53 protein-coding genes and 2 tRNA genes (1 of these 55 only partly in view) are annotated in these 56,382 nt (G+C 65.0%); 22 read left to right on the forward strand and 33 right to left on the reverse strand.

The annotated features are described in order from the left end of the window. The 3 genes from secG to B3446_RS12420 all read right to left on the reverse strand — a co-directional run. Window positions 1–469: preprotein translocase subunit SecG (secG, locus tag B3446_RS12410; protein ID WP_291381365.1), on the reverse strand; the 469-nt coding region annotated here is incomplete at its 3' end. Window positions 470–490: 21 nt separating this feature from the next. Continuing rightward, the gene (gene tpiA / locus B3446_RS12415) at window positions 491–1,237 is read right to left on the reverse strand and encodes a triose-phosphate isomerase (protein WP_056321524.1); all 747 of its coding nucleotides are present in this window, start codon (window positions 1,235–1,237) and stop codon (window positions 491–493) included. A gap of 160 nt (window positions 1,238–1,397) precedes the next feature. Further along, entirely contained in the window at window positions 1,398–2,375 is a 978-nt protein-coding gene (locus B3446_RS12420; protein ID WP_291381387.1) for an NAD(P)H-quinone oxidoreductase, read from the reverse strand. A 155-nt stretch (window positions 2,376–2,530) separates the two neighbouring features. Here B3446_RS12420 and B3446_RS12425 point away from each other — a divergent pair. After that, window positions 2,531–2,618 (forward strand) — tRNA-Ser (locus B3446_RS12425). A gap of 145 nt (window positions 2,619–2,763) precedes the next feature. Continuing rightward, window positions 2,764–3,201, forward strand: a complete 438-nt coding sequence (locus tag B3446_RS12430) for a universal stress protein (RefSeq protein ID WP_175123096.1) — start codon at window positions 2,764–2,766, stop codon at window positions 3,199–3,201. A 1-nt stretch (window position 3,202) separates the two neighbouring features. Here B3446_RS12430 and B3446_RS12435 read toward each other — a convergent pair whose 3' ends face one another. From B3446_RS12435 to B3446_RS12450, 4 genes are all read right to left on the reverse strand, one after another. After that, complete coding sequence (locus B3446_RS12435) at window positions 3,203–4,123, reverse strand: hydroxymethylglutaryl-CoA lyase (protein ID WP_279971917.1); 921 nt, start codon at window positions 4,121–4,123, stop codon at window positions 3,203–3,205. 15 nt (window positions 4,124–4,138) lie between these two features. Further along, window positions 4,139–5,098 (reverse strand): Bug family tripartite tricarboxylate transporter substrate binding protein, encoded by a 960-nt coding sequence (locus tag B3446_RS12440; RefSeq protein ID WP_191576882.1) that lies wholly within the window; start codon window positions 5,096–5,098, stop codon window positions 4,139–4,141. A gap of 75 nt (window positions 5,099–5,173) precedes the next feature. Next, on the reverse strand, window positions 5,174–6,382 hold the full coding sequence (locus tag B3446_RS12445; protein ID WP_291381391.1) for a CaiB/BaiF CoA transferase family protein: 1,209 nt from the start codon (window positions 6,380–6,382) through the stop codon (window positions 5,174–5,176). 169 nt (window positions 6,383–6,551) lie between these two features. After that, window positions 6,552–7,466: a LysR family transcriptional regulator gene (locus tag B3446_RS12450; protein ID WP_291381393.1), complete on the reverse strand. Its 915-nt coding sequence runs from the start codon at window positions 7,464–7,466 to the stop codon at window positions 6,552–6,554. A 746-nt stretch (window positions 7,467–8,212) separates the two neighbouring features. Here B3446_RS12450 and B3446_RS12455 point away from each other — a divergent pair. The 4 genes from B3446_RS12455 to B3446_RS12470 all read left to right on the forward strand — a co-directional run bounded on the left by B3446_RS12455 (window position 8,213) and on the right by B3446_RS12470 (window position 10,825). After that, window positions 8,213–8,971: a GAF domain-containing protein gene (locus tag B3446_RS12455; RefSeq protein ID WP_291381395.1), complete on the forward strand. Its 759-nt coding sequence runs from the start codon at window positions 8,213–8,215 to the stop codon at window positions 8,969–8,971. 1 nt (window position 8,972) lies between these two features. Beyond that, a complete protein-coding gene (locus tag B3446_RS12460) occupies window positions 8,973–9,179 on the forward strand; it encodes a sulfatase (RefSeq protein WP_286935996.1) in 207 nt (68 codons plus the stop codon). Window positions 9,180–9,358: 179 nt separating this feature from the next. Beyond that, complete coding sequence (locus tag B3446_RS12465) at window positions 9,359–10,024, forward strand: SOS response-associated peptidase (protein ID WP_291381399.1); 666 nt, start codon at window positions 9,359–9,361, stop codon at window positions 10,022–10,024. 258 nt (window positions 10,025–10,282) lie between these two features. Further along, a complete protein-coding gene (locus B3446_RS12470; RefSeq protein WP_239216225.1) occupies window positions 10,283–10,825 on the forward strand; it encodes a PIN domain-containing protein in 543 nt (180 codons plus the stop codon). Window positions 10,826–10,937: 112 nt separating this feature from the next. On the opposite strand, the gene B3446_RS12475 is transcribed toward B3446_RS12470, so the two are convergent. The 6 genes from B3446_RS12475 to rpsO form a co-directional block, all read right to left on the reverse strand. Continuing rightward, window positions 10,938–12,443, reverse strand: coding sequence for a tripartite tricarboxylate transporter permease (locus tag B3446_RS12475; RefSeq protein WP_291381401.1), 1,506 nt, complete (start codon window positions 12,441–12,443; stop codon window positions 10,938–10,940). A 10-nt stretch (window positions 12,444–12,453) separates the two neighbouring features. After that, window positions 12,454–12,876: a tripartite tricarboxylate transporter TctB family protein gene (locus B3446_RS12480; protein ID WP_175184167.1), complete on the reverse strand. Its 423-nt coding sequence runs from the start codon at window positions 12,874–12,876 to the stop codon at window positions 12,454–12,456. 552 nt (window positions 12,877–13,428) lie between these two features. After that, window positions 13,429–14,646 (reverse strand): threonine ammonia-lyase, encoded by a 1,218-nt coding sequence (locus B3446_RS12485; RefSeq protein ID WP_291381404.1) that lies wholly within the window; start codon window positions 14,644–14,646, stop codon window positions 13,429–13,431. A gap of 13 nt (window positions 14,647–14,659) precedes the next feature. Next, window positions 14,660–15,385 carry a hypothetical protein gene (locus B3446_RS12490; RefSeq protein ID WP_175123107.1) on the reverse strand — a complete coding sequence of 242 codons (726 nt, stop codon included), beginning with the start codon at window positions 15,383–15,385 and terminating at the stop codon, window positions 14,660–14,662. Window positions 15,386–15,584: 199 nt separating this feature from the next. After that, a complete protein-coding gene (gene pnp / locus B3446_RS12495; protein ID WP_291381407.1) occupies window positions 15,585–17,747 on the reverse strand; it encodes a polyribonucleotide nucleotidyltransferase in 2,163 nt (720 codons plus the stop codon). A 90-nt stretch (window positions 17,748–17,837) separates the two neighbouring features. Further along, a complete protein-coding gene (gene rpsO, locus B3446_RS12500; RefSeq protein WP_006223612.1) occupies window positions 17,838–18,107 on the reverse strand; it encodes a 30S ribosomal protein S15 in 270 nt (89 codons plus the stop codon). Window positions 18,108–18,421: 314 nt separating this feature from the next. On the opposite strand from rpsO, the gene B3446_RS12505 reads away from it, so the two are divergent. Next, window positions 18,422–18,940, forward strand: coding sequence for a hypothetical protein (locus B3446_RS12505; RefSeq protein ID WP_191577658.1), 519 nt, complete (start codon window positions 18,422–18,424; stop codon window positions 18,938–18,940). 65 nt (window positions 18,941–19,005) lie between these two features. Here B3446_RS12505 and pssA read toward each other — a convergent pair whose 3' ends face one another. From pssA to B3446_RS12525, 4 genes are all read right to left on the reverse strand, one after another. Then, window positions 19,006–19,779, reverse strand: a complete 774-nt coding sequence (gene pssA, locus B3446_RS12510) for a CDP-diacylglycerol--serine O-phosphatidyltransferase (protein WP_105237630.1) — start codon at window positions 19,777–19,779, stop codon at window positions 19,006–19,008. A 298-nt stretch (window positions 19,780–20,077) separates the two neighbouring features. Then, window positions 20,078–21,094, reverse strand: coding sequence for a ketol-acid reductoisomerase (gene ilvC, locus B3446_RS12515; RefSeq protein WP_056568560.1), 1,017 nt, complete (start codon window positions 21,092–21,094; stop codon window positions 20,078–20,080). A gap of 73 nt (window positions 21,095–21,167) precedes the next feature. Further along, a complete protein-coding gene (gene ilvN, locus B3446_RS12520) occupies window positions 21,168–21,659 on the reverse strand; it encodes an acetolactate synthase small subunit (RefSeq protein WP_006223608.1) in 492 nt (163 codons plus the stop codon). A 12-nt stretch (window positions 21,660–21,671) separates the two neighbouring features. Further along, entirely contained in the window at window positions 21,672–23,441 is a 1,770-nt protein-coding gene (locus B3446_RS12525; protein ID WP_255357206.1) for an acetolactate synthase 3 catalytic subunit, read from the reverse strand. Between the two features lie 417 nt (window positions 23,442–23,858). Between B3446_RS12525 and B3446_RS12530 the strand changes: the two genes are divergently transcribed. After that, on the forward strand, window positions 23,859–26,084 hold the full coding sequence (locus B3446_RS12530; protein WP_291381429.1) for an FUSC family protein: 2,226 nt from the start codon (window positions 23,859–23,861) through the stop codon (window positions 26,082–26,084). Between the two features lie 83 nt (window positions 26,085–26,167). Here B3446_RS12530 and yaaA read toward each other — a convergent pair whose 3' ends face one another. From yaaA to B3446_RS12545, 3 genes are all read right to left on the reverse strand, one after another. Beyond that, window positions 26,168–26,941 (reverse strand): peroxide stress protein YaaA, encoded by a 774-nt coding sequence (gene yaaA / locus B3446_RS12535; RefSeq protein WP_191577660.1) that lies wholly within the window; start codon window positions 26,939–26,941, stop codon window positions 26,168–26,170. Window positions 26,942–26,956: 15 nt separating this feature from the next. After that, the gene (locus B3446_RS12540) at window positions 26,957–27,739 is read right to left on the reverse strand and encodes a 3-hydroxybutyrate dehydrogenase (RefSeq protein WP_291381431.1); all 783 of its coding nucleotides are present in this window, start codon (window positions 27,737–27,739) and stop codon (window positions 26,957–26,959) included. A 99-nt stretch (window positions 27,740–27,838) separates the two neighbouring features. Next, on the reverse strand, window positions 27,839–29,074 hold the full coding sequence (locus B3446_RS12545) for a cation:proton antiporter (protein WP_291381434.1): 1,236 nt from the start codon (window positions 29,072–29,074) through the stop codon (window positions 27,839–27,841). 223 nt (window positions 29,075–29,297) lie between these two features. Between B3446_RS12545 and B3446_RS12550 the strand changes: the two genes are divergently transcribed. Then, window positions 29,298–29,388: transfer RNA gene (locus B3446_RS12550), tRNA-Ser, on the forward strand. Window positions 29,389–29,478: 90 nt separating this feature from the next. On the opposite strand, the gene B3446_RS12555 is transcribed toward B3446_RS12550, so the two are convergent. The 4 genes from B3446_RS12555 to B3446_RS12570 all read right to left on the reverse strand — a co-directional run bounded on the left by B3446_RS12555 (window position 29,479) and on the right by B3446_RS12570 (window position 34,737). Next, complete coding sequence (locus B3446_RS12555) at window positions 29,479–31,104, reverse strand: methyl-accepting chemotaxis protein (RefSeq protein WP_414632409.1); 1,626 nt, start codon at window positions 31,102–31,104, stop codon at window positions 29,479–29,481. Window positions 31,105–31,467: 363 nt separating this feature from the next. After that, window positions 31,468–32,085, reverse strand: a complete 618-nt coding sequence (locus B3446_RS12560; protein ID WP_191577664.1) for a flavin reductase family protein — start codon at window positions 32,083–32,085, stop codon at window positions 31,468–31,470. A gap of 3 nt (window positions 32,086–32,088) precedes the next feature. Next, window positions 32,089–33,051: a carbon-nitrogen hydrolase family protein gene (locus B3446_RS12565; protein ID WP_291381439.1), complete on the reverse strand. Its 963-nt coding sequence runs from the start codon at window positions 33,049–33,051 to the stop codon at window positions 32,089–32,091. Between the two features lie 33 nt (window positions 33,052–33,084). After that, on the reverse strand, window positions 33,085–34,737 hold the full coding sequence (locus B3446_RS12570) for an MFS transporter (RefSeq protein ID WP_291381441.1): 1,653 nt from the start codon (window positions 34,735–34,737) through the stop codon (window positions 33,085–33,087). Between the two features lie 161 nt (window positions 34,738–34,898). Here B3446_RS12570 and B3446_RS12575 point away from each other — a divergent pair, with 161 nt between their 5' ends. After that, the gene (locus tag B3446_RS12575; RefSeq protein WP_291381443.1) at window positions 34,899–35,747 is read left to right on the forward strand and encodes an IclR family transcriptional regulator; all 849 of its coding nucleotides are present in this window, start codon (window positions 34,899–34,901) and stop codon (window positions 35,745–35,747) included. 3 nt (window positions 35,748–35,750) lie between these two features. Here the strand turns inward: B3446_RS12575 and B3446_RS12580 are convergent, their stop codons facing one another. Next, window positions 35,751–36,731 carry a Bug family tripartite tricarboxylate transporter substrate binding protein gene (locus tag B3446_RS12580; RefSeq protein ID WP_291381445.1) on the reverse strand — a complete coding sequence of 327 codons (981 nt, stop codon included), beginning with the start codon at window positions 36,729–36,731 and terminating at the stop codon, window positions 35,751–35,753. A 184-nt stretch (window positions 36,732–36,915) separates the two neighbouring features. Then, entirely contained in the window at window positions 36,916–38,043 is a 1,128-nt protein-coding gene (locus tag B3446_RS12585; RefSeq protein ID WP_105237620.1) for a mandelate racemase/muconate lactonizing enzyme family protein, read from the reverse strand. A 160-nt stretch (window positions 38,044–38,203) separates the two neighbouring features. Between B3446_RS12585 and B3446_RS12590 the strand changes: the two genes are divergently transcribed. Next, complete coding sequence (locus tag B3446_RS12590; RefSeq protein WP_191577668.1) at window positions 38,204–39,106, forward strand: LysR family transcriptional regulator; 903 nt, start codon at window positions 38,204–38,206, stop codon at window positions 39,104–39,106. Here B3446_RS12590 and B3446_RS12595 read toward each other — a convergent pair. Beyond that, window positions 39,103–40,293, reverse strand: a complete 1,191-nt coding sequence (locus B3446_RS12595; protein WP_291381448.1) for an amidohydrolase family protein — start codon at window positions 40,291–40,293, stop codon at window positions 39,103–39,105. The two genes, B3446_RS12590 and B3446_RS12595, sit on opposite strands and share 4 nt — an antisense overlap. Window position 40,294: 1 nt before the next feature. Next, complete coding sequence (locus tag B3446_RS12600; protein WP_056568607.1) at window positions 40,295–40,492, reverse strand: hypothetical protein; 198 nt, start codon at window positions 40,490–40,492, stop codon at window positions 40,295–40,297. A gap of 194 nt (window positions 40,493–40,686) precedes the next feature. Between B3446_RS12600 and B3446_RS12605 the strand changes: the two genes are divergently transcribed. Both B3446_RS12605 and B3446_RS12610 read left to right on the forward strand, forming a co-directional pair. After that, window positions 40,687–41,199 (forward strand): ASCH domain-containing protein, encoded by a 513-nt coding sequence (locus B3446_RS12605; protein WP_191577670.1) that lies wholly within the window; start codon window positions 40,687–40,689, stop codon window positions 41,197–41,199. A gap of 291 nt (window positions 41,200–41,490) precedes the next feature. After that, complete coding sequence (locus tag B3446_RS12610) at window positions 41,491–41,820, forward strand: virulence factor (protein WP_191577671.1); 330 nt, start codon at window positions 41,491–41,493, stop codon at window positions 41,818–41,820. Between the two features lie 233 nt (window positions 41,821–42,053). On the opposite strand, the gene B3446_RS12615 is transcribed toward B3446_RS12610, so the two are convergent. The 4 genes from B3446_RS12615 to B3446_RS12630 form a co-directional block, all read right to left on the reverse strand. Further along, entirely contained in the window at window positions 42,054–42,302 is a 249-nt protein-coding gene (locus B3446_RS12615; RefSeq protein WP_175123125.1) for a hypothetical protein, read from the reverse strand. A 233-nt stretch (window positions 42,303–42,535) separates the two neighbouring features. Continuing rightward, complete coding sequence (gene serS / locus B3446_RS12620) at window positions 42,536–43,882, reverse strand: serine--tRNA ligase (protein ID WP_291381453.1); 1,347 nt, start codon at window positions 43,880–43,882, stop codon at window positions 42,536–42,538. Between the two features lie 45 nt (window positions 43,883–43,927). Next, a complete protein-coding gene (locus tag B3446_RS12625) occupies window positions 43,928–45,268 on the reverse strand; it encodes a replication-associated recombination protein A (RefSeq protein ID WP_056568621.1) in 1,341 nt (446 codons plus the stop codon). A 107-nt stretch (window positions 45,269–45,375) separates the two neighbouring features. Next, window positions 45,376–46,167 carry a deaminated glutathione amidase gene (locus B3446_RS12630; protein ID WP_291381456.1) on the reverse strand — a complete coding sequence of 264 codons (792 nt, stop codon included), beginning with the start codon at window positions 46,165–46,167 and terminating at the stop codon, window positions 45,376–45,378. Between the two features lie 176 nt (window positions 46,168–46,343). Here B3446_RS12630 and B3446_RS12635 point away from each other — a divergent pair, with 176 nt between their 5' ends. The 9 genes from B3446_RS12635 (at window position 46,344) to B3446_RS12675 (ending at window position 56,062) form a co-directional block, all read left to right on the forward strand. Beyond that, the gene (locus tag B3446_RS12635; protein WP_291381458.1) at window positions 46,344–47,612 is read left to right on the forward strand and encodes an amino acid deaminase; all 1,269 of its coding nucleotides are present in this window, start codon (window positions 46,344–46,346) and stop codon (window positions 47,610–47,612) included. Between the two features lie 112 nt (window positions 47,613–47,724). Continuing rightward, on the forward strand, window positions 47,725–49,284 hold the full coding sequence (locus tag B3446_RS12640) for an ABC transporter substrate-binding protein (protein ID WP_291381460.1): 1,560 nt from the start codon (window positions 47,725–47,727) through the stop codon (window positions 49,282–49,284). 90 nt (window positions 49,285–49,374) lie between these two features. Beyond that, complete coding sequence (locus tag B3446_RS12645; protein WP_175184149.1) at window positions 49,375–50,316, forward strand: ABC transporter permease; 942 nt, start codon at window positions 49,375–49,377, stop codon at window positions 50,314–50,316. Window positions 50,317–50,325: 9 nt separating this feature from the next. After that, the gene (locus B3446_RS12650; protein ID WP_191577677.1) at window positions 50,326–51,195 is read left to right on the forward strand and encodes an ABC transporter permease; all 870 of its coding nucleotides are present in this window, start codon (window positions 50,326–50,328) and stop codon (window positions 51,193–51,195) included. A 2-nt stretch (window positions 51,196–51,197) separates the two neighbouring features. Further along, complete coding sequence (locus B3446_RS12655) at window positions 51,198–52,205, forward strand: ABC transporter ATP-binding protein (protein WP_291381463.1); 1,008 nt, start codon at window positions 51,198–51,200, stop codon at window positions 52,203–52,205. Continuing rightward, window positions 52,202–53,200, forward strand: coding sequence for an ABC transporter ATP-binding protein (locus B3446_RS12660; RefSeq protein ID WP_291381465.1), 999 nt, complete (start codon window positions 52,202–52,204; stop codon window positions 53,198–53,200). Before B3446_RS12655 ends, B3446_RS12660 begins: the two co-directional genes overlap by 4 nt. A 29-nt stretch (window positions 53,201–53,229) precedes the next feature. Further along, a complete protein-coding gene (locus tag B3446_RS12665; protein ID WP_175123132.1) occupies window positions 53,230–54,102 on the forward strand; it encodes a MurR/RpiR family transcriptional regulator in 873 nt (290 codons plus the stop codon). 13 nt (window positions 54,103–54,115) lie between these two features. After that, the gene (locus B3446_RS12670; RefSeq protein WP_291381467.1) at window positions 54,116–55,585 is read left to right on the forward strand and encodes an N-acyl-D-amino-acid deacylase family protein; all 1,470 of its coding nucleotides are present in this window, start codon (window positions 54,116–54,118) and stop codon (window positions 55,583–55,585) included. Between the two features lie 39 nt (window positions 55,586–55,624). Continuing rightward, the gene (locus B3446_RS12675; protein WP_175123134.1) at window positions 55,625–56,062 is read left to right on the forward strand and encodes a RidA family protein; all 438 of its coding nucleotides are present in this window, start codon (window positions 55,625–55,627) and stop codon (window positions 56,060–56,062) included. 141 nt (window positions 56,063–56,203) lie between these two features. Here the strand turns inward: B3446_RS12675 and lolA are convergent, their stop codons facing one another. Continuing rightward, a protein-coding gene (gene lolA / locus B3446_RS12680) for an outer membrane lipoprotein chaperone LolA (RefSeq protein ID WP_409558275.1) crosses the window boundary here: on the reverse strand, window positions 56,204–56,382 show its 3' portion. 448 nt of this gene lie beyond the right edge of the window; 179 of the gene's 627 nt are visible here — the last part of the coding sequence; its start codon lies beyond the right edge, outside the window; its stop codon occupies window positions 56,204–56,206.

The raw sequence follows: 56,382 nt of genomic DNA on the forward strand, positions 1-56,382 counted from the left end.
GGCCGGGCCCCCCCGCGGTTTTTCCCCCGGCGGGGGCGGCGGGGGCAGCGGGAGCCGCCGGCACGGAGGCGTCGGGCTGGGCGGGCGCCGGCGTGGCGGGCACGGACGATGCGCCCGGGACGGACGATGCGCCCGGCGTGGCCGGCACCGAGGAACCCGGCGCTTGCGGGACCGAACGGTCGGCCGGGAAGCTTTGCATCACGCCGGAATCCACAGCGGGGCCAGCGGTGCCCTTGTGGCTGAAGTAGGCCAGACCAGCGGTGGAGGCAAAGAACACGACCGCGGCCCACTTGGTGGCGCGCGACAGGAAGTTGGCCGCACCGGTGGCGCCGAACAGGCTGCCCGACGAGCCGCTACCGAAAGCGGAGCCCATGTCGGCGCCTTTGCCCTGCTGAAGCAGGACCAGGACGATGATAGCCAGCGCCGAGATCACTTGGACGGCCAGCAGAATTTTGAGCATCAGGGGCATTACAGACTCCGGAACGGAAACTTAGATGGCGGCAATTCGCAAAAACTCTTCCGCCACGAGCGACGCGCCGCCGACCAGGGCTCCGTCGATATCAGTCATGGCGAACAAACTGGAGGCGTTGGCGGCTTTGACGCTGCCGCCGTACAACACCTGGACCTGTGCCGCGCCGAGCGCGCGCAGGGCGGCGCGGATGGCGCCGTGGACTTCCTGGGCCTGCTCCGGCGAGGCCGTGCGGCCGGTGCCGATGGCCCAGACGGGTTCATAGGCGAGAACCATGCGGGAAACCGCATCGGCGCCCAACGCCAGCACAGGCTTGAGCTGCCGTTCGATCACGGCCAGCGTGTTGCCGGCTTCGCGGTCGGCCAGGGATTCCCCGACGCAGACCACGGGGGTCAGGCCGGCGGCCAGTGCGGCCTGGGCCTTGGCGGCCACGATCTCGTCGGTTTCGCCGTGCAGCACGCGGCGCTCGGAGTGGCCGGCAAGCGCCCAGCGGCAGCCGAATTCCTTCAGCATCGAACCGGAAACTTCACCCGTGTACGCGCCCTTGTCGTGCGCGCTGACATCTTGCGCGCCCCAGGACACGCTGCTGCCGGTCAGGGCCGAAGCAGCCTGCGCCAAGTAGGGAAACGGAACACAGATGCCGATTTCGCAGTGGCCCGCCGCATCCGCGGCACGAAGCTCGGTCAGCAACGCGGCGTTCTCGGCAAGGTTGCCGTGCATCTTCCAGTTGCCCAGCACGAGGCGGGCGCGGTTTTCGACTGAAGTCATGGCGAATTTGTCTGACGATTGGGAGTGAGGGGGTGAGCCTGCAGGTCCTGATACAGGGGCCTTGTGCAGCAACCGCCCACGGGCCTGCCTGGAAAAAATTCCAGGCGAAACCCGAGATTGTATCCTGTTGCGCGGCGATACGCCGAACGCCGCGCGTTTCTTACATGGTCAGGATGATTTTGCCGATGTTTTCCCCGCCTTCCATCATGGCGTGCGCCTTGGAAGCGTCAGCCAGCGGGAACGTGGCGTGGACGATGGGCTTGATGGCCCCTTTTTCCAGCAGTGGCCACGCCTGCTCGCGCAACGCGCGGGCGATGGCGCCCTTGAAGGCGACCGGACGGGGCCGCAGGGTGGAACCGGTGATGGTCAAGCGACGGCGCATGACCTGGGCGGTATCCACATTGGCGTGCGAGCCGCCCAGCTGCGCGATGATGACGATACGGCCATCATCGGCCAGGCACTGCATGTCGCGGGCAATGTAATCGCCGGCCACCATGTCCAGAATCACGTCGACGCCGCGTCCGCCAGTAGCGTCCAGCACTTCCTTCACGAAGTCCTGCGTCTTGTAGTTGATGCCCTTGTCGGCGCCCAGCGCCTCGACGGCACGGGCGCGATCGTCGCTACCGACCGTCGCGTAGACCTTGTGACCCATCGCACGGGCCAGCTGGATGGCCGTGGTGCCGATGCCGCTGGCGCCGCCATGGACCAGCAGCGCCTCGCCTTCGGACAGGCGGCCGCGGTCGAACACGTTGCTCCACACGGTGAAATAGGTTTCCGGCAGGCCGGCGGCCTCGATGTCGGACAGGCCTTTGGGAATCGGCAGGCATTGCGCGACGGGCGCGACGCAGTATTCGGCATAGCCGCCGCCCGCGACCAGGGCGCAGACCTTGTCGCCCACGGCAAAGCCGCTGCCGGCCACGTCGCCGCCGACGATTTCACCGGCCACTTCCAGGCCCGGCAGGTCGGATGCGCCGCGCGGCGGGGCGTAGTTGCCCTTGCGCTGGAACACGTCGGGGCGGTTGATGCCCGCAGCGGTCACTTTGATCAGAACTTCGCCGGCGCCGGCCTCGGGCGTGGGGCGTTCCACGGGGACGAGGACTTCGGGGCCACCGGGGCGGGTGATTTCAACAGCGTGCATCGCGTGCCTCCTTTGCAGCAAATGGATTATTATTGCGCCCTTTGCGGCATATCGTGATTCCGTTCGGGCAGAATGTTTGCCTGGCGGCCGCAATAGACTGGCGGCACTGCGGGCAATCCGGCAGGCAAAATCGCCGGCAGTACTGGCAACACCCCGGAAGCGTGGCAGAGTGGTCGATTGCACCGGTCTTGAAAACCGGCAACGGGCAACCGTTCGTGAGTTCGAATCTCACCGCTTCCGCCAGATTCAGAGGCAACCGTCCCAAATGGGCCGTCCTCCACAGGCCGTCCTCCACAGGCCGTCCCAAACGGGCCGTCCTCATCGGGCCGACCCAACGGGACGACCCCAACGGGCGTACCATGGACGCAGATTCCCTCTGGAGGTTGCCATGTACAAGCACATACTCATCCCCATCGACGGATCCAGCCTGGCCAACTCCGGCCTGGAACAAGCCCTTGCGCTTGCGCGTGCGTTGGACGCCAGCGTCACGGTCCTGACCGTATACAGCCCGTTCGAGATGCCCTCCATGGAATCCGTGCAGCTTGAAGGCATGCGCGGCATCTACGAAAACCAGGCGCGCGAGCTGGCCAGCTCGTATCTGTCCGAAGCCGCCGGCAAGGCCAGCACCGCCGGCGTGGCCTGCGTCACGGAAATGCGCGAGAGCGACTCGCCTTATCAGGTGATCGTCGACGTGGCCATGACGCGCAACTGCGACCTGATTGCCATGTCTTCGCACGGCCGTGGGGGCATGGCCGCGCTGCTGCTGGGCAGCCAGACGCAGAAGGTGCTGGCGCACACCACCCTGCCCGTCCTGGTGTATCGCTGACCTAAGCGGTGGCCGCGTAGGTCCCGGGAATGCCGGCGGCGGCCACGCCGCTGCGCAGGGTTTCCTGCGGCAATGATTCTGCCAGCAGGGGCCGCGCCGCCAGCAAGCGGGTCAGGTCAACGCCCGTGCGGTACCCCATGCTTTCCAGCATGAACACCAGGTCCTCGGTGACGATGTTGCCCGAGGCCCCCGGCGCAAACGGGCAACCACCCAGCCCGCCCAGGCAGGAATCGAAGGCGCGGATGCCTTCGTCCAACCCGGCCAGCGCATTCGCCAGGCCCAATCCCATCGTGTCGTGCAGATGCAGTTTGGTCAGCCGCGCGCCCACGGCGTCCTGCGCGGCACGCACCGCCTCGCGCACGCGCCCGGGGTGCGCATAGCCCACGGTATCGGCCAGCGCGATTTCATCGGCGCCCACGCGCGCCACCGCGGCCGCGACCTCGGCCACGCGCCGCACCGGCACCTCGCCCTCCATCGAACACCCGAACGCGGTGGCGACGGCGGCGTCGATACGCATCGGCCGCGCCTGCGAACGCACCCAGTCCACGATGGCGGCCAGCATGTCGACCTGCGCGTCGGTGCCCTTGCCCACGTTGGCGCGGCTGTGCGTGTCGCTGACCGACACGGGAAACGCCAGCACGTGCGCACCGGCCTCGTAGGCGGCGATGGCGCCCTTCAGATTGCACGCCAGCGCGCACACCGTCAGCCCGTCGATCTTCAGCACTTCGGGCAGGATGTCGCCCGTGTCCGCCATCTGCGGCACGAGTCGCGGCGACACGAAGCTGCCCACTTCGATCTCGCGCAGCCCGGCTGCGGCCAGTTGCCGGATCCAGCGCAGCTTGTCGGCGCCCGGCATCATGCCCTTGGCCATCTGCAACCCATCGCGCGGCCCGACCTCGCAAAGCCTGACTTCCTGATTCATGTGCGCTCCCGTGTCTTATTGCTGAATGACGATGCCGGCGCTCTTGATGGTCTGCTGCGCCTTGCCGATGTCCGACTGGATCAGCGCGGCAAACTGTGCGCTGGATACGGGGTCGGTCTCGAGTCCCTGTGACGCCAGCGCGTCCTTCACATCCTGGCGCGCCAGCAGCTTGTTGAAGTCGCTGTTCAGCCGCGTAACGATGGCGTCGGGCGTCTTGGCCGGGGCCAGCACGCCGTAGTAGGTCACCACGCTGAAGTCCTTGTATCCCAGCTCCGCCACGGTCGGCACGTCCGGCAAGGCCGGGTTGCGCTTGGGCGAGGTCACCGCCAGCGCGCGCACCTTGCCCGACTTGATCAGCGTGGCCGCCGACGAAATCGACGAGCCCGCGAATTGCAGATGCCCGCCCATCAGGTCGGCCAGCGCCGGCGCCGAGCCCTTGTACGGCACGTGCTGCATCTTGAAGCCGGCTTCGTGCTGCAGCATCTCCATTGCGATGTGCACGCCCCCGCCGGTGCCCGACGTGCCGTACGAAATCTTGTTGGGCTCCTTCTTGGCCGCTTCGATCACCTGAGGCAGCGTCTTGTAAGGCGAGGCCTCGGCCACCAGCAGCACCATCGGCGTCGTGGCCACCAGCGCCACCGGCGTCAGATCCTTCACCGGGTCGTAGGCCACTTTCATCAGCAGCGGAATCAGCGTCACGTTGTCGGACTGGCCGATCACCAGGTCATAGCCCTGCGCGGGCGAGCGCGCCGCTTCGGCCAGGCCGAGCGCCGTGCCGGCGCCGGGCTTGTTTTCGGGCACGACCGCCCAGCCGTTCAGTTCGTGCAGCTTGGTGCTCATCAGGCGGCCGATGTAGTCGGTGCCGCCGCCCGGCGTGGATGGGATGATGATGCGGATGGGCTTGTTCGGATAGTCCTGCGCAGTAGCGGTACATGCGACGGCCAGTGCAGCCAGCGCAACGAGTTTGCGGATCATGGGTGTCTCCTCTTTGATGGATGTCTTGGCGGTCTGACGCCGCCTCGACAGAAATCGGGCGCTAACGCCCTGGCGTCATGCAATCACTCCGGCCGTGCGCAAGGCGTCGATGCGTGCGGCATCCAGGCCCAGGCCCTGAAGAATGGCGTGCGTCTGCGCGCCTTGGGTCGGCGGATCGAACCGCTTGCCCGCCTTGCGGCCATCGAACTCGATGGGCAGCGCGGCGGCCGAGATCTCGCCGCCGTCCGGCAGCCGGGTCGGCAACAGCGCGCCGCCCGCGTTCAGATGTGCGTCGTCGAGCAAGTCGTGCGGCTGGCGGATCGGGCCATACGACAGATTGGCTTCCTCCAGCGCGGCGCACAGCTCGTCGGTCTTCCAGGTCTTCAGGATTTCGCCCACGCCCGGCACCAGCCACGAACGCGCGGCCTCTCGGTCGACGGCGGTGGCCAGGCGCGGATCCGCGGCCCATTCGGGCGGCAGGAATCTCTGCGCGAAGTTACGCCATTGCGCATCGCCCACCACTGCGACGAACACGCGGCCATCGGCGGTCTCGAAGACGTCGTACACCCCCCATGGCGGCTTGCGCTCCGCACCCATGGGTTTCGGCGCCGTGCCCGTCAATTGGAATTGCGCGATGAACTGGGCGACCAGCAGCAGATTGTTCTCAAAGAGCCCGGAACGCACATGGCGTCCGCGGCCGGTGGCATGCCGGTCGTGCAGCGCGGCCAGCGCGCCCACCACGCCGAACGTGCCGCCCAGGATGTCGTTGACCGACGCCGCCACGCGCTGCGGCGTGTCCGCGCCGCCATTGATGTACGCCAGCCCCCCCATCATCTGCACCACCTCGTCCAGCGCCGTGCGGTGTTTGTAGGGACCGGACAAAAAGCCCTTGAGCGACACATAGATCAGCCCCGGGTTCTCGGCCGACAGCGATTCGTAATCGAGCCCGTACTGCGCCAGACTGCCGTCGCGGAAGTTCTCCACGATCATGTCGGTCTGCAGCGCCAGCTTGCGCACGACCTCCTGGCCTTCCGGCGACTTGAGGTCGATCGCAAGACTCTGCTTATTGCGGTTGAAGACCGGAAAGTAGCCGCTGCCGGATCCCTTCAAGCGCCGCGTGCGGTCGCCGTCGATCGGTTCGACCTTGATGACGTCTGCGCCCAGGTCCGCCAGCGACAGGCCGGCGGCCGGCCCCATGATCATGTGAGACAGTTCCAGGACCTTGATGCCGCGCAGCGGCAGTTCGGTGCTGTCCATGAAGGGTGAAGCCGGTGCTGCTGTCATCTGCGGTTCCTCTTGCCAGCCTGTTCGATGGGAGCGCGGCGTCAGCCTCGGAAACTCGTCCGCCGCGCCGGCATGCCTGCATGATCGCGGGCGGGCGGCACCCGCGGGTAGCGGTCTTTCAGCACGGGGGCATTCTCGTTTCGGAACGTCCGGGTAAGCCCTGAGGGCGTCAATCCCCCAGCACACCCAGATGCGCGAGCAGCGCACGCGCAGCCGGCGACAGCGCTTCCGGATCCCGCACCGCAATGCACAGCGGCGTGCTGGACCACGGCCCTTCCAGCGGAATGAAGCGAATATCCAGGTGCGCCAGTCGCGGCTTCAGATAATGCGGCACCACCGCCACGCCCATGCCGCGCGACACCAGCAGGCAAATGGTTTCGTGCGAACTCACACGCGCGCTGATGCGGCGCGTCATGCCCGCCTCGCGCGCCGCCTGATCGAACACGCTGCTGATGCCGTTATCGCGGTTCAGCTCGATCTGCTCGAACGGCAGCAACTGTGCATAACCGAGCGTCTCCCGGTCGGCCAGCAGATGCCGGCCCGGCACCACCGCCGCCAGTTCGCAATGGCCAAAGGGAAACACCTGCAGGCCTTCGTGTCCAAAGTCGGAACCGGCCGCCACGTCCGCCCGCCCTTCCAGCACGGCGCGGAACGCCGTCTGCGTGGTGTCCTCTTCCAGCGAGATGTCGATTTGCGGATTCGCGCGCCGGAAGGACTGGATCTGCGCCGGCAGGTCGCCCGACAAGGCGGCAAAACTGACGGCCAGCCGGATATGCCCGCGCACCCCGGTCGCAAATCCCGCCATGTCGCGGTGCATGCGGTCCATATCCTCCAGCACGCGGCGCACGTGCGCGGCCAGCGCATCGCCGGCCGGCGTCGGCTGCACGCCCTTCACGCCGCGCTCGAGCAGCGGCACGCCGAACGCCTCTTCCATTTCCGACATGCGCTTGCTGACGGCCGACGGCACGATGTTCTCGCGGGCGGCGGCGCGCGCAAGGCTGCCCTCTTCGAGCGCAGCGAGGAACAGGCGCAGGGAAACGGGGTCGATGTCGCGGGACGGCGGGGCGGGCGGGCTGGGCTTCATGGCGCAAAGTGTCGTCCGTAGTCCCGCCGCGCGGGGTCGGGGTTTACCCGCCTGCAGGTCCGGTTCCTGTCGCGATTACCCGTTACCCGCGTGCGCGTCGCCAATGTCCCCGCTGCCAAGGTGGTATAGTCTCGCCCGCTGCCGGCCCCTCGCGGGACGCGCATCGCCCGAGTGGTGAAATTGGTAGACACAAGGGACTTGAACAAATTTGAGCCCTCTGGAGGAAACTCCAAAGGTGAAGCCCGTCAAACTCGGCGAAGGCCCTGGACCCGTTCCGCGCTAACGCCGAGCCAAGCCCCGATGACATATCGGGGAAGGTGTAGAGAGCAGACGGCGGGCACCTAAGGCCGAAAAGGCTATGGTGAAGGCGTGCTCCAGACCACGAACAGCAAGCCTGTGCTGGCGGCGAAAGCCGAAGTGGTAAGAAAATCCCTCGGCCTCGCGGCCGTACCGGTTCGATTCCGGTCTCGGGCACCACCCCGCTGCATCACGTTCCAAGGCAGGACGCCATTTCCGCGCCGCCTTCTTTGACGTTCGCTGTGCCCGTGAGGGGCCGCAACGCCACGCGCCTCCCGCAGCTGTTCATGATTGTTTCGCATGCCCATTGGCACCAATGCCTGGCAAGCGTTATGCGCGACTCTGTCTGATTTTTGTTGAGCCTTGGCTACCGCGATAACAGCCAAGCTAGACTTACCTCGCAGAATCGGTCACCTACCACCCGACGGGTCCGAACAGGAGGGATCCCTATGCGCCTGAAAGAAATCCCCGGCGCCAGAAAGCGACGGCTGCTCGAGAAGCGCTGGCCGCGTGAACTCCTGTATAACGTGCCGCCTATCTTCGCGGCCGGCATTGCGGCGATAAAGCTGTGGCATGAGCCAAAGCCTGATTACTTCCTTTTCGGTTGCGCCGCTCTTGCTTTCTTTTGGCTTATTGCCGCCCTCATGGTTCGCGTCAGCGTAGCTCGAGGGGAGGATACCAAAGACAGCCCCGCCGCCGTCCACGAAGGGCTGTATGCTGCGGTGTCCACCGTACACCATATGCTCGCCAAGCATTGCGCTACCCGAGAATGCGGGTCGGACTTGCGGGCAACCTTTCATCGAGTCGTCCCTCCTGTCAACGATCCGACTGAGATCGAGCAGATCATCAACTATGCAGGCGGAAGCGGCGAAGGGGTTGGCCGAACGTTTCCAGTGAACGCGGGCATCACCGGTAAAGCCATCCGCAATAAGACCCCATTTGATATGTCGAGCGAAACCGCGACGGACGAACAATTGAGAGATGAGCTCGTTGATGCCTGGGGGTACACTACGGCACAAGCTCGCAGACTCACGCCGGGGCGATATTCCGCATTGGCCATTCCTGTCCTAGACGCTTCTCGACAGCATGCAGTGGGCGTGATCTACTTCGATTCAAGTGACCGTGCATTGTTCGCCCGTAACGATGTAATGGAAATAGTTGGCGCCGGCTGCGAAGCCATCAGCGATTTCGTCACGAAAAGGTATTGACATGACAACTGCCACCCCGCGCTCACGTTGGACCTTCGTAAAAGAGGCAACGGTCATCTCGAAACCGGACGCCAAGATCACGGTACGACAGCTCACCCTCACGGACTCCGGTTTGCGCGCCATCACCAGCGGTAGCAGCGGCATCACACAAGGCGCCCGGGAAGAACCCGGACCTCCGGCCCCGATCAAGAAGATGGTCGCCGCATAATGAAAAAAGGAAGCTTTCGAGCTTCCTTTTCAGCATCTGTCGCCCCGCGCCGCATGAACGTCCTGCTTGCCACACCTTTTCGCATTCCCTCACGCTAGACAAATCGCACGCCCACACGGCAAGCTTGGATCCCCCGGAGGCGCCACCCCGCGCCTCCCCGTCATTCCGGGAGCCCGTGCATGTGTTCGCACTACCAGACGCTCAAGGACGCCGAACTGCTGCTGCAGAAATTCGGCGTGCGCACCAGACCCGCCGCCATCGGCAAGTACGACATGTGGCCCCGCTATGAAGGGGTGTTCGTGCGGCGTCCGCCGGAGCATGACGCCGGCGACGATGCCGTTCCTGATCGTGAGGCCGCCGCGGGCCGCTGGGGTCTGATCAGCGCGATGACGCGTGCAGGCGGCCTGGAACGGGCCGGCAAGCTGTCCACCTTCAACGCCCGCGCGGAGACGGCCGCGGGCTCGTACACCTTCGGCAACGCGTGGCGCCGCGCGCAGCACTGCATCATTCCCGCCGACGCGATCTTCGAGCCGGACTGGACGTCCGGCAAGGCCGTGGCCACCCGCTTCACCCGCGCCGACGGCAAGCCATTGGGCATCGCGGGTTTGTGGGACCGCTATCGCGATGCGGCGGGGCAATGGCAGGAGAGCTACACCATGCTCACCATCAACGCCGACAACGATCCCCTTTTCAGCCGCTATCACCAGCCCAACACGGAAAAGCGCATGGTGGTCATCCTGCCCGAGGGCGCCTATGGCGACTGGCTGACCGCCTCTGCCACCCACAGCCGCGAGATGCTGGTGCCGTTTCCGGCGGACATGCTGACGGCGACACCAATGGCGTGACGTGACTGTCGACGGCGCCGGCATCTGGCGCGGCGCCTGCGGCCGGATGAGGAAAGCGGCGGACGGACTCCGGAACAAAACCCCCGCCCGGCAGACCACCAGAAAAACAACTATTCTTCTGCCTCGCCTCTTATTTACCCGCCCGCCCGGCGGCCATCGACGCACGGCTCGTGCGCGCTGCCCGGGCCAGCGACCGAACCGATCTTGACCTCCCTCCCCGCTTCTCCCCCGTTCATCGTCTTGGACGCCTGCGTCCTCATGTCCGGCATCCTGCGCCGCCTGTTGCTGCGCCTGGCCGAGGCCGGCGTGTTCCAGCCCGTGTGGACCGAGCGCATCGGCGAGGAATGGCGCCGCAACGCCTGCCGCATCTGGGACATTCCTCCGGAGGTCATGGCCGAGTTCTGGGCAGACATGAACGCGCGGTTTCCGGCGGCCATGGAATCGGACACGCAGGTCTATGAAGCGTCGCTGCGCTACAGCGACCCCAAGGATTTCCACGTGATCGCGGCCGGGTTGGCGCGGCGCGCGCGCTGCGGGCTGCCTCAGACGCCGACCGTGCAGGTGTTGACGTGGAATCTGAAGGATTTCAATCGTTCCGAGCTGCGACGCCAGGGGCTGGACGTCTACAACCCGGACCGAATGCTGGTGCAGTGGTGGCACGCGGGGTCTGAAAACATGCAAGACGCCATTGCGCAGATTCCCGCCGACTACGTCGCGCTGGGCCGCGAGCCGGAGCCTTTGACTGCAACACTGCATCGTGAACGGCTGTACGGCCTGAAGAACCTGGTGGCGCGTCAATAGACCGCTCGGCGATGAAAGCGCCGGCAATAAGCCGGCAATAAAAAGCCGGCAATAAAAAGGGGCCTGGCCGGCTTTCGCCGAACCAGACCCGGAGCCAACCGTAACCGTTACGTCAATCGACCTCGACGAAAGCCTCTTCGCGCTTCTTGCGCAGCGCAGGCAGCGCAACCAGCACCAGCAGGATCGCGGCAAGCGCCAGCAGCGTGGCCGACAGCGGGCGCGTGACAAAGGTGGAGAACTCGCCGCGCGACAGGAGCAGTGCCCGGCGGAAGTTCTCTTCCATCATGGGCCCCAGCACCAGGCCGAGCAACAACGGCGCGCCTTCGCAACCCAGCTTGCTCCACACGTAGCCGATGATCCCGAAGATGGCGAACATGAAGATGTCGAAGGCGTTGTAGTTCAACGAATACACCCCGATCGTGCAGAAGACCAGGATCGCCGGGAACAGCATGCGGTACGGCACGCGCAGCAGCTTCACCCAGATGCCGATCAGCGGCAGGTTCAGCACCACCAGCATCAGGTTGCCGATCCACATCGAGGCGATCAGGCCCCAGAACAGCTCGGGGTGGCTGGACATGACCTGCGGTCCCGGCTGGATGTTGTGGATGGTCATCGCGCCCACCATCAGCGCCATCACCGCGTTGCCCGGGATGCCCAGGGTCAGCAGCGGAATGAAGGAGGTCTGCGCGCCCGCGTTGTTGGCGGATTCGGGACCGGCCAAGCCGGCGGGATGACCCTTGCCGAAGCGCTGCGGCTCTTTCGAGAGCTTCTTTTCCAGCGTGTAGGACGCAAAGGCCGACAGCACGGAACCGCCACCCGGCAGGATGCCCAGCGCCGAACCCAGCGCCGTGCCGCGCACGATGGCGGGTGCGGCTTCGCGGAATTCCTGGCGGCTGGGGTACAGCGAACCGACCTTGTCGGTGATCTCGACCCGGTTCTCCTTGAGCTCCAGGTTGCTCATGATTTCCGACAAGCCGAAGACGCCCATGGCGACGATGGCAAAGTCGATGCCGTCCTGCAGTTCGGGGATGCTGAAGTCATAGCGCGCCACGCCCGAGTTCACGTCGGTGCCCACCATGCCCAGCAGCAGGCCGAGCAGGATCATGCAGATCGCCTTGGGCAGCGAGCCCGACGCCAGCACCACGGCGCCGATCAGGCCTAGCGCCATCAGCGAGAAGTATTCGGCCGGGCCAAACGCGAATGCCACTTCAGCCAGGGGCGGCGCGAAGGCGGCAATCAGCACAGTGGCGATGCTGCCTGCGAAGAACGAGCCGATGGCCGCCAGCGACAGTGCGGCGCCCGCCCGACCGTTTCTCGCCATCTGGTGCCCGTCCAGCACGGTCACCACCGCCGAAGTCTCGCCCGGCAGGTTCACCAGGATGGCTGTCGTCGACCCGCCGTACTGCGTGCCGTAGTAGATGCCGGCCAGCATGATGAGGCCGGCGGTGGGCGGCAGCACGTAGGTGATGGGCAGCAGCATGGCGATCGTCGGCACGGGACCCAGTCCCGGCAGCACCCCGACCAGCGTGCCCAGCAGGCAGCCGATGAATGCGTAAGTCAGGTTTTCGGGGGTGAAGGCCACCGAAAAACCCAGCATCAGGTTTTGAAGCAATTCCATGTCCGGTACCTCAGTTTGTCAGCACGCTGGGCCACAGCGGAAAGATCAGGCCCAACCCGCGAATGAACGCGAGGTAGGAGAACGCCACGAGGAACAGGCCGTTGGCGACGGCAACCTTCCAGTTGAATTCGTGGCTGGCGACGCTGCTGATCAGGACAAGCAGGAACACCGAGAGGTACAGGCCGAGATAACGCAGGGAAAAGCCGTACAGGAACACGGACCCGACGACGAGAAAGAGGATGCGGAAGTCATAGCGGCCGATCGTCGTTTTTTCGGCGCGGGGGGACAAGGCGCTCATCAGCACCGTCGCGCCCATGAGCGCCAGCACGATGCCGAGCCAGAACGGAAAGTAACCGGGGCCCATGCGCGCCGCGCTACCCATGGAGTATTGGGTCGCCTGCAATGCAAAGCCTCCACCCACCACGATGAACATGACGCCAGACCAGAAATCCTGTCTGTTTCTTATCAATCTGCTTTCTCCCTAATCCGCCGCGGCCCCAGAAAACATGACTTCGGGCGCGAGCATTTCTCGTTCAACGCAGCCGCATCAACGGCGGCAACGACATGAACGCGGGATATTAAATCGTGAGGCGACATATCTCATATCGGTAGGAACCATGACTTTCCTGGGGATATCCCGCGACCATACCGTGGACATATCGCGCCCGAACAAGAGGTAGTTACGCTCCCGAAATCGCGGATTTTCCTTCGAAAAGGCGTGTTTTCCAGGAAGTTGGATCAACCGGAAAAAGTTCCACCTCCGATCACAGAGCGGTCACCGAAGAAATATGCGGATGCATTTTTTTAAGTAGGTACGCTTCCGGATCGGCCATTGCGCGGGTTTCTGGACATCAAATGCAGGCCCTAGGCGAGGGCAACTTCGATCCGATCGCCAAAGGAAAATCGCTCCGGGCGAAAACTCGGCCGGAGCGACAGATTCATGAAAGCAGTTTGAAAGTAAAGATGGCGACCTTGCCCTTGGCAATCAGTGGTCGTGATTGCTGGCCGCAAACCCGGCCGCGTTCAGGATGTCGATCACTTCCTGGATGTGCTCGGGACCGCGCGTCTGGAGCACGAAATCCACCTCGACATTGCGCACGGGCAGCGACGTGAAGGCGCGTTGGTGATGCACTTCCGTGATGTTGGCCTGCGCATCGGCAATCAGCTTGGTGGCATGCGCCAGCGCCCCGGGCAGATCGCGCAGGTCGACGCGAATGCGCGCCAGCCGCCCAGCCCGCACCATGCCGCGCTCGATCAGTTCGCCCAGCATCAGCGGGTCGATGTTGCCGCCCGTCAGCACCAGGCCGATGCGCTTGCCCTTGTAGCGGTCGCTGCCCTCTTCCTGCGCGCGCAGCAAGGCGGCCAAGCCCGCGGCGCCGGCGCCTTCCACGACGGTCTTCTCGATTTCCAGCAGCACGACGATGGCGTGCTCGATGTCCGCTTCGCTGACCAGTTCGATGCGGTCGACCAGGCGTTGCACGACGGCCAGCGTCAGATCGCCGGGCGATTTGACGGCAATGCCCTCGGCGATGGTGTACTGCCCCGGCGGCATGGTGACGCCCTTGACGGCCGCGTACATGGCCGGAAAGCGCTCTGTCTGCACGCCCACGATCTCGATGTCGGGATTCACGGCCTTGGCGGCGGTGGAGATGCCGGAGATCAGCCCGCCGCCGCCGATGGCGATGACCAGGGTGTCCAGCTTTGGCTGGTCTTCCAGCATTTCCAGGGCGACGGTCCCCTGCCCCGCCATGACGGCTTCGTCGTCGTAGGGGTGGATCATGATGAGGCCGCGTTCGCGAGCCAGTTCGTAGCCGCGCGCCTTGGCATCGTCGAAGGTATCGCCCGCCAGAACGACTTCGGCGCCGAAGCGCCGCGTGTTGGCGACCTTCACCGTCGGCGTGAAGCGCGGCATGACGATCACCGCCGGCACGCCCATGCGCTGCGCATGATAGGCCACGCCTTGCGCGTGGTTGCCCGCCGACACCGCGATCACGCCCTTGGCGCGCTCCTCGTCCGACAGCGTGAGCATGCGGTTCAGCGCCCCGCGCTCCTTGAAGGATGCGGTGAACTGCAGGTTCTCGAATTTCAGCCAGATCTCGGCGCCGAAAATGTCGGACAGTGTGCGGGACAGGGTGAACGGGGTCTTCATGACCTGGCCGCGCAGCTTTTCGCGGGCGGCCTGGATGGATGCGATATCGATCACGATGGAAATCCGGTTAACGCACAGGCAGGAAGTTGAACAGCAAAAGGCCCTGGGCGTAGTTGATGCCGATGCGCCGGGAGTTCTCGCCGAGCAGGTTGGCGATCAGGTCGAGCCGGCCGATGATGGCGCCGAACTCGCGCTCGAAACTGAGATTCGTGGCGGTCGGGGAAATTTCGTTGGCCAGCAGCAGCAATTCGCCCTGGTTGTTGCGGCGCGTGGCCAGCAGCCAGGCCGCGGCCTCGACGTTCCGTGCGGCATTGTAGACCCGCTGGCCGTCCAGGGCGTCTGTCGCGTACAGGCGCGTCTTGCCGTTGTGCGCCGCGATGATGGTGTCCGCAAGCCCGTAGATGAAGGCGCCGACCCGGTCGCCCGGATAGTTGGGATCCAGGGCGACTGCCAGGATCTGGATGTCGCGCAGCCCGCTGAGATCTCGCGGCGGCACACGGACTTCGATGGAATGCTTGACGCGGTTCACCGCGGTGGCCAGGTCCGGCGCACCGGTCTTGCGCCATTCCCGCGGATTGCGGCGGTACAGCTTGTCCAGCAACGAATACAGGCTGGTCAGGTTGTCGCGTACCTCGAGTGTGACCGTGCGGTTGAAGTCCGTCTGCGCGAACTGGTCCGCCGTCATGTCCTCGCCCTTGGGGCCACGCTGGCCCGCCCCAGGGGGCGACATGCAGCCGGTCAACAGCGCAGCCAACAGCGCTGCGGTGACTGCGGTTATCGGCCACGCCGTCATGCCTTGCTCATCCGTATGCCCCCTTCGATCAAGCGTGAAGCGCGCCAATGCACCCGGCGGCGCGTCTCTCGCGCAAGACTTTACAGGAAGGCGGACGAACTGGGGAGCAGCGGCCCGTCCCCCTCACGTTCGGCCGCGCGAGGCAAAAAAAAACGGCGCCTCGGATGAGGCGCCGTTTTTCAATCAGGAGGCTGCAGGCTTATTCAGCTTGCGGTTCCGATTGGGGGGCCGCTTCGGGAGCGGCAGCGGCTTGCTGCTGCTCGATGCCACCGATTGCCTTGATGGACAGGCGCAGACGGCCCTTGTCGTCGGCCTCGATGACCTTGACGCGGACTTGCTGGCCGACCTTCAGCACATCGTTGATGTTCGCGATGCGGTAGTTGGCGATTTCGGAGATGTGCAGCAGACCGTCGCGGCCCGGCAGCACTTGCACGATGGCGCCGAAGTCCAGCAGACGCAGGACCGAGCCTTCGTAGATTTGGCCCACTTCGACGTCGGCGGTCAGCTCGACGATGCGGCGCTGGGCTTCCTTGGCCTGCGCTTCGTCGACGCTGGCGATCACGATCGTGCCGTCGTCGGAGATGTCGATCTGCGTACCGGTTTCTTCGGTCAGCGCGCGGATGGTGGCGCCGCCCTTGCCGATCACGTCACGGATCTTCTCGGGGTTGATCTTGATGGTCAGCATGCGCGGCGCGAACGCCGACAGCTCGCCACGCGAACCGTCCAGGGCGTCCTTCATCTTGCCGAGGATGTGCAGACGGCCTTCGCGGGCCTGGTCCAGCGCAACCTGCATGATTTCCTTGGTGATGCCCTGGATCTTGATGTCCATCTGCAGTGCGGTGACGCCGTTTTCGGTGCCCGCAACCTTGAAGTCCATGTCGCCCAGGTGATCTTCGTCGCCCAGGATGTCCGTCAGCACGGCAAACTTGCCGCCGTCCAGGATCAGACCCATGGCCACGCCGGCCACGTGATCCTTGACCGGCACGCCGGCGTCCATCATGGCGAGCGAGCCGCCGCAAACCGAGGCCATCGACGAGGAGCCGTTGGATTCGGTGATTTCCGACACGAGGCGAATCGTGTACTGGAAGTCTTCGGGGGCCGGCAGCAGCGGCACCAGCGAACGCTTGGCCAGACGGCCGTGGCCGATTTCGCGGCGCTTGGGCACACCGATGCGGCCGGTTTCGCCGGTGGCGAACGGAGGCATGTTGTAGTGCATCATGAAGCGGTCACGGTACTCGCCCATGAGCGCGTCGATGATCTGTTCGTCCTGCTTGGTGCCCAGCGTGGCCACGACCAGTGCCTGGGTTTCACCACGGGTGAACAGGGCGCTGCCGTGCGCGCGGGGCAGCACGCCCAGACGCACGCTGATCGGACGGACGGTGCGGGTGTCGCGGCCGTCGATGCGCGGTTCGCCGTTCAGGATCTGGCCGCGGACGATGGCCGATTCCAGCGAGAACAGGATGTTGTCGACGGTGACGGCGTCGGGGGCCGACTCGCCCTTTTCGGCGGCGGCGGCGACCAGCTTGGCCGACACGTCTGCGTAGACTTCACGCAGCTTGGTGGTGCGAGCCTGCTTTTCACGGATCTGGTAGGCGGCGTTCAGGCCTTCCTGGGCGGCCGCGGTAACCGCGGCGATCAGGGCCTCGTCCTTGGCGGGAGCCTGCCATTCCCAATCGGGCTTGCCGGCGTCCTTCACGAGTTCGTGAATGGCGTTGATGACGGTCTGCATCTGCTGGTGGCCGTAGACCACGCCGCCCAACATGACTTCTTCGGACAGCTGGTCAGCTTCCGATTCGACCATCAGCACGGCGTTTTCCGTACCGGCGACAACCAGGTTCAGCTTGGACGACTTCAGGTCCGAAGCGGTCGGGTTGATGGTGTACTGACCATCGATGTAACCGACGCGCGCGGCGCCGATCGGGCCGTTGAACGGGATGCCCGAGATGGCCAGCGCGGCGGAGGCGCCGATCATGGCGGCGATGTCGGGATCGATTTCAGGATTGACCGACAGCGTGTGCAGGACCACCTGGACTTCGTTGTAGAAGTCTTCGGGGAACAGCGGACGCAGCGGACGGTCGATCAGGCGCGACGTCAGCGTTTCCTTTTCGGACGGCTTGCCTTCGCGCTTGAAGAACCCACCCGGAATGCGGCCGGCAGCGTAGGTCTTTTCGATGTAGTCGACGGTCAGCGGGAAGAACGTCTGACCCGGCTTGGCCTTCTTGGAAGCCACGACAGTGGCCAGGACGACGGTGTCCTCGATCGACACCACAACGGCGCCGGAGGCCTGGCGAGCGATTTCGCCAGTTTCCAGGACGACCGTGTGCTGGCCGTACTGGAACGATTTAGTCACTTTGTTGAACATGACGATTATTCCTTACAAATGAAAAACCGTGGCCGCTGCGACATGCGTCGCACCGACCACGGTTGCGTCATGGGGAGCCAGCCCCGTCGATCACTTGCGCAGACCGAGTTTTTCGATCAGTGCGCGGTACGAATCGGGATTGCGGCCCTTGAGATAGTCGAGCAGCTTGCGGCGACGGCTGACCATACGCAGCAGACCGCGGCGCGAGTGATGATCCTTCATGTGTTCTTTGAAGTGACCGGTCAGCTCGTTGATACGGGCGGTGAGCAGAGCCACCTGAACTTCGGGGGAGCCGGTATCGCCCTGAGCGCGTTGGAATTGCGCAACGATATCGGATTTCTTGATGTCAGCTACAGACATTGATGACCTCTTCGGACATGCGACAGGGCCGAGGCGCCCTGACGTGGTTTGGAAAATTTTGCGCGAGCCAGGCTTGAATTCGCTTTCTCACTGCTGCCATTGGCGGGATCGGGCAGAACCGGCACATGAGGCTTGGCGCCATGTTGCGGGTACTGCGACAAACCGCCGGCGGCTGGCGCAAAGGATCTTGCAGAATCAATACATTTGATAAAGCTCGGCGATTATAGCTGATTCGCTAGAATTACCCCAGCAAGAAGACCGGGCCCGCCGCGCGGGCCGGCCAAGCCGCAGTGTGCACCCGAAGGAGCATCGACATGATCAGCTTATATAGAACGGCCCGCGTGACCCTGGCCTCGATCGCACTGGTCGGACTGGCCGCCTGCGCAAACATGACCGAGGTGCCGCCCGGCACCCCGCTTTCGCAGGTTCAGGCGCAGTTCGGCGCGCCCAACTTCGAATGTCCCCAGGCCAATGGCGGCCGCCGGGTGATCTGGACGCAGCAGCCCATGGGCCAGTACGCCTGGGGCGCGAACGTCGGCCCCGATGGCCGGGTCGACCGGGTGCTGCCGCTTCTGACCGACGCACACTTCAAGGTGCTTGAGACCGGAGATTGGGGGCCGGATCGGGTGCGCTGCGAATTCGGCCCGCCGGCTCGCATTGAACAGGCTGGCCTGGGCGAAAAGCGCGAGGTCGTGTGGTCGTATCGCTATAAGGAAAACAGCGTCTGGAATTCCCTGATGTACGTGTATATGAGCCGCGACGGCAGCAAGGTCACCCACTTCCATCCCGGACCGGACCCGATGTACGACGACGACCGGTTCAACTTCTGGTAGCCCCACCGCAACAAAAAACCCGCCAATCTTGCGATGGCGGGTTTTTTGTTGGCGGCGTCTGGACGTCAGGAAGAATGACCGCGGCGCTCCTGCTGCAGGCGGCGGACTTTGTTCCAGCGCCACAGCCAGGTGACCCAGCCCGACAGGCCGTAAAGCACGAACAAGCCAAACAGAACAACAGGAGGATCGCTGGACACGAACACGAACACCGCGACGACGAGCAGAATGCCCCAGAACGGCACGCTGCGGCCCAAAGCGAAGCTCTTGCCGCTGAAGAACGGCGCGTTCGACACCATGGTGATGCCGGCGTACATGGTCAGCGTGAACGCCACCCAGGCCATCAGGCTGTCATGGATGGGCAGCTTGTTGTCAACGGCCAGCCAGACGAAACCCGCCACCAGCGCAGCCGCGGCCGGGCTGGGCAATCCCTGGAAGAAACGTTTGTCCACGACGGCGATATTGGTGTTGAACCGCGCCAGCCGCAACGCCGCGCCGGACACATAGACGAAAGCCGCCAGCCAGCCCCAGCGGCCCAGGTCGTTCAGGATCCATTCATACATGACCAACGCCGGCGCCACACCGAACGACGTCATGTCGGACAGCGAGTCGTATTGCTCGCCGAATGCGGACTGCGTGTTGGTCAGACGGGCCACCCGGCCGTCCATGCCGTCCAGCACCATGGCGACAAAAATGGCGATGGCGGCGACTTCGAAGCGGTCGTTCATCGCCTGCACAACGGCGTAGAACCCGGCAAACAAAGCGGCGGTGGTGAACGCGTTGGGGAGCAGGTAAATGCTCCGGTGGCGGTTCTCGGAATCGCGCATGGAAAAATTGGGCATGGTCTCAATAACTTACGACGGACTTTGAAAGGTTAACCTATCTGGCCCTGCTTGCGGGGCTACAGCAAGGATCGTGCCCGGCCCCATTTGGCGCCAAAGCGTCCAAATGGCTGCGAAAAGGCCAAAAAATAAGAAAAAAGCGGCATGCCCTTGAAAGGCATGCCGCTTCGATCCGGACCGGCGGGGGCGGGGCCCCCCCCGCCCCCCCCCCCCCCCGGGTTTGTTTGTTGTGCCCCCCCCCCCCCCCTTTTTNNCTTCGATCCGGACCGGCGGGGCCGCGCCCCGCCTGCCGTGGGGATCAGTTCTTGGACTTGTCCACCAGCTTGTTGGCGGCGATCCAGGGCATCATGGCGCGCAGCTTGCCGCCCACTTGCTCGATCTGCGATTCCGCGTTGATGCGGCGGCGCGAGGTCAGGGTCGGGGCGCCGGCGGCGTTTTCCAGGATGAACTTCTTGGCGTATTCGCCGGTCTGGATGTCCGTCAGGCACTGGCGCATGGCCTTGCGGGTTTCGTCCGTGACGATCTTCGGACCCGTTTCGTATTCGCCGAATTCGGCGTTGTTCGAAATCGAGTAGTTCATGTTGGCGATGCCGCCTTCATAGATCAGGTCGACGATCAGCTTCAGTTCGTGCAGGCACTCGAAGTACGCCATTTCGGGCGCGTAGCCGGCTTCCACCAGCGTGTCGAAACCGGCCTTGATCAGTTCGACGGTACCGCCGCACAGCACGGCCTGTTCGCCGAACAGGTCGGTTTCGGTTTCTTCGCGGAAGTTCGTTTCGATGATGCCCGCACGGCCGCCGCCGTTGGCGCTGGCGTACGACAGGGCCACGTCACGCGCGGCGCCCGACTTGTCCTGGTACACGGCCACCAGATGGGGCACGCCGCCACCCTGCTTGTACGTGTTGCGCACCGTGTGGCCGGGGGCCTTCGGGGCGATCATGATGACGTCGATGTCTTCGCGCGGCACGACCTGGCCGTAGTGCACGTTGAAACCGTGGGCAAACGCCAGGGCGGCGCCCGCCTTGATGTTGCCGTGGACTTCGTTGTTGTAGACCGAGGCGATGTTCTCGTCGGGCAGCAGCATCATGACGATGTCGGCCGACTTGACGGCTTCCGCGACTTCCTTGACTTCCAGGCCGGCGTTGGCGGCCTTGTTCCACGAGGCGCCGCCCTTGCGCAGGCCGACGATGACCTTCACGCCCGACTCATGCAGGTTCAGCGCGTGCGCGTGACCTTGCGAACCGTAGCCGATGATGGCAACGGTCTTGCCTTTGATGAGGGACAGATCGCAGTCTTTGTCGTAGAAAACTTTCATGTTGTGCTCCAGATTCCAGTATTTGGATATTCGTTTGATTCAGATGTAGGGTGAGGCAGGCCTGGAAGGCCGGTCAAATCTTCAAAATCCGTTCACCGCGTCCGATGCCGGACACGCCGGTGCGCACGGTTTCAAGGATGGCACTGCGGTCCAGGGCCTCGAGGAAGGCCTGTACTTTTTCCTGCACCCCGGTCAATTCGATGGTGTAGGACTTGTCGGTGACGTCGATGATGCGGCCGCGGAAGATATCCGCCATGCGCTTCATTTCCTCGCGTTCCTTGCCGACGGCGCGCACCTTCACGAGCATCAGCTCGCGCTCGATGTGGGCGCCTTCGGTCAGGTCCACCACCTTCACGACATCGACCAGGCGGTTCAAATGCTTGGTGATCTGTTCGATGACCTCGTCCGAACCGGTCGTGACGATGGTCATGCGCGACAGCGTGGAGTCCTCGGTGGGCGCCACGGTCAGGGTTTCGATGTTGTAGCCCCGCGCCGAAAACAGACCCACCACGCGCGACAGCGCGCCGGGTTCGTTTTCGAGGAGGACGGAAATCACGTGCTTCATTGCGGGGCCTCCTTACAGGTCTTCAGAGCCGAGCAGCATTTCAGTCAGCCCGCGGCCGGCCTTGACCATCGGCCACACGTTTTCGGTGCGGTCGGTGATGAAGTCCAGAAAGACCAGGCGCTCCTTGTGCTTGCCGAACGCTTCGCGCAGCGCCGGTTCGACGTCGGCCGGGCGTTCGATACGCAGGCCCACGTGGCCGTAGGCCTCGGCGACCTTGACGAAGTCGGGCAGCGAATCCATGTACGACTCGGAATAGCGCGAGCCGTAGTCGATCTGCTGCCATTGGCGCACCATGCCCAGGAACCGGTTGTTCAGGCAGACGATCTTGGGCGTCAGGCGGTACTGGTGGCAGGTCGACAGTTCCTGGATGTTCATCTGGATCGAGGCTTCGCCGGTGATCACGGCAATGTCCTTGCCCGGATTGGCCATCTGCACGCCCATGGCGTACGGCAGGCCCACACCCATGGTGCCCAGGCCGCCGGAATTGATCCAGCGGCGCGGCTTGTCGAACTTGTAGTACTGGGCGGCCCACATCTGGTGCTGGCCGACGTCCGAGGTGACGAAGGCGTCGCCGCCGGTCACTTCCCAGAGCTTTTCCACCACGTACTGCGGCTTGATGACTTCGTCCGAGTTGGCGAACTTCAGGCATTCCTTGCCGCGCCACGTCTCGACCTGGTCCCACCATTTGGCGAGCGAGGCCGGCTTGTGCTCGGCGGCGGCGATCTCGAACTGCGCGCTGAGGTCGGCCAGGACGTCCTTGACGTTGCCCACGATCGGGACGTCCACGCGCACGCGCTTGGAGATCGACGAGGGATCGATGTCGATGTGGATGATCTTGCGGGCGTTCTGCGCGAAGTGCTTGGGATTGCCGATCACGCGGTCATCGAAACGGGCGCCGATGGCAAGCAGCACGTCACAGTGCTGCATGGCCATGTTGGCCTCGTACGTGCCGTGCATGCCGGGCATGCCCACGAACTGGCCGCTGCTGGCCGGGTAGCCGCCCAGACCCATCAGGGTGCTGGTGCAGGGCGCGCCCAGTTGCGTCACGAGCTTGTTGAGCTCGGGCGCGGCGTTCGACAGGATGACGCCGCCGCCCGTGTAGATCATGGGGCGCTCGGCCGCCAGCAGCATCTGCACGGCCTTCTTGATCTGTCCCTGGTGGCCCTTGTTGACGGGCGCGTAGGAACGCATCGAGATCTCGCCCTTGGGCGGCACGTACTTGCACTGCGCGACGGTGATGTCCTTGGGGATATCCACCAGCACCGGACCGGGACGGCCCGTGCGCGCAATGTAGAACGCGCGGCGCATGGTTTCGGCCAGGTCCTTCACGTCGCGCACCAGGAAGTTGTGCTTGACGCAAGGACGCGTGATGCCGACGGTGTCGCATTCCTGGAAAGCGTCTTCGCCAATGGCCGCAGTAGGCACCTGCCCGCTGATGATGACCATCGGGATGGAGTCCATGTAGGCGGTGGCAATGCCGGTAACGGCATTGGTCACGCCCGGACCGCTGGTCACGATGCAGACGCCGACCTTTTGCGACGAGCGCGAGTAGGCATCGGCCGCGTGCACGGCAGCTTGCTCGTGACGAACCAGGATATGCTGGAATTTGTCTTGCTTGAAGATTGCGTCGTAGATGTAGAGCACCGCGCCGCCAGGGTAGCCGAAAACGTGTTCCACGCCTTCATCGGCCAGGCAGCGCACGACGATATCGGCGCCGTTCATTTCCATGTTGTAGTTCCTTTCAAAACCGGCCCTGCAACCCTGACTGCTGCGCGCCCGGATACGGCGGCAACTGAACCCATACCGGTTACGACAACATGATCCGGCGCTTAGCGGCTCACGGAGCCACGCCACCCGGACACCTTGCCGACCCGGCACACGCTCGACAGAACGCAGTGCAAACGCCCCTGGGGGACGCTGGAGGTCGAAATGGAAGCCTTGGCAACACACGCTTGTGGCGCGGCCAACGGCAGGTGAGACTTGCTGCACAACGGCTGGGATGTGACCCTGGCCGTTGGCATCAACGCTCCGGTATCGGATAGGCAGACCGAAGCAAGTGGAGCAATTTACCGCGTTGCGTCAAAGGTGGCAAATCGGCTTTTGCCGACCGTTGCGTGGAAGGTTCGGTCACTATCCGGCCCCAAAACGCGCGATGCCCTCTCTATACTTGTTGCGTCGTCCAGAACCGAGCCGCCGCCCATGGATTTACGCATTGCCAGCATTCGCCGCTTTCTCTATAGCCACTACTTCTTCGGAGGGGTGCGTCAGGGGGTCGGCATGCTGTTGCCCGTGCTGGTGCTGGGCGGCCTCTTCGGCAATTACACGACCGGGTTGGTGGCGACCTTCGGCGCGCAATGCCTGGCCATCATCGACCAGCCGGGCGGTCCGCAGCGGCACCGCACCAACGAAATGCTGGGCGGCGCGGCGCTGGGCACAATCACCGTCATCATCACGGGGCTGGCGTCCTCGCATCCGGTGCTGATCTGGCTGGCCGTCATTGCGCAGTGCTTCGTCTATTCGATGTTCACCGTGTTCGGCAAGCGCGGCGGCCTGATCGGCTTTGCTGGCCTTCTGCTGATGACGCTGACCATGCACTCGCCGCTGGCGCCGCAAGAAGTGCTGGCCCATGCCGCCGCCACGCTGGGCGGCGCGCTGTTCTATGTGGCATTCAGCCTGGGGTTTTCGCGCCTGTTCTGGCTGCGTGAAGAGCAACAGGCCATGTCCGTCGCGCTGTTCGCCACCGCCGACTACGTGGCAGCGCGCGCGACCTTCTACGACGAAACCGCCGATCTGGACGAGGCCTACCGAAACCTGATCCAACGCCAGTCCGTCATGACCGAAAAACACCAGGCCGCCCGCGACATGGTGCTGCGCGCCCTGCCCCGCGGCAAGGGCCTGGGCGACCGCCAGCGCGTGATGATCTGGAACATGTTCGTGGACATGCTGCAGTTGCTGGACACGCTGGTCGCCACGCACACCGACTACGCCGCCTTGCGCCGCACGCTGGCCGGCAACGACTGCCTGATGTTCATGCGCGATGCGCTGGTGAAGATGTCGCTGGAACTGAACCGCATCGCGCTGGACGTGTCGCGCGGACGCAAGGTGCAATACCGCAGCAGCGCCAAGGCGGAACTGCGTGCCATCGAGTACGAGATCGAGCAGCTCAAGCAGCAAGGCCTGGGCGAACGCGATCCGGAGATGCTGGCGCTGATCGTGCAGGTGCTGCGGCGCCTGCGCAATTCGGCGCGCATCGTGGACCGGCTGGCCGACCACACGGCGGCCTCGCCCGACGCCAAGCCCACCGACGTGCTGCGCATCAACAAGTCGCTGACGCGGTTCATTTCGCGCCAGGAATTCCGCTTTGGCCTCTTGACCAGCAACCTGCGGCTGGATTCCCCGCACTTCCGCTATGCGCTGCGCGTGACGGCCGCTGCCGCGATCGCCATGACGCTGGCCAGCCGCTGGCTATCCCCCGAGTTCTCGGCGCACAACTACTGGATCATGCTGACCATCGTCATCATCATGAAGCCTGGCTTTGCGCTGACGCGCCAGCGCAATGGCTGGCGGCTGATGGGCACCCTGATCGGCTGCATCGCCGCGCTGCTGCTGTTCAACGTCACCGACGAGCCCAGCGTCCTGTTCGCCGTTCTGCTGGGCGCCTGCATCATGGGCAACAGCATGGTGCAGCTCAACTACATGGCCAGCGCTATTTTCAATACGCTGTTCGTGGTGCTGGTGTTCCATTTCGTGTCGCCGGGCACCGTGTCCATGTCGGTGATCGGCGAACGCGCCATCGACACGCTACTGGGCTGCGCGCTCGCGCTGGTCTGCAGCTACATCCTGCCGTGGTGGGAGGCCCGTTACCTGAAGCCGCTGGCTTCGGCCGCGACCCGCGCCAACCGCGAGTATCTGCTGGCCGGCCTGCGTTACGTCGAAGCCATGCAGGCGCACGGCGCGCCCGTGGGCGCAGCTGCCACCGACACGCCCGCCGTCACCGACGCCGACCTGGCCTGGCGCCTGGCGCGCAAGAACGTGCACATCGCCTTCAGCAATTTCGCCGAGGCGTTCTACCGCATGATGAGCGAGCCCAAGTCGCATCAAGTGGACGTGCCCGAGCTGAACAACCTGCTGATCCAGAACCACGTACTGGCCTCGCAGATCACCGCGGCGATTCCCATCCTGGCGGCGCTGCCTGCCACGCCCGAGCCCATCAAGCAGGCCTTGGACGGCATGACCGTCCTGCTGGATGAAAACAGCCCGCGCGTGCCGCTGGACCTGCCCACGCAGTTCGATACCGCAGGCGATCAGGCCGCGCTGGTCTATCCCGTAAAGCAGATGCTCAAGGCCACGCACATGATCCGCCAGGAACTGCAGGCGCTGGCCGATCCGCTCCATGCGCCGCCGGTGGCGGCCGCGGCGTCGTAAACCGGCGTGCGCCGGGTCTGCAGGCAAAAAAAATGCCGGCTGGGCATCCACCCAGCCGGCATTCTTGTTCAAGCGAAGTCCCGCTAATCCAGCTTGCGGCGAAACACCAGCTTGTCCGCCGACGACGCCGACGCGTCGTACGCGTAGCCTTCCAGATCAAACCCCTGCAGCCCTTCCGGCTTGGCAACCTTGTGCTGGATGGCGTAACGCGCCATCAGGCCGCGTGCGCGCTTGGCGTGAAAACTGATGATCTTCCAGGCGCCGTTCTTCCAGTCCTGGAACACGCACTGCACCACCCGCGCCTTCAGGACCTTCTGATCGACGGACTTGAAGTATTCCTCGGAGGCCAGGTTGATGACGACCGGCGACTTCTGGCCGGCCTGGCGCTCGTTCAGGTAGTCCGCGATGGTGCTGCCCCAGTACTCGTACAGGTTCTTGCCCTTGGGGTTCTCCAGCCGCGTGCCCATTTCCAGGCGGTACGGCTGCATCAGGTCGAGCGGGCGCAGCACGCCGTACAGGCCGCTCAAGATGGCGACGTGTTCCTGCGCCCAGTCGAGCTGCTTGGCCGACAGGGTGGCGGCGTCCAGGCCTTCGTAGACATCGCCGTTGAAGGCCAGCACGGCCTGGCGCGAGTTGGCCTGCGTGAAGCTGCGCTTCCAGTGCGCGTAGCGCTGGACATTCAGCTCGGACAGGGCCGGGCTAAGACTCATCAGTTCCGAGATGTCTTCGGCGGTCTTGGTCTTCAGGACCTTGATCAGGCCGGCGGCCTGATCCACGAACATCGGCTGGGTATGCGTCTCGACGTGCAGCGGCGAGTCGTAGTCCAGCTTCTTGGCGGGGGAAAGCAACAACAGCATTCAGAATTTCCTTGTTTAGCGCGCCGTCCAGCCGCCATCGACGGAGACGGTCGTGCCGGTGATTTGCGCGGCGGCGTCCGAGGCCAGGAACACGGCGGTGCCGCCCAGTTGTTCCGGCGTCACGAATTGCAGCGACGGCTGCTTTTCGCTGAGCAGATCGCGGGCCGCAGTTTCCTGATCCACGCCGTTCTTTTCAGCCAGCGCGGTGATCTGCTTTTCGACGAGCGGGGTGCGCACCCAGCCCGGGCAGATGGCGTTGGCGGTGATGCCCTGCCCGGCCGTTTCCAGCGCCGTGACCTTGGTGAATCCCACGACGCCATGCTTGGCGGCCACGTAAGCCGACTTGCTGGCCGATGCAACCAGGCCATGCGCAGACGCGATGTTGATGATGCGGCCCGAACCCTGCTTCTTCATGTGCGGCAAGGCGGCGGCGGTGCCGTGGAACACGGCGGACAGATTCAGCGCCAGGATGGCATCCCACTTTTCGGCCGGAAAGTCTTCGATCAACGCGGTGTGCTGGATGCCCGCGTTGTTGACCAGGATGTCGATGCGGCCAAGCTGGCGAACGGTGTTGTCGACCAGCTCGCGCACGGCGGCGCCCTTGGAAAGATCCGCGCCGTCGTAGATGACCTTCACGCCATGCTTGGCGGCAAGCTCCGCGCGCAGCTTCTCGATTTCGGCCGCGTCGCCAAAACCGTTCAGGACGATATCGGCGCCCTGCTCGGCGAAGGCCGTGGCGATACCCAGGCCGATGCCGCTGGTGGAACCGGTGACAAGCGCTACTTTTCCTTTGAGCATGAGCTTTCTCCTGTGAGCTGGCGTGGGGAAACGAAACGGGCTTCAAGTGTAGCTGCCCGGCAAGCCGCCAATCATGCCATGCCCTTACCCGCTGCGGGGTCAAGCGGTGGGCGGTTTGTCCGGGGAAGCGGACGGCGCGGCGTCGGCAGACGGCGCAGTGTCCGTGACCGGCAACGTGTCCGTCACAGGCAGGCCCGCCATGCCGCCGTATTTCTCCGGCACGCGCTCTAGCACCTTGATCAGCACCGGCACCACGCCCATCGACACCGCGACGATCACAGACAGCACGTCGCGCTGCTCCAGGTTCACCAGATGGTTGTCCCACGCTTCGTTGAAGATGGCGAAGCTGAACTCGCCGCCCTGGGCCAGCACCAGCGCAAACAGCAGCCGGTGATAGCGCGGCAGCCCCAGAAAGCGCGCGAATCCATAAAGGATCACGGCCTTCACCGCCAGCAGCGCCGCGACGCCCGCGCAGATGAACATCCAGTGATGGGCCACGACCTTGAGGTTGATGGACATGCCGATGGCCACGAAGAACAGGCCCAGCAGCAAACCCTTGAACGGGTCGATCGCCTTTTCCAGTTCATGCCGGTAGCGCGATTCGGCCATCAACACGCCCACCAGAAAACCGCCCAGGCCTGCTGACAGGCCCGCGTAGTCGAACAGTTGAGCCGCGCCCACCACCATCAGCAGCGCCGCGGCGGTAAAGAGTTCGTTCAGTTCCGCCTTCGCCGCCCAGCCCAGCAGGCGCAGCCGGTAGGCCAGCGCCACAACCGCCACGGCCACCAGCGCTTCTTTGAAGGACGGCGCGGAGGTCCCGTCCGACCCCAGCAAGCCGGCCGCCACCAGCATCGGAATCGCCGCCATGTCCTGGAACAGCAGCACGCCAAGCGCCGAGCGCCCCAGCGGCGTACGGGTCAACTGACGCTCGTCCAGCAACCGCAGCGCGACCGCCGTGGACGACAGCGCGAGAGACAGGCCGCACAACACCGCCGCCTGCCACTCCATGCCGGCCAGATGCCGCAGGGCGGCGCCGAACACCACCCCGAGCAAAAGGCCGCAGACCAGCATCTGCAGGGTGCCCAGGATGAAGACTTCGTTGCGCATCGCCCACAGGCGCTTGGGCGACAGTTCCAGCCCGATGATGAACAGCATCATCACGACGCCCCACTGCGACACGCCGATCATCGTGTCCACGTTCGTGACCAGCTTGAAGCACGACGGTCCGACGAGAACGCCCGCGATCAGGTAGCCCGGAATGGCGCCCAGCCCCAGTCTTTGCGTGATGGGCACGCAAAGCACGGCCGCGAGCAGAAGGATGAGGATGAGGTCCATGGAATGCGCAGAGGGCGGAATGGGGTGAATTCTGGCCAAAGATTGCGCCGACTGAAAGCCGGATGAAACCCGCTGTGGTCCTTTTACCCGTTCTTTTTCGCCCCCCTTTACACAAAAGAAAAAAATCCTGTAGAATTGCGGGCTTCGCTGCTCCGACAACGAAGATCCTTCCGACCAGGGATCTTTTAGTGAATGAAAATTCACCGCTGCGGAACCCAGCCACGGAGAGGTGGCAGAGTGGTCGAATGTACCTGACTCGAAATCAGGCGTACGGTATCCCCGTACCGTGGGTTCGAATCCCACCCTCTCCGCCAAGTATTGAAGAATGAAGCCCCTGAGAAATCAGGGGCTTTTTTCTTTGCACGGCGTATTCACGCCGTGCTGCATGCTCAATAAGCAGCCGCTCAATAAGCAGCCAAGCGCAGCGAAGCCTGCGACCCGCCGGCCTGGACGGACGACACCGTCTCAACCGCCAACACCCGCTCCGCCCCCCCTGGCAACCTGAACGCGCTCACCGCCCGCGTCAGATCCGCCGACTGATCCTGCATCGAACCCGCCGCCGCAGCCGCCTCTTCCACCAACGCCGCGTTCTGCTGGGTCACCTCGTCCATCTGCGACACCGCACGGTTGACCTGTTCAATGCCATCTGCCTGTTCGGCCGAGGCCGCGGCGATTTCGCCCATGATGTCGGTCACGCGTTGCACGGAACTGACAATTTCCTGCATCGTCGCGCCGGCGCGTTCGGCGCTGCCCGAGCCCTGGCCGATCTTCTGCACGGTGTCTTCGATCAACACCTTGATCTCCTTGGCGGCCTGGGCGCTGCGCTGCGCGAGCGTGCGCACCTCGGCGGCCACGACCGCAAAACCCTTGCCCTGCTCGCCGGCACGGGCGGCTTCCACCGCGGCGTTGAGCGCCAGGATGTTGGTCTGGAATGCGATGCCGTCGATCACCGAGACGATGTCCGATATCTTCACCGAGCTGGCGGAGATCGCGTTCATGGTGCTCACGACCTCGGACACGGTGGCGCCGCCGCGCGACGCGGTTTCCGAGGCCGCTGCGGCGAGCTGGTTGGCCTGCTTGGCGCTGTCGGCGTTCTGCTTCACGGTAGACGACAGCTGCTCCATCGACGCGGCGGTTTCCTCCAGCGAGGCGGCCTGCTGCTCGGTGCGCGAGGACAGGTCGGTGTTGCCTGCCGCGATCTCGCCCGAGGCGGACGCGATGCTGTCCACGCCGGTACGGATCCGGGCGACCGTGCTGGCCAGGTTGGCGTTCATGGATTCCAGCGCCGCCATCAACTGCCCGATCTCGTCGCGCGAGCGCACGACGATGGTGCTGGTCAGGTCGTTTGCGGCAACCGTGCGCGCGACGCGCACGGCGTCGGACAGCGGACGGGTAATGCTGCGCGTCAGCAGCACTGACATCAAGAGGCCACACACCACCGCAATGGAGCCGATCACGATCATCCATAGATTCGCGGCGCCGTAAGACGCTTCGATTTCTGCGGCGCGCGCGTCGATGTCGGCGCGCTGCAATTCGGACAGGCGATTGATGTTGTCGATGAACTGGCGCGTCGCGGGCAAGAATTCCTGCGTGAAGATCTTGTTGGCGGCGTCCACGTTGCCTTCCTGCTTGGCCTTGAAGATGCCGTCGCGGGTGCGAAGGTATTCGCTGCGCGCCTTGCCGATGCCTTGCCAAAGCACCTTTTCCTCGTCGCTTTCGATCAAGGGCTCGATCTTCTGCTGCAAGGCCGACGAATTGCGGGTCGATGCCGCGGCTTCCTCAGCGAAGAAGCCTGCCAGGCTGGCGTCGGCACTCTTGGCGATGGCGGTGGTCCGGGTGACGCCGGACTGGATGTTGCGCGCCCAGTCATTGATCAGGCGTTCCTTCGTGAGGGATCGTTGCGTCAGCGTTTCGACCGATTCGTTGATGTTGGCCAGGCTGACCAGCCCGACAATGCACATGACCATGATCATGGCCAGCAAGATGGCGAAACCACCCGCAAGGCGGGTTCCAAGCTTCATGTTTTTCATACTGCCTCCGGCGACTTCCAGGGCAAGTGTGAATGCGTGCTCGGGCGGATGCCTTGGCGGCGGGATTGCGCCGCCGCCAATTCAAGCCAGATGCTCGCAAGCCCCTGGTTATCCGCCCCCAATAATGGTGTCCGTTGTGTCTGAAATTGCCGGCGGAGAGTTCGGATTTTCGAGGGTTCTCGCGACGGTCGAACGGATGCTAGCAGTCCGGATTTGGGCGGCATCGGGGGAAATGAAGGCGTTATTGACGCAACCTCTTCGCATTGCCTGAAAGGCGTCGGCAGCGTTGTAAAAAAGCCGCTATCGCTGACCGAATCAACGGGAAAACCCAGGCAAAAAAAACGGCCCGAAGGCCGCGGAAACTCAGGTCGGCGACGTCGGCCGCGCAAGCTGGAAGGTGTCCGTACTGCGCGCATACCAGCCGCCGCCGTGCATGCGGGCAATAAGACCCAGCGCCGGCGTATCCACATGCCCGCGTTCGGCGTCCCGTACGTAGGCGTCCTCGACATGCGCCCCCAGCACGCGTCCAATAACCACAATCTGTCGCGGACCGGTCACCACCGTTGCCTGGCTGACACACTCCAGCGACACCGGACTGCCCTGGATGCGGGGCGGACGCACATGGGTGGCGGGCAGCGCGGTCAAACCGGCTGCTGCCATTTCGTCCACGTCCGCCGGGTAATCGGCGCAGGTCTGGTTCATTTCCCGGACCAGGGACTCGGGCACCAGATTCACCACGAACTCGCCGTTCTCGATGATGTTGGCGCCGGTGTCCTTGAACTCCCCACCGGGATGGCGCATCAGGCCGATCGCGACCGTCGGCGGCTGGTGGCCCATCACGTTGAAGAAGCTGAAGGGCGCCGCGTTGACGACGCCTTTGCCTGACACGGTGGTGACCCACGCGATCGGGCGCGGCGTGACGGTCGAGGTGAGGATGTTGTAGACCGTCTGCGCCGGCAAGGCGTTGAAATCAAAATGCATCGATCAGACCTCCTGCTGCCCGCCGGTGGCGCCCGTGGCGGAGACCGCGCGCTTCTCACGGGTGTCCACCTGAAGCTGGAAGACGTCGGGGCGGGCGTAGTGCCCGGACACGTCGAAGTCGTACTTGCCGCGCAGGATCTGGTTGGGTTCGATGTCCGCGTACAGGATGGTCTCATCCGAAAAATCCGGACCAGCCAGCACCTCGCCCAGCGGACCGATGATGGCGCTGCCGCCGCGCATCAGGACCGTGTCCGGCGCGTCGCCCAGCGCGCATTCGAAATCCTCGGGGTAGGCGCTGCGGCGAAGGTGCTGGCACGCGGTCAGCACGTAGCAGCGCCCTTCCAGCGCGATGTGGCGCATGCTGGGCACCCAGGTGTCACGGTCGTCCGCGGTGGGTGCGCAATACAGCGCGACGCCCTGGCTGTACATGTACATGCGCAGCATGGGCATGTAGTTTTCCCAGCAGATCACCGCGCCAATTTTGCCGTAGGGGGTGTCGATGACGGGCATGGTGGACCCGTCGCCGAAGCCCCAGATCAGGCGTTCCCCAGCGGTCGGCATCAGCTTGCGATGCTTGCCCGCCAGGCCGGCCTGGCCGTTGAAGTACAGCACGGTGCAGTACAGCGTGCCGCCGTCGGCCTCGATGCAGCCCATCACCACGAAGCTGTCGGTGTCGGCCGCAGCCTGCGCCACCAGCGCGACTTCCTCGCCGTCCAGGCGGATGGCCTGCTGATGGTAGGCGGCAAAGGCGTCGCGGCCTTCGGGCTTGCGCATCCCGATGGGCGCGCCGAAGGAGTTGCCCTTCGGGTATCCGCCCAGGAAGGCCTCGGGAAACACCTGCACGCGGGCGCCCTGCTCGGCCGCCTGCCGGATCAGCGCGGCGGCCTTCTCGGCGCAAGCCATGCTGTCGGTGGGAATGGACGCCGCCTGGATGACGGCGGCCTTGAAGGTCTTTTGCATGGACATATCTATGCTCGCTTCCTTTTTATCTCTTTATTGTCAGTGGGCCGGATCTTCGTCGATGGCCTTCGCACGCGTGTTGGGCAGCAGCAGGCTGCCGATGACCCCCACGACCACCATCACCGCCACCGGATACATCAGGCCGCCGAAAATATTGCCGCTGGCCTGCGCCAGGTAGGTGGCGGTAAAGGGCACGATACCGCCAAAAATGCCGGCGCCGATGTGATACGGGAACGACAGCGCCGTGTAGCGGATGCGCGCCGGGAACAATTCAACCAGATAGGACGCGACCGGGCCATAGACCATCGCGACGACGGCCGTCATCAGCACCAGGATCAGGATGATGGTGGCGCGGTCGATGCGCGCGGCATCCGCCTTCTCCGGATAGCCGGCCGCCGTCAGCGCCTTGGCGTAGGCTGCGCGGTCAAAGCCGTTGACGGTAGCGCCGCCCACGCTCATCGCAATCTCCTGCCCCGGGATCGGCGCGGCATATTCAAAGTTGATGCCCTTGCCGACAAGGAATTTCTTGGCCTGCACGCACACCTTCTTGTGGTCGGCATGGCTGCCGATCATGGCGGCCTGCAATCCGAAGTCGCACGCGCCGCCGCTGGTGTCGGCATGCACGCGGACCGGCGTGGTCTGCATGGCCTGCGCCAGCGCCGGATTGCCGGCATTGAGCAGCACGTTGAACATCGCGTGGTAACCCACGGCGCCAATGAACAGGCCGGCCATCATGATCCACTTGCGGCCCACCTTGTCCGACAGCCAGCCAAACAGCACGAAGGTCGGCGCCCCGATGATGAAGCCGATCAGGATCAGCCGGTAGACGGTCGTCTGATCAAGCTGGACGGCCTGCTGCAGGAAGATCATCACGTAGAACTGGCCGGTGAAGTAGGTGGCGCCCTGGCCGGCGGTGACGCCGATCAGCGCCAGCAGCACGAGGCGCAGGCTGGGCCATTGGCCAAACGTTTCCTTGACCGGATTCTTCGACAGGCGATTCTGCTGCTTCATGCGCATGAAGACGGGCGATTCGTGCAGCTTGGCGCGCACGTAGATCGAAATGGCCAGCATCACGATCGACAGGATGAACGGCAGACGCCAGCCCCACTGGCGGAAGTCCTCGGCGCTCATCGAGGCCTGGACGAGCAGGATGACGACCAGCGACAGGATCAGGCCGGCCGACGAGGTGATCTGGATCCACCCGGTCAACAGGCCCCGGCGCCGCGGTTCGCAGTGTTCGGCAACGTAGATCACCGCGCCGCCGTATTCCCCGCCCACCGCCAGGCCCTGCACGACCCGCAGCGTCAGCAGCAGGATCCAGGACAGGTGGCCCGCCGTTTCATAGGTAGGCAGGCAGCCGATCAGCACGGTGGCGCCGCCCATCATGACGACGGTGATCAGGAAGGTGTACTTGCGGCCCAGCTTGTCGCCCAGGTAGCCGAACATCACCGCGCCCAGCGGCCGGATGATGAAGCCCACAGCCAGTGCGCCCAGGGCGGCCAGAAGCGCGACGGTGGGGTTGTCCTGCGGAAAGAGGACCTGGCTCATGAAGACAGCCAGCGTTCCGTAGATGAAAAAGTCGTACCACTCGAACAGCGTGCCCAGCGTCGAGGCGACCACGACCTGGCGTTCTTCCTTGCGGCTCAGCGTCGGCCCGGCGTCGAGCCTGGGCATTGCGACATTTGCTTCCATGCTTGCTTTCCCCTGTCGTTTTAGATTGATAGTGCTGTACGCATTAACTATTATCAAAGCTAACGCCGGATGGGAAAAAGCTAGGGGAAACCCGGCGCGGACTGGAAAAGCAGGCAAAAGGCCGCTGCTACACTGCCGCCACGCACACTGTGGAGGCAGCAATGGCAAGGCCCGCCGGCAAGGTTGAGAAGAATTCGGAACAGGCGCCGGCCACGGCGCGCAGGGGCATCCAGTCGATCGAGGTGGGGTTCCGGATCCTGGACGTCATCCGCAAGACCGGCCGCCCGATGCCGCTCAAGGAAATCGCGGACGCCTGTGCGCTGACGGTGCCCAACGTCCACTACTACCTGGTGAGCTTTCAGAAGGTCGGCGTGGTGCAGCAGCATGCGGATACCGGTCACTACGGGCTGGGTCCATATGCGTTGCGACTGGGGCTTGCCGCCCTGGAGCAATTCGACGTGTTCACGACGGCGCGCCCGATCATGGCCGAGGTGGCCGCCGCCACGGGTCACACCGTGTTCTTGGGCGTGTGGGGCAACAAGGGCCCGACGATCGTCTACCGCGTCGAAGGCAGCCGCAGCCGGCCGCTGCTGGAATTGCGCGTGGGCACGGTGATGCCGCTGCTGTCGTCCGCGCTGGGCCGCAACTTCCTGGCGCACCTGCCCGATGCGCTGACCCGCGAGCTGCTGGAACAGGAGATGGCCTCCTCCGTGCCCGAAAGCCACGGCGGCACCGCCGGCAATGCCTACACGATGGCGGACGTGCAGGCCATTCGCGACGAAGTGCAGAAGCACCACATCAGCCGCTGCCGCCACGCGCTGCTACCGCATTTCACGTCGTTGTCCGCGCCCATCTTCGACATGCTGGGCGAAATGAAGGCGGCCATCACACTGATGGGACCGGTCGGCGCGGTGGACGACGACCTGGAATCCGAGACCGCGCGCCTGCTCAGCGAAAAAGCCCGCTCGATCTCGGCGACGGCGGGCTGGGTGGATCCTGAGGCGCGCTAAGCGCTACCCCTCCGCCACGATCTTCGCGTCCTGGATTGTCTTCGCGTACTTCTGCTGTTCGCTCTTCATGAATTCGGCAAAGCGCTGCACGCCCCCGCCGCCGTCTTCCGCCCCCACCTGCGCCAGCTTCTCCTGCACGTCGGGCATCGCCAGCACCTGGTCGATGTCGCGGTTCATGCGCTGGACCATGGCGGCGGGCATTCCGCCCGGGCCCACCATGCCAAACCAGATGCTGGCCTCGAAGCCCGGATAGCCCTGCTCAGCCACGGTCGGCACATTGGGCTGGCTCTTGGAACGCTTCTGCAACGTCTGGGCCAGCGCGATGACCTTGCCGGACTGGATCAGCGGCGTGGCGGTGGTCATGCCCTCGAAGCAATATTGCACGTGGCCGCCCAGCAGGTCGTTCATCAGGGGCGCCGAGCCCTTGTACGGCACGTGCAGCACGTCGATGCCGGCGCGCGCCTTGAAGATTTCCAGCGCCAGATGCTGCGCGGATCCGCTGCCCGCCGACCCGAACACGATCTTGCCGGGCTGCGCGCGGCATAGCTGGACGAGTTCGGGCAGGGTCTTGGCCGGCTGGCTGGCGCCGCCGATCAGAATGGTGGGCGTCTTGCCGACGAGCGCGATGGGCGTGAAGTCCTTGTCCACCGAATACGCCAGCTTGGGCTGCAGGCCGGGCGCGATGCCATGGCTGTTCACGTGCGCCATCAGCAGCGTGTTGCCGTCGCCGGGCTGGCGGGCGACCTGCTCGGCCGCAATGATGCCGGCTGCACCCGCGCGGTTTTCAACGATGACGGGCATGTTCCACAGCACGCCGAGCTTCTGCCCCAGCAGCCGGGCCAGCACGTCCGTGCCGCCGCCCGCGGGAAACCCCACGACGATCTTCACCGGCCCGGCCGGCATGTCCTGCGCCCGCGCCGCCGACGGCAGCACAAGGGCCGCCCCCAGCGCCGCAGCGCTGGTCATGAATTGCCTACGTTGCATCGTTGTCTCCTCGCGCGCCGGTCCGACGGCCGGCAACTGGTTATGTGGAACTGCCTGCCGCTGTTGCATCCGGCCGTCTGATGCGGCCTGGATGCGGACCTTCGGTACTACGCCTGCATGAACCGGCGCCGCCGCTGTCTGGGCCCGACTCGTGCCCTTTCGCGCGCGGCGCGTGGCGACGGGACTAGCGGGCGACGCGCGTCCACTTGCCGAAGCGTTCGACCATGCGCTCGTCAAAGCCGAACCCCAAACCCGGCTCCTGGTGCAGGATCACGCGGCCCTGCTTGTGGGTCAGTTGGCGGTCGACCAGCTTGCGGAAATTCAGGACCTGATCGTCCCAGAAGAATTCGACGTAGCGCGCATTGGGCGTGGCCGCGACCAACGGGGCATGCACGTCGTGGAACCAGTGCGGGCACACGACCACGCCGTAGCTGGCCGCGGTGGCGGCGATGCGCTTCCATTCGGTGATGCCGCCGCAAACCGCCGCATCCGTCTGCAGGATGCCCGCCGCGCCCTTGTCCAGCAGTTCCTTGTGATACCAGCGGCCGTAGCCGATCTCGGCGGTGGCAATCGGCAGATGCGTCAGGCGCGCCAGCTTGGCGTGGCTGTCGATGTCGTCCGGACTGAAGGGCTCTTCGATGAAGTACGGCTCGTATTGTTCGAAGCGGCGGATGTATTGCATGGCCTGCGTCACGTCCTGCCAGGCGTTATTGCAGTCCATCATCAGCTCGACGTCCGGGCCCACGGCTTCGCGCGCGGCCTTCAGGCGCGCTTCTTCCTCGCGCGGCGACAGGCGGCCGGTCTTCATCTTGACGGCGCCAAAGCCCTTGGCCACGTAGCTGGCCATTTCCTCGCCCAGATGCTGCGGGGTCTTGCCATCGAGGTAGTAGCCGCCGCTGGCGTAGGCCGGCACGGATTCCAGTTCGACCGCGCCCAGGAACTTGTGCAGGGGCAGGCCCGCGGTCTTGGCGTTCAGATCCCACAGCGCGATGTCCAGCGCGCTCAGTGCGCGCATCACGGTGCCTTGGCGGCCTTGCAGCAGCGCTTCCTGATACATGGACTGCCACAACCCTTCGACCGCGTGCGAGTCCTTGCCGAGCAACACGGGCCCCAAGAGGCTCTGGACCGCGGCCTCGAAGATCGCGCCGCCGGCGCTGCCCACATAGCAGAACCCGATACCTTCTACGCCATCGGTGGAACGCACCTTGACCAGGCCGTAGTGGCGGGTGGACACGGTGCGATTGGAAAACGAGGTGACCTTATCCAGAGGCACCGCCGCGGCGCATACGTCTATGGATTCAATGATGGGCACGGGTGGCTCCTTGAAAGCAGTGAAATCGACGGGACCGATCGGCGCGCCGCGCGCTGCCTGATCGCCTGGACGTATTCTTCTCCGGACCAAAGAAAACAACAATTATCTTCACGCATCTTTAGAATATGGAAAAACCATTTTCTGAAAAGGGCACGCGGCTTTGGATTCGCGCTTTCTACAGACATATGTGCATGTGGTGGAACTCGGCTCCATCGCTCAGGCTGCCCGGCATCAGGGGCTGACACCGGCCACGGTGCAGCAGCGGCTGCGCGCGCTGGAGGCGGACGTGGGCAGCGCACTGATCGCGCGCTCGGGCCGCACGGTCAAACCCACGCCCGCCGGCGTGCGCATTCTGGAACGCGCGCGCGCCATCCTGCGCGACGTGCGTGACCTGCGCTCGGCCGCGTCGGACACGGACCTGCCGGCCGGCCCCTTGCGGCTGGGCGCCACGCCCACCGCACTGACCGGCATCATGCCGCCGGTGCTGCGCACATGGGTGGCGAGGCATCCCGGCATCGAGATCTATATAGAACCCGCGCCGACCACGCTGCTGTACAGCAAGGTGCTGTCGGGCGAACTGGACGGCGCGCTGCTGGTGCATCCGCTGTTTCCCATTCCCAAGACCTGCGCGTGGCGCGACTTGCGGCACGAACCCCTGGTGCTGGTCACCCCCGCCGACATGAAGGTCGACGACCCCTTGGCTGTCATCGTTCGGGAACCGTATATCTGCTACGACCGCAGCGTGGTGGGCGGCAAGATGGCGGATGACTACCTGCGCGCACGCAGCCTGCGCCCGCGCGTCCGCTTTGAACTGGACGGCATCGAATCCATTGCCAAACTGGTCGCCGAAGGGTTGGGGGTCGCACTACTGCCCGATTGGGCCAGCACGGGCACGCCGCCCGCGCACGTCAAACGCTGGCCGCTGCCCGAACCTTGTCCGGTCAGAACGGTGGGCGCGATCTGGTTGCGCGCCGGCGTGCGTTCGGAATTGATGCGGGCGTTTGTGGAAGTGGCCGAGTCGCAACTCGGCCTGGGCGGCGCGGCCGCGCCGCGCGCCCGCTAGGCGATGGCGTCTTCGCCGTTGCGCGCCACGACCACGCCGCTGGACACTACCAGGCGACGTGGCGTGTGCTGCACCACGGCTTGGGCAATGCAACTGGCGTCGGCCAGCACCAGGTCGGCGCGCGCGCCGGGGACCAGACCGTAGTCCGCAAACCCGCAGGCGCGGGCTGCCGCGCGGGTCACGCATTCAAACGCCCACTCGATCTCGTCGTCGCGGCGCAGATCGTTGCGCAGCCCGATCAGCGCGGCACGTTCCAGCATGTCCGGGCTGCCGTACGGCGTCCAGGTGTCACGGATGCCGTCGTTGCCGCCAAAAAGCGTTACGGCTGCCTCGCGGCAGGCGCGCACTGCGGGCACTGGCCGCGACGCTGGCGCGGTGGTCAGCAGGGCCACGTCCAGCAATGCCAGCCGCCGGAGCAGCCCTTGCAGACGAGGGGCCTCCAAGGCGCCCAGACAGAAGGCGTGGCTGATCACGACCTTGCCTTTCATGTCCAGGGCCTGCACCCGGTCCAGGATCAACTCCAGCGTGAAGGCGCCGAGTTCGCCAGGTTCGTGCAGATGAATGTCCACCGGTTTGCCATGCTTGTCGGCCAGGCCGAACAGCACGTCCAGCGATTTCACGGGGTCGCGGTCGATGGCGGACGGGTCCAGCCCGCCCAGCACGTCTGCTCCATCGGCAAGTGCCTGGTCCAGCAGCTCGGCCGTGCCGGCCCGCGCCAAGAGACCTGATTGCGGAAAGGCCACCGTCTGAATCTCGACGCGGCCGGCCAGCGCCTGCCGCGTGGCATGCACGCCTTCCAGGTGTTTCAACCCGGCATCGGTGTCGACGTCGACGTGGGTGCGGATCCGCGTCGTGCCGGCACGGAGAAATGCGAGCGCCAATGCGTGCGAGTGGCTGGCGGCGTCGTGTGCCGTGGCGGCGCGCCAGTTGCGTTCGTTGTCGATGCGATCGGTGAGGGACGGTCCGACCTTGTTCACGTACCAGGCGGAACCCCAGGTCGTCTTGTCCAGATGGGTATGGCCCTCGATGAGGGCCGGCAGCAGCAAGGCGCCGCCGCCGTCTTCGACGCTTATGCCGGGATCGGCATCAAGCCCGGGGCCGATCCGAAGGATGCGGCCGTCGCGCACCAGAACGTCAACGCCCTCGCCTTGTGCCGTGCGGACGTTCTTGAGGAGCAGATCCGCCATCTCAGACTTGAGGCGGCTCGATCCAGAAGAAGCGCTCGCCTTGCCGGACCATGTCGGCGACGCCTTCGGCGCCGATGCGATAGTCCGTGCCCATGAGCGTGGCGCCGCCGTCTTCATGAATATGGATGACGGCCAGCGGGTCGTTGGCCATGGTGTACCAGTAGTAACCGGGCTTGAGATTGTGGAGGTCGGTAGTCATGCGTCGAGTATACAAATAACGTCTCGCTGTTTTCAAAAAGACAACAGAAATGAAGCGGCCTCCTGACAGGTAAGTCGTGACACGTCATACTCCGCACAGAGATTGCGTACGTCTCGACCAGGTGGCACGTGCCGGCCCCGGCCATAACAGCAATAAGCGCGCTAAGCGTTCATCGCGAGGGATACAGCTAGCACATGAAACGGCAGTTACTACAGTTCAGCGAACCGCTCAAGCAAGCCATTCTGGATGGGGCCAAGGTTCAGAGCCGGCGCATCCTCAAGCCGCAGCCGTCCAAGTTCACGACGGTCTGGTACGCGGACGCCGCCGATTCGGGCAGATGGGTGGCCATGGGACCATCACCCGACAATCCTTCCGAAATGCGCAAGACCTCGAGCTGGGTCAGGTGCCCTTACGGCAAATCGGGCGAGACCATCATCCTCGCTGACGAGGCGGGCGCGCCGTTTGCCAGCGCCGTCGTCGTGGGGGTGCGCATTCAGCGGCTGCAAAATCTGACCGAGGCCGACGCGCGGGCCGAAGGCACGCAGTCGCTTTATCAGAGTTCCGCGCTATTGCCGGGCGTGCCGTTGCAGACTGCGTTCGCGTTGATGTGGTGCGAACGTTACGGCTCACATGCGTGGGCGGCCAACCCCTGGGTGTGGGTGGTCGAATACCGGCAGACGACGCCCTACAACAAGTCGGATTACTAGGCGGGCGGGGGGGGGGNNCCCCCCCCCCCCCCCCGCCTGGAGTTGGTTTCCAGGTGTAACGCCGCCCCGCTACTTCAATCAATTCCATCCCATTTCAATCGACTTCAATACCGGTTCCGCCAGAGCGGACGCCTGCTGCCGCACTGCAGCAGTCATGGGCGTCTGAAAACGGGGGCGGTTGCGGATTGTCGCTATTGCGGCCCCGCTGCTTACGAATAGCTGGCGGAAACCGCCGAAAATGGCGGCATTGAATACTCAACTTTGCTGCGACTCGCAGTAGGCAGGTGCAAGATGAAAAAGTGGCTTATTGCAGGTATCGGCGCCGCGGGCTTGATGATCTCGAGTGTTGCCCTCGCGCGCGTGGACGTCGGCATCTCCATCGGCGTGCCGGGCGTCGTCTACCCCGCGCCCGTCTATGTGGCCCCGGCGCCCGTCTACGTGGCGCCGCCTCCACCGGTGTACTACCGTCCCGCGCCTGTGTATGTCGCGCCGCCACCCGTCGTGTATCCGGGGCCGGTGTATTACGGCGGCGGCCGTTACTATGATCGCCGCGACTGGCGCGGCCCTCGGCATGGCCATGGCCACTACCGCGGCCACGGCAATGGTCACCACCGTCATTAAGTTCCAGCTTGCTGCATAAGCAAAGGCCACTCTTGCGAGTGGCCTTTTTTCCGTCGGGACAATGTCCGGTGCCCCGCGCGGCGACCTGTCAGGCAGCGGGGGCCTGGACGGGCTTTGCGGCCAGCGAGGCCGGTTGTTGCAATACCGGTTTGGCCTTTTCATCGACCCAACGCGGCGATTCCTGAACGAGATCAATCCAGCGGCGCGGCGCACTGGACGCCCGCCACCAACCATTATGCGGACGCATGAGCAAACTCCGGTTCACCGTTGAAACGCACACCATTGATGCCCTGAAACAGATGACGGCTTTCCTGTTCTGCTTCGTGCAATTCAGCGAAGGGCGGCTGTCCCGGCACGGTCCAGCATTTTTCGGGTGCGGTACCGCCGATACGGCGGGTCCATATTTGCACCCGATAGCCCTGCTCGTCTTCCTTTGCCACAGAGCATCTCACACGAAAATCTCCAATCATTCTTGAAGTCATGGACAACTCCTTGTTATATAAGTGAATGAAGCGTGTAGAACGCCGGTGTATTGTGCCGTAACTATCCGGCCCTTTTATGCCAAATACACAATTGCTCACATCAAAAATCAAGCACTCACGCGAGCACGATAGCGTTCCAAAACGACAGGAATATGTCGGCAATGATAAAAAAAAACGGAGCCCGAAGGCTCCGTCTTTTTATCCGCCATATGGCCGATGGACGTGCGGCAATATCAGGGCTTGAGTACCGAAATACCGCCCATGTAGGACTGCAGCGCTTCCGGAATCAGCACGCTGCCGTCGGCCTGCTGGTGATTTTCCAGCACGGCGACCAGCGCACGGCCCACGGCCAAACCCGAACCGTTCAGGGTGTGCACGTATTCCGGCTTGCCCTGGGCGTTGCGGAAACGCGCTTGCATGCGGCGGGCCTGGAAGGTTTCGCAGTTGGACACCGACGAAATCTCGCGCCAGGTATTTTGCGCCGGCAGCCAGACTTCCAGGTCATAGGTCTTGGCCGAACCAAAGCCCATGTCGCCCGTGCACAGCAGCACGACGCGGTAAGGCAGATTCAGCAACTGCAGCACGCGCTCGGCGTGGCCGACCATTTCTTCCAACGCGTCGTACGACTGATCCGGCTGCGTGATCTGCACCATTTCAACCTTGTCGAACTGGTGTTGGCGGATCATGCCGCGGGTGTCGCGGCCACCGCTGCCGGCCTCGGAGCGGAAGCACGGCGTGTGGGCAGTGAGCTTGAGCGGCAGATCGGCGGCGGCCTGAATCGCGCCGCTGGCCACGCTGGTCAGCGTGATTTCCGACGTGGAGATCAGATACTGGTCTTCACGCACATACGGCTTGCCCTGGTCGTCGACCTTGGGATCGTCGTCGCCGCCGCCCTTGGAGACCGCGAACATGTCGTCCTTGAACTTGGGCAGCTGGCCGGTGCCGAACAGCGTCGAGGCGTTGACGATGTAGGGGGTGTAGCACTCGGTGTAGCCGTGCGTGCCCGTTTGCAGGTCCAGCATGAACTGGGCCAGCGCGCGGTGCAGGCGAGCGATGGGGCCGCGCATGAACGAAAAGCGCGCGCCCGACAGCTTGGCGGCCATGTCGAAGTCCAGGCCCAGCGGTTCGCCCAGCGCCACGTGGTCGCGCGGCTCGAAACCCAGCGCGGGCGGGTTGCCGTCAGCGCCCGCTTCACCGGGCAGCCAGCGGCGGACCTCGACGTTGTCATCGGCGGACTCGCCCAGCGGCACGCTGGCGTGGGGCAGGTTCGGCACCGACATCAGCAGGTCGTTGAGCGGCTGCTGCAGCGCGGCCAGCTCTTCCTCGAGTTGCTTCAGGCGCTCGGGCACGGCCTGCGATTCCGCCATGACGGCGCTGGCGTCCTCGCCCTTGGCCTTCAGTTGGCCGATCTGCTTGGCCAGCGCGTTGCGGCGGGCTTGCAGGGACTCGGTTTCGGTCTGGACGGCCTTGCGGCGAGACTCCAGGTCGTTGAACCGTTCCGTGTCGAAGGCGACGCCGCGGGTCTTGAGGCGGTCTACGACGGTTTGCAGGTCTTTACGCAGCAGTATCGGGTCTAGCATGGTGAGGTCGGTGAGGTTGCAAAAAATGGCGGCGGGGCTTGCCCGTCACCGGTTCTTGGCGCGTTCCTGCGCGTCCAGCTCGCGCAGGAATGCCAGCTTCTGCTGGATTTTAGCCTCCAGGCCACGATCGGTCGGCCGATAGAAGGAAGGCTTGAGTCCATCAGGGAAATATTGCTCGCCCGCGGCGTAGCCGTGGGGCTCGTCGTGCGCGTAGCGGTAGGCCTTGCCGTGGCCCAGTTGTTTCATCAATTTGGTCGGCGCGTTGCGCAGGTGGATCGGCACCGGCGCGCTGCCGTGTTCCGCCGCGAACTTGCGCGCCTGGTTGTACGCGTTGTAGACGGCGTTGGACTTGGCGGCGCACGCCATGTAGACCACCGCCTGCGCCAGCGCGAGCTCGCCTTCGGGGGAACCGAGGCGCTCGTAGATGTCGGCGCCGTTTACCGCCAGATCCGTGGCGCGGGGGTCGGCCAGGCCGATGTCTTCGACCGCCATACGCACCAGGCGCCGCGACAGGTATTTGGGATCGGCGCCGCCGTCGATCATGCGGCAGAACCAGTACAGCGCCGCATCCGGATTGGAGCCGCGCACCGACTTGTGCAGCGCGCTGATCTGATCGTAGAAGGCGTCGCCGCCCTTGTCGAAGCGCCGCAGATTCTGCGACAGGGAGATTTCCAGCCAGGCGGCATCCACCGTGTCGCGTCCGGCGGACTGCGCCGATTCGGCCACGACTTCCACCGCGCTGATCAGCCGGCGCGCATCGCCATCGGCCCAGGCGGCCAGTTGTTCCCGCGCGTCCGGTTCGATGCGGATGGCCGCGCCGTCGTCTTGTCCTTCGTTGAGCGCCTGCACGGCGCGGTCAACCAGTTGCTGCAGCTCTTCGGCCGTCAGCGACTGCAACACGTAGACGCGCGCCCGCGACAGCAAGGCGGAGTTGACCTCGAACGAGGGATTTTCGGTCGTTGCGCCAATGAACGTGAACAGTCCGCTTTCGACATACGGCAGGAAGGCATCCTGCTGCGCCTTGTTGAAGCGGTGAACCTCGTCAACGAAAAGAATCGTGCGGCGGCCCTGGCCTTGCGCAATCTGCGCCACCGTCACGGCGTCGCGGATGTCTTTGACGCCGCCCAGCACGGCCGAGATGGCGATGAACTGCGCGTCGAAGCCGTCGGCCATCAGACGCGCCAGCGTGGTCTTGCCCACGCCCGGCGGCCCCCAGAAGATCATGGAGTGCGGACGGCCGGATTCGAAGGCGACGCGCAGCGGCTTGTCGGGTCCCAGCAGGTGCGACTGGCCGACCACGTCGGCCAGGGTGCGGGGACGCAGGCGTTCGGCCAGGGGAACGTAGGGCCGATGCGCAGGATCGGCCGCGAAGAGATCGTTGCTCATTGGCAGCAGATGAAGAAATACAGCAAGGATTTCAAGCCTGCATTACACCATGTCCGGCTCGGCCCCCTTGCTTGCCAGCCGCCCCGCGCGGCGGCAGCGCGCCAGGCCTACGCCAGTTCGGGCGGACCGAACCGTCGGTTGGCCAGCACGGGCAAGACCTTGCGCGCATGGGCCAGCCGTTCCGGGTCGATGTCCGCAAAGACCAGCGCGGGCGCTTCGCCGGCCCGCGCCGTGACGACGCCCAGCGGATCCACGACCATGCTGCACCCGATATTGCGTTCGCCGCATTCGCCGGTGGCCGCGACGTAGCAGGTGTTTTCCAACGCCCGGGCGGTGACCAGGACTTCCCAATGCATTTCCTTGAGCGGACCCCGCACCCAGGCGGCCGGCAGCACCAGCAGGTCGGCGCCGTCCAGCGCCAGCCGGCGGGCCAGTTCCGGAAAGCGCACGTCGTAGCAGGTCATCAGCCCCACGCGCAGCCCGGCGATGTCCAGCAGCGGCGGGATGTCGGTGCCGGCAGTGACATTGGTGGATTCCTTCATGGTGAAGGCGTCGTACAGGTGCAGCTTGCGGTACTGCGACAGGATCTGGCCGTCGCGGATGGTGACCAGCGTGTTCCACACGCGGCCCTCGCCCGTCGGCACGTGGACGCACATCATCGTGGCCAGGTCCGAACCGCGGCTGGCGTCGAGCAGACGCGTGATGAACGGGCCGTCCAGCGGCTGCGCGGCCTTGAGCACGATCTGCGGGTCGGTGATGTCGCGGGCCAGGATGCCTTCGGGCAGGACCAGCAGCCCCGCCCCGCCGGCGCGGGCGCGTTCCATCAGATCGATGCAGACCTGCGCGTTTTCTTCCCAGACGCGGCTGACGGCGAACTGGCCCAGGGCGACTTTCAGCATGGCTTTTCCTTTGTCGAAGCACGGACGCGCCCTGTGGGGCGCGCGCATGGACCTATTTTCCCACCGTCGGCGCGACCCGGGCTACGGGAAACTCCTAGCTCCCGCTTGTAAATTTCTTTCACGATAATGAAAAAATCCAGTTTTGACGTAAATATTTTCCATACCGGACCGCCGCCATGACCAACTCATCCTCCCCCGCAGCGCCGCTGGACGTGAACGGCAAAGGCCTGGGCGCGTTTCCCGAGTCCTGTACCACCGCCGACGTGGCGGCGCTCAACTGGAATCTGCTGAACGAAGACGTCAGCCTGCCCGTCGCCGTGCTGTACGAGGCGCGCGTGCGCCACAACCTGCAGTGGATGCAGCAGTTCATGGAGGCCTATCACGTCAAGCTGGCGCCGCACGGCAAGACGACGATGAGCCCGGCCCTGTTCAAGCGTCAGATCGACAACGGCGCGTGGGGCATCACGCTGGCCACCGCGCCGCAGGTGCTGGCGGCCTACCAGCACGGCGTGCGCCGGGTGCTGATGGCCAACCAGCTCGTGGGCCGCGCCAACATGGCCATCATTGCGCGGCTGCTGCAGGATCCCGCCTTTACGTTCTTCTGCATCGTGGATTCGGCCGCCAACGCCGCGCAACTGGGCAAGTTCTTCGGCGACCAGGGCAAGGTGCTGCCCGTGCTGATCGAACTGGGTCCGGCCGGTGGACGCACCGGCGTGCGCGATGACGCACAGTTGCAGGCCGTGGCCGACGAGATCGCCCGCTGGCCCGGCCTGGCGCTGGCCGGCATCGAAGTCTACGAAGGCGTATTGCAGGAAGAAGGCGCCATCCGCGCGTTCCTGCGCCGCGCCACGGATGCGCTGCGGGGCTTGGCCGCCGCAGGCCGCCTGCGCAAGAACGGGCCGGCCATCATCTCCGGCGCCGGTTCGGCCTGGTTCGACGTCGTGGCCGAGGAATTCTCGCAACTGGACATCGGCAGCCCGTTGGAAGTCGTGCTGCGTCCGGGTTGCTACCTGTCGCACGACGTGGGCATCTATCGCACCGCGGCCGAGCGGATCAACGCGCAGAACCCGGTGGCGCGCAAGATGGAACCCGGCTTGCAACCCGCCTTGCAGGTCTGGGCCTACGTGCAGTCGCTGCCCGAGCCCGGCCGCGCCATCATCGCGATGGGCAAGCGCGACGCCGCCTTTGACGCGGGCCTGCCCACTCCCGCCCTGCTGTACCGGCCCGGCTCGGTGCAGCCCGGCGCCGCGCCGTCGCACTGGAAGCTGTCCGCGATGATGGACCAGCACGCCTTCATGCAGGTGGGCGACGGCGACGACATCCAGGTCGGCGACATGATCGCCTTCGACATCTCGCATCCCTGCCTGACGTTCGACAAGTGGCGTCAGGTGCTGCTGGTGAATGAGCACTACGGCGTCACCGGCGTGGCCGAAACCTTCTTCTAGTCCCCCTGCCCGCGGCACCGCGCCAGGCCCCAAGGGGACCGCAGCATCCGGGCACCCGGCGCGCATCCGATTTCACGCGACAACCTGTTTCTGTTCCTCTGGAGAGAGAATCATGAACTTCCGTACCTCCCGGCGAGGCGGTGGGCTGAAGAGCCTGCTCGCGGCCGGCGCAATTGGCTTGACCGCTTTGTCGACCCCCGCCCTCTGTGCCACGCCGGTCAAGGGAGGCACGATCTCTGTCGCCACCATCGGCGAGCCGCCGACGCTGGACCCGATGACCAGCACCGCCGATCTGGTGGGCATCCTGACCCAGCATTTCTTCGAGACGCTGTACACCTTTGACGCCAAGTGGAACCTGACGCCGCTGCTGGCCGACAAGATGCCGGAAGTGTCCGCCGACGGACTGGTCTATACGATCCCGCTGCGCCAGGGCATCACGTTCCATGACGGCTCGAAGATGGATTCGTCCGACGTGCTGGCGTCGCTGAAGCGCTGGACCGAGACCGCCACGCGCGGCAAGATGGCCGCCAAGATCATCAGCGGCATCGAGGCCCCGGACGCCAACACGATCCGCATCACGCTCAAGCAGCCGTACGCGCCGCTGACCGCGCTGCTGGCCATGAACAACAGCGCCGCGGTCGTCATGCCCAAGGGCAAGATCGCGCCGTCCCTGACCGAATTTATCGGCACCGGTCCCTATCAACTCAAGGCCCGCGTGCCCGACCAGTACGTGCAACTGGTCCGCTTTGACGGCTACAAGCAGCGCGAAGGCGAGCCCAACGGCTACGGCGGCGCGCGCAAGCAGTACCTGGACGAGATCCGTTTCGTGCCGGTCAGCAACGCGAACACCCGCGTGGAAAGCGCGGTGGCCGGGCAGTTCGACTACGTGGACTCGCTGCCCGTGGAGTCGCTGCCCAAGCTGAAGAACGGCCGCTCCGATCCGGTCATGCTCAAGCCCTTCGGCTGGCCTCGCCTGGTGCTCAACACCAGGCAGGGCATCATGTCGAACCAGGCCGTGCGCCAGGCGGTGCAGCTGGCTCTGAACGAAGAAGACATGCTGTTCGCCGCGTTCGGCGACAAGAACTTCTACAAGCTCAACGGCGACCTGTATCCGGAAGGCTTCCCGTGGGCCACGTCGCTGGGCGGCAAGGTCTACAACAAGGGCGACGCTGCGGCGGCCAAGAAGCTTGTCGACAGCGCCAACGTGCAGGACCGCAAGATCCGCATCCTGACCAGCCAGCAGTACGAGTTCCATTACAAAATGGCGCTGGTTGCCGCCGAATACCTGAAGGCCGCCGGTTTCACGGTGGACATGCAGGTCGTGGATTGGGCCACGCTGACGCAACGCCGCCAGGATCCGGCCGTGTGGGACATTTTCATTACCCACAGCCCCTTCCTGCCTGAGCCCGCGCTGATCGACTTCCCGTCCAAGGACGCGCCGGGCTGGTGGGACACGCCGCGCCGCAATCAGGTGCTGGACGCCTTCAACCAGGCCGGGTCGCAGGAAGAGCGCGTCAAGCGCTGGGCCGATGTTCAGCAGGCCGTGTACGACGAAGTGCCGTTCATCAAGGTCGGCGACTTCAACGCGCAGGCCGCGCGCTCGCCGTCGCTGCAAGGCACCCAGGCAGTGCCGTGGCCGTACTTCTGGAACGCCTGGAAGGCGGCCAAGTAAGCCCGTGCCCCGGCGGGCGGCCGCTGCCGCCCGCCACCGCAGACCGCGCGATCCGCTCGCGCCCACGAGAATGATTTCCAGGACTTCACCGTGTTGCGTTATCTCTTGAATCGGCTGGTCGGGCTGGTGGCCGTGATGTTCATCGTCGCGACCATCGTGTTCGTCATCATCCGCCTCACGCCCGGCGACCCGGCCGCCGTGATGCTCGGCCCGCAGGCCAGCCAGCAGGACATCGCCGCCCTGCGCGCGCAGCTGGGGCTGGACCAGCCCGTGGCGATGCAGTACGTGTCGTGGCTGGGCAAGCTGCTGCAGGGCGACCTGGGCCAGTCCATCTTCATGAACAAGCCGGTGCTGGCGGCGCTGGCCGACCGCGCCGAACCCACGATCCTGCTGACGCTGATGTCGCTATTGATCGCCAGTGCCATCGCGCTGCCTGTCGGGATTCTGTCGGCGGTCAAACGCGGCACCACGCTGGACCAGTCGGTGCTGTCGTTCTCGATGTTCACATCCAGCGTGCCGAGCTTCTGGCTGGGGCTGCTGCTGATGCAGGTATTCTCCGTGAAACTGGGCTGGCTGCCGGTGGCCGGCTATGGCGGGCCGGACGCCTCGCTGGCCACGCGCCTGTCGCACCTGATCCTGCCTGCGGTCGTGCTGGGACTGGTGAATTCGGCGCTGATTACCCGCTTCATCCGCGCCAGCATGCTGGACGTGCTGCGCGACGACTACGTGCGCACGGCGCGCGCCAAGGGGCTGCCGGAACGCAAGGTCATCCTGAAGCATGCGGTGCGCAACGCCCTGATTCCGATCCTGACGGTGCTTGGATTGACCACAGCGCTGCTCATCAGCGGCGCCGTGGTGACCGAGACCGTGTTCGGCCTGCCCGGCGTGGGCAGCCTGGTGGTGTCGGCCGTGCTGCGGCGGGATTATCCGGTCATCCAGGGCGCGTTGCTGATCATCGCGGCCATCTACGTGCTGATCAATCTGTTCATCGACCTGCTGTACCTCGTGGTCGACCCCCGCGTGCGTTACTGAGCCATCGACATGACGACTGCAACTTCCATGAATCCCGGCTCGGACCGCTGGCAGGTCCTGCGCCTGCTGGTGGCGCGCAAGACGGTGCTGATCAGTCTCATCGTGATCGTGGTGCTGGCGGCCGCCGCGCTGCTGGCGCCGTGGATCAGCCCCTACGATCCGTTCAAGCTGTCCATCATGAACCGCCTGAAGGCGCCTGGCGCCGCGCACTGGTTCGGCACCGACGACTTCGGCCGCGACGTGTTCAGCCGCGTCATCCACGGCGGACGGCTGTCGCTGATGGTCGGCTTTTCCGTCGTCATCCTGTCCAGCGTCTTGGGCATCGCGCTGGGACTGATCGCCGGGTTCTTCCGCACCGCCGACAAGTTCGTGTCGCGGCTGATCGACGCGATGATGGCGTTTCCCGACATCCTGCTGGCGATCTCGCTGGTGGCTGCGCTGGGGCCGTCGCTGGTCAACGTGGTGATCGCGCTGGGCATCGTGTACACGCCGCGCCTGGCGCGCATCGTACGGGCCTCGACGCTCGTGATCCGCGAGCTGCCCTTTGTGGAAGCGGCCCGCGCGCTGGGCGTGCCCACGTGGCGCATCGTCACCGTGCACGTGCTGCGCAACCTGGTGTCGCCGATTCTGGTGCAAGGCACCTTCATCTTCGCGTACGCGATTCTGGCCGAAGCGGGCCTGTCGTTTCTGGGCGTGGGCGTGTCGCCCGACATTCCGACCTGGGGCACCATGATCAACGCCGGCCAGCAGTACATGGGCTCGGCGGACTGGATCATGATCTTTCCCGGCATCGCCATCGTGCTGTCCGTGCTGTCGCTGCAACTGGTGGGCGACGGCCTGCGCGACGTTCTCGATCCGCGCCTGCGCAAGGAGCTGTAAACATGACCGCAAGCACCCGAGACATCGTGCTGTCGGTGGAAGGCCTGAAGACCTGGTTCCACAGCCGCGACGGCATCGCCAAGTCGGTGGACGGCGTCACCTTCGACCTCGCCCGCGGCGAGACGCTGGCCATCGTCGGTGAATCCGGTTCCGGCAAGTCCGTGACCAGCCTGTCCATCATGGGCCTCTTGCCCAAGCCGGCGGGCCGCATCGAGGCCGGCAAGATCCTGTTCCGCGACCGCCAGGGCGTCCAGCACGATCTGGCGCACGCCACGCCCGCCACGCTGCAACGCATCCGCGGCGCCGAGATCGCGATGATCTTCCAGGAGCCCATGACCAGCCTGAACCCGCTGTACACCGTGGGCGACCAGATCGCCGAGGCGGTGCTGCAGCACGAAGGGGGTTCGCGCGCCGCGGCATTGAAGCGCGCCCGCGAGATGCTGGAGCGCGTGGAGATCCCGGCGGCCGACCGCCGCGTCAACGAGTACCCGCATCAGATGTCGGGCGGCATGCGCCAGCGCGTGATGATCGCGCTGGCCCTGGCGTGCAATCCCGCCGTGCTGATCGCCGACGAACCCACGACGGCGCTGGACGTGACGGTGCAGGCGCAGATCCTGGACCTGCTGCGCCGCCTGCAGGCCGAGATGAACATGAGCATCCTCTTCATCACGCACAACCTGGGCGTGGTGGCCGAGATCGCGCATCGCGTGGCCGTCATGTACGCCGGGCGCGTGGTCGAGGACGCCGGCGTCTACGACCTGTTCGAAAAGCCCACGCATCCCTACACGCGCGGCCTGCTGTCCTGTCTGCCGACCGCCGCGCTGCTGGCATCCGGTGAGCGCCTGCGCGCCATTCCCGGCAACGTGCCCAGCGTGCTGTCGCTGCCGGCCGGCTGCACGTTTGCGCCGCGCTGCCCGTTGGCGGCGGACGACTGCCGCGCCGGCGTCCCCGACCTGGTGACGGTACAGGCCGAACACCGCGCGCGCTGCATCAAGGTGAATCCGCTATGACGAGCATTCCGACTCCCCGCGCCGCCGAGCCGCTGGTGCGCATCGACGACCTGAAGGTCCACTTTCCGACTTCGCAGTCACGCAACGCCCCCGTCGTGCGCGCCGTGGACGGCGTGAGCTTCGACGTGCCGCGCAACACCATCGTCGGCCTGGTCGGCGAATCCGGGTCCGGCAAGACCACCACCGGCCGCGCGCTGCTGCGCCTGTTCGCGCCCACCGCGGGTCGCATCGTGTTCGACGGGCATGACATCACTAAGCTGAACGAAAAGCAGATGCTGCCGTGGCGCCGCCGCATGCAGATCGTGTTTCAGGACCCGTACGCCAGCCTGAATCCGCGTATGACGGTGGCCGAAATTCTGGGCGAGGCGCTGGACACGCACAAGCTGGCGCAGAACCGCCGCGCCGAGCGGATCGGCGAACTCCTGGAACGCGTGGGCCTGAATGCGGACCACAGCCGCCGCTATCCGCACGAATTTTCCGGCGGTCAGCGCCAGCGCATCGGCATCGCCCGCGCGCTGGCGGTTGAGCCGGACTTCATCGTGGCCGATGAACCCGTATCCGCGCTGGACGTGTCGGTGCAGGCGCAGGTGCTTAACCTGCTGCAGGACCTGCAACGCGACCTGGGCCTGACCATGCTGTTCGTAGCGCATGACCTGGCCGTGGTGGATTACCTGTGCGACGACGTCGTGGTGATGTACCTGGGCCGCGTCATGGAACGCGGGCCGACCAGCGAGGTCTACGCCCGCCCCCGCCATCCCTACACGCGCGCGCTGTTGTCTGCCGCGCCCGTGCCGGATCCGCGCGCCCCGCGTTCGCGTATCCTCCTGAAGGGCGATATCCCGAGCCCGGTGAACCCGCCTTCCGGCTGCGTGTTCCGCACGCGCTGCCCGCACGCCATCGACGCCTGTGCCGCGGCCGTGCCGCCGGCCGTCGGCGTCAGCGCGGACCACTACGTGTCCTGCATCCGACTCGACGATCCCGCGCTCGCGGGCTGAGCCCGCCCGAATTGATCCAGGAATCACACATGAACATCATCCGCGACATCGTCTTCCAGATACGCAGTCGGCGGGACGCATTGAGCGTGACCGAACGCAAGGTGGCCGACGCCATTCTGGACGACATCATCTGGAGCGCAAGCGCCACCGTGGACCAGCTTGCCGCCAAGGCCGGCGTCAGCATCGCCACCATCTCGCGCTTTGCGCGCACGGTGGGCTGCGACGACACGCGCGACCTGAAGATGAAGCTGGCGCAGGCCAGCACGGTGGGCAGCCGCTTTCTGGATCCCAGCGCGCCGGCCGAAGAAAGCACCTTCTACGCCCGCATCTACGCCGACATCGAAAGTACATTGCGCGCGCATCTGCCGGCCTTCACCGAGCAGCTGTTCGAAGCGGCCGCGTCCATCGTGGACGGGGCGCGCATGATCTACGTCTTCGGCATGGGCGGCGCATCCGCGGTGCTGGCGCAGGAAGTGCAGTCGCGCCTGGTGCGGCTGGGCTATCCCATTGCTGTCTACAGCGACGCCGTGCTGCTGCGCATGGTGGCGGCCACGCTGGATGAACGCGACGCCGTACTGGTACTGTCGGCATCGGGCCTCACGCCTGAAATCGTGGGCGCGGCGCGCATCGTCAAGCAGTACCGCGCCAGCATCGTCGCCATCACGGACGCCTCGTCCGAACTGGCGAAACTGGCCGACGTCGTGCTGCCCATCCGCACCGACGAAACCGACTTCATCTACAAGCCCTCGGCCTCGCGCTACGCGATGATGCTGGCCATCGACCTGCTGTCGACCGAACTGGCCATGCTGAACCAGGAAGAAAACCGAGAACGCCTGCGCCGCATCAAGCTGGCGCTGGACGAGCACCGCGGCGGACCGAACCGCCTGCCGTTGGGCGATTGATCTGGAAACCAAGATGTACGACACCCTCATAGGCAACGTCCGGATCCTGGACGGCTCCGGCGGTCCGGAAATCCGCGCCAGCGTGGCGCTGGAAGGCGGCCGCATTGCCGCCATCGGCGACCTGCCTGGCGCCCCGGCGCGTCAGATCATCGACGGCACCGACCTGGCGCTGGCCCCAGGCTTCATCGACGTCCACACGCACGACGACACCAACGTCATCCGCACGCCGGACATGCTGCCCAAGCTGTCCCAGGGTGTGACGACGGTGGTCGTGGGCAATTGCGGCATCAGCGCCTCGCCGGTGTCGCTGCGCGGCGATCCGCCCGACCCGATGAACCTGCTGGGCAAGCGCGAGGACTTCCGCTACGCCACCTTTGCCGACTACACCCGCGCCATCGAGGCCGCGGGGCCGGCGGTGAATGTGGCCGCGCTGGTCGGGCACACCGCCTTGCGCAGCAATCACATGGACCGGCTGGACCGGGCGGCGACGCGGGAAGAAGTGCTGGCGATGCGCGAACAGTTGCGCGATGCGTTGGCGCACGGCGCGATCGGCCTGAGCACGGGCCTGGCCTATGCATCGGCGTTCGAGGCGGATACGGCCGAGGTCAAGCTGCTGGCCGAGGCGTTGGACGAGTTCGGCGCGCTGTACACGACGCATCTGCGCTCGGAGTTCGCCGCCATCCTGGAGGCCATGCAGGAAGCCTTCGACATCGCCCTGCATGCGCGCGTGCCGGTGGTGGTGTCGCACCTGAAATGCGCGGGCGCCGGCAATTGGGGCCGCACGAAAGAGGTGCTGTTCGCGCTGGAGAACGCGGGGCGCATGCAGCACGTGGGCTGCGACTGCTATCCGTATTCGGCCAGTTCGTCGACGCTGGACTTAAAGCAGGTCACGGACGAATTCGACATCGACATCACGTGGTCCGAGCCGCATCCGGAACAGGCGCGCCGCAAGCTCGCGGCCATCGCGGCCGACTGGGGCGTGACGCTGCTGGAAGCGGCAAAGCGGCTTCAACCGGCCGGTGCGGTGTATCACAACATGCACGAGGACGACGTGCGCCGTGTGCTGTCGCACCGCCTCACGATGGTCGGATCAGACGGCCTGCCGAACGATCCCATGCCGCATCCACGGTTGTGGGGCGCCTTTCCCCGCGTGCTGGGCCACTACAGCCGCGACGTGGGCCTGTTTCCGCTGGCTCAGGCCGTGCACAAGATGACCGGCCTGTCCGCCGCGCGCTTCGGCCTGGCCGGGCGCGGCTTCGTGCGTGAGGGTTATCACGCTGACTTGGTGCTGTTCAACCCCGACACCGTCATCGACAGCGCCACTTTCGCTGAGCCCGTCCAGACTGCGGCAGGCATCGAGGCGGTGTGGGTCAACGGCGTCCTGTCTTACCGCAAGGGCCGGGCCACCGGCGAGCGCGCCGGCCGTTGGCTGCCGCGCAGCGGCGACCTGCGAAAGTCTTACCCCGATCTATCGGCCGCCTGACCGCGGCGGCATCCGGACATCTTCAAGGAGAACCATCCCATGAGCGCTACCCCCACTCCCGACAACAACGGCATCACCCGCTACGGCGTGGCCGGTGGCACCGGCCAGGGCGGCTCGCACATGCCCTTCGCCCGGGCTGTCGCCGCGGACGGCTGGCTGTATGTGTCCGGCCAGGTGCCGATGGACAACGGCGAAGTGATCGAAGGCGGCATCGTCGCGCAAAGCCACAAGGCCATCCAGCAGGTGCTGGCGATCCTGCAGGAAGCCGGCTACGGTCCCGAACACGTCGTGCGCTGCGGCGTCTGGCTGGACGACGCGCGGGATTTTGCGTCGTTCAACAAGGTGTTCAAGGAGTACTTCGGCGCGAATCCGCCAGCGCGTGCCTGCGTGCAGTCGAGCCTGGTCGTGGACGCCAAGGTGGAAGTCGACTGCGTCGCGTATAGGAGCCCCCACGCCGCGACCACCAACGTGGTCTAGCTGCCCCCAAAGGGGGCTGCCCCGCCTTGGGGCGGCCCGGCGGCGGGGCGCATGCTAACGGAAGGTGTCTGACACCGCCGTCAAAACGAAAATGCCCGGTTTTCACCGGGCATTCTGCATTGGGCTGGAGCCAGCACCGCGCTACATCTTCACCACGTCCACGCCCTTGGGCGCGGTGAACTGAAATTCCTTGGCGGGCAGTTGCGGGTTGGCCTGAATGCCTGACAGGTCCACGCGCGTGGTTTGCCCGAACGAATCCAGCAGTTCCACGCGCACCGGCAGGTTGTTCTTCATACCGATGTCCACGCGCGAGAACCCGG

Source organism: Achromobacter sp. UBA5777, from assembly GCF_002418565.1.
Taxonomy (GTDB): domain Bacteria; phylum Pseudomonadota; class Gammaproteobacteria; order Burkholderiales; family Burkholderiaceae_B; genus Achromobacter; species Achromobacter animicus.

Bases quoted from the DNA above. Each gene is read 5' to 3' on its own strand.
- B3446_RS12600 (WP_056568607.1), bottom strand. From the start codon at position 40,492: ATGACTACCGACCTCCACAATCTCAAGCCCGGTTACTACTGGTACACC.
- B3446_RS12615 (WP_175123125.1), bottom strand. From the start codon at position 42,302: ATGACTTCAAGAATGATTGGAGATTTTCGTGTGAGATGCTCTGTGGCA.
- B3446_RS12575 (WP_291381443.1), top strand. From the start codon at position 34,899: ATGGCAAGGCCCGCCGGCAAGGTTGAGAAGAATTCGGAACAGGCGCCG.
- B3446_RS12460 (WP_286935996.1), top strand. From the start codon at position 8,973: ATGACAACTGCCACCCCGCGCTCACGTTGGACCTTCGTAAAAGAGGCA.
- pnp (WP_291381407.1), bottom strand. From the start codon at position 17,747: ATGTTCAACAAAGTGACTAAATCGTTCCAGTACGGCCAGCACACGGTC.
- B3446_RS12420 (WP_291381387.1), bottom strand. From the start codon at position 2,375: ATGCACGCTGTTGAAATCACCCGCCCCGGTGGCCCCGAAGTCCTCGTC.
- B3446_RS12580 (WP_291381445.1), bottom strand. From the start codon at position 36,731: ATGCAACGTAGGCAATTCATGACCAGCGCTGCGGCGCTGGGGGCGGCC.
- yaaA (WP_191577660.1), bottom strand. From the start codon at position 26,941: ATGCTGTTGTTGCTTTCCCCCGCCAAGAAGCTGGACTACGACTCGCCG.
- B3446_RS12430 (WP_175123096.1), top strand. From the start codon at position 2,764: ATGTACAAGCACATACTCATCCCCATCGACGGATCCAGCCTGGCCAAC.
- B3446_RS12665 (WP_175123132.1), top strand. From the start codon at position 53,230: ATGAACATCATCCGCGACATCGTCTTCCAGATACGCAGTCGGCGGGAC.
- B3446_RS12480 (WP_175184167.1), bottom strand. From the start codon at position 12,876: ATGTTCATCGTGGTGGGTGGAGGCTTTGCATTGCAGGCGACCCAATAC.
- B3446_RS12670 (WP_291381467.1), top strand. From the start codon at position 54,116: ATGTACGACACCCTCATAGGCAACGTCCGGATCCTGGACGGCTCCGGC.
- B3446_RS12465 (WP_291381399.1), top strand. From the start codon at position 9,359: ATGTGTTCGCACTACCAGACGCTCAAGGACGCCGAACTGCTGCTGCAG.
- B3446_RS12450 (WP_291381393.1), bottom strand. From the start codon at position 7,466: ATGAAGCCCAGCCCGCCCGCCCCGCCGTCCCGCGACATCGACCCCGTT.
- B3446_RS12440 (WP_191576882.1), bottom strand. From the start codon at position 5,098: ATGATCCGCAAACTCGTTGCGCTGGCTGCACTGGCCGTCGCATGTACC.
- B3446_RS12650 (WP_191577677.1), top strand. From the start codon at position 50,326: ATGACGACTGCAACTTCCATGAATCCCGGCTCGGACCGCTGGCAGGTC.
- B3446_RS12605 (WP_191577670.1), top strand. From the start codon at position 40,687: ATGAAACGGCAGTTACTACAGTTCAGCGAACCGCTCAAGCAAGCCATT.
- B3446_RS12490 (WP_175123107.1), bottom strand. From the start codon at position 15,385: ATGACGGCGTGGCCGATAACCGCAGTCACCGCAGCGCTGTTGGCTGCG.
- B3446_RS12675 (WP_175123134.1), top strand. From the start codon at position 55,625: ATGAGCGCTACCCCCACTCCCGACAACAACGGCATCACCCGCTACGGC.
- ilvC (WP_056568560.1), bottom strand. From the start codon at position 21,094: ATGAAAGTTTTCTACGACAAAGACTGCGATCTGTCCCTCATCAAAGGC.
- B3446_RS12625 (WP_056568621.1), bottom strand. From the start codon at position 45,268: ATGAGCAACGATCTCTTCGCGGCCGATCCTGCGCATCGGCCCTACGTT.
- B3446_RS12530 (WP_291381429.1), top strand. From the start codon at position 23,859: ATGGATTTACGCATTGCCAGCATTCGCCGCTTTCTCTATAGCCACTAC.
- serS (WP_291381453.1), bottom strand. From the start codon at position 43,882: ATGCTAGACCCGATACTGCTGCGTAAAGACCTGCAAACCGTCGTAGAC.
- B3446_RS12505 (WP_191577658.1), top strand. From the start codon at position 18,422: ATGATCAGCTTATATAGAACGGCCCGCGTGACCCTGGCCTCGATCGCA.
- rpsO (WP_006223612.1), bottom strand. From the start codon at position 18,107: ATGTCTGTAGCTGACATCAAGAAATCCGATATCGTTGCGCAATTCCAA.
- B3446_RS12660 (WP_291381465.1), top strand. From the start codon at position 52,202: ATGACGAGCATTCCGACTCCCCGCGCCGCCGAGCCGCTGGTGCGCATC.
- B3446_RS12610 (WP_191577671.1), top strand. From the start codon at position 41,491: ATGAAAAAGTGGCTTATTGCAGGTATCGGCGCCGCGGGCTTGATGATC.
- B3446_RS12560 (WP_191577664.1), bottom strand. From the start codon at position 32,085: ATGCATTTTGATTTCAACGCCTTGCCGGCGCAGACGGTCTACAACATC.
- B3446_RS12445 (WP_291381391.1), bottom strand. From the start codon at position 6,382: ATGACAGCAGCACCGGCTTCACCCTTCATGGACAGCACCGAACTGCCG.
- B3446_RS12545 (WP_291381434.1), bottom strand. From the start codon at position 29,074: ATGGACCTCATCCTCATCCTTCTGCTCGCGGCCGTGCTTTGCGTGCCC.
- B3446_RS12435 (WP_279971917.1), bottom strand. From the start codon at position 4,123: ATGAATCAGGAAGTCAGGCTTTGCGAGGTCGGGCCGCGCGATGGGTTG.
- B3446_RS12540 (WP_291381431.1), bottom strand. From the start codon at position 27,739: ATGCTCAAAGGAAAAGTAGCGCTTGTCACCGGTTCCACCAGCGGCATC.
- tpiA (WP_056321524.1), bottom strand. From the start codon at position 1,237: ATGACTTCAGTCGAAAACCGCGCCCGCCTCGTGCTGGGCAACTGGAAG.
- B3446_RS12630 (WP_291381456.1), bottom strand. From the start codon at position 46,167: ATGCTGAAAGTCGCCCTGGGCCAGTTCGCCGTCAGCCGCGTCTGGGAA.
- B3446_RS12635 (WP_291381458.1), top strand. From the start codon at position 46,344: ATGACCAACTCATCCTCCCCCGCAGCGCCGCTGGACGTGAACGGCAAA.
- B3446_RS12555 (WP_414632409.1), bottom strand. From the start codon at position 31,104: ATGAAAAACATGAAGCTTGGAACCCGCCTTGCGGGTGGTTTCGCCATC.
- B3446_RS12455 (WP_291381395.1), top strand. From the start codon at position 8,213: ATGCGCCTGAAAGAAATCCCCGGCGCCAGAAAGCGACGGCTGCTCGAG.
- B3446_RS12565 (WP_291381439.1), bottom strand. From the start codon at position 33,051: ATGTCCATGCAAAAGACCTTCAAGGCCGCCGTCATCCAGGCGGCGTCC.
- B3446_RS12570 (WP_291381441.1), bottom strand. From the start codon at position 34,737: ATGGAAGCAAATGTCGCAATGCCCAGGCTCGACGCCGGGCCGACGCTG.
- pssA (WP_105237630.1), bottom strand. From the start codon at position 19,779: ATGCCCAATTTTTCCATGCGCGATTCCGAGAACCGCCACCGGAGCATT.
- ilvN (WP_006223608.1), bottom strand. From the start codon at position 21,659: ATGAAGCACGTGATTTCCGTCCTCCTCGAAAACGAACCCGGCGCGCTG.
- B3446_RS12470 (WP_239216225.1), top strand. From the start codon at position 10,283: ATGTCCGGCATCCTGCGCCGCCTGTTGCTGCGCCTGGCCGAGGCCGGC.
- B3446_RS12595 (WP_291381448.1), bottom strand. From the start codon at position 40,293: ATGGCGGATCTGCTCCTCAAGAACGTCCGCACGGCACAAGGCGAGGGC.
- B3446_RS12640 (WP_291381460.1), top strand. From the start codon at position 47,725: ATGAACTTCCGTACCTCCCGGCGAGGCGGTGGGCTGAAGAGCCTGCTC.
- B3446_RS12475 (WP_291381401.1), bottom strand. From the start codon at position 12,443: ATGGAATTGCTTCAAAACCTGATGCTGGGTTTTTCGGTGGCCTTCACC.
- B3446_RS12655 (WP_291381463.1), top strand. From the start codon at position 51,198: ATGACCGCAAGCACCCGAGACATCGTGCTGTCGGTGGAAGGCCTGAAG.